Annotated in this window: 60 protein-coding genes and 1 other RNA gene (2 of these 61 running past the window's edge); 40 read left to right on the forward strand and 21 right to left on the reverse strand. The window is 55.9% G+C overall.

The genetic code is table 11. The features are described 5' to 3' along the window. Nucleotides 1-952, reverse strand: the 5' portion of a protein-coding gene (rlmG, locus tag HMPREF3142_RS12205) for a 23S rRNA (guanine(1835)-N(2))-methyltransferase RlmG (RefSeq protein WP_012540505.1). The gene continues 179 nt to the left of window position 1, outside the view; the window shows 952 of its 1,131 coding nt (coding positions 1-952); the start codon lies at nt 950-952; its stop codon lies off the left edge, out of view. A gap of 76 nt (nt 953-1,028) precedes the next feature. After that, nucleotides 1,029-2,369 carry an MFS transporter gene (locus HMPREF3142_RS12210; protein WP_008806572.1) on the reverse strand — a complete coding sequence of 447 codons (1,341 nt, stop codon included), beginning with the start codon at nt 2,367-2,369 and terminating at the stop codon, nt 1,029-1,031. Between the two features lie 108 nt (nt 2,370-2,477). Here HMPREF3142_RS12210 and HMPREF3142_RS12215 point away from each other — a divergent pair, with 108 nt between their 5' ends. From HMPREF3142_RS12215 to sstT, 6 genes are all read left to right on the forward strand, one after another. Then, the gene (locus HMPREF3142_RS12215) at nt 2,478-3,344 is read left to right on the forward strand and encodes a helix-turn-helix domain-containing protein (protein WP_012540503.1); all 867 of its coding nucleotides are present in this window, start codon (nt 2,478-2,480) and stop codon (nt 3,342-3,344) included. A 129-nt stretch (nt 3,345-3,473) separates the two neighbouring features. After that, the gene (locus HMPREF3142_RS12220) at nt 3,474-5,117 is read left to right on the forward strand and encodes a glycoside hydrolase family 43 protein (RefSeq protein WP_012967192.1); all 1,644 of its coding nucleotides are present in this window, start codon (nt 3,474-3,476) and stop codon (nt 5,115-5,117) included. A gap of 78 nt (nt 5,118-5,195) precedes the next feature. Further along, nucleotides 5,196-5,696, forward strand: a complete 501-nt coding sequence (locus HMPREF3142_RS12225) for a M48 metallopeptidase family protein (RefSeq protein WP_012540501.1) — start codon at nt 5,196-5,198, stop codon at nt 5,694-5,696. A 73-nt stretch (nt 5,697-5,769) separates the two neighbouring features. Next, nucleotides 5,770-6,759, forward strand: a complete 990-nt coding sequence (locus tag HMPREF3142_RS12230; protein ID WP_012967191.1) for a Gfo/Idh/MocA family protein — start codon at nt 5,770-5,772, stop codon at nt 6,757-6,759. A 271-nt stretch (nt 6,760-7,030) separates the two neighbouring features. Next, the gene (locus HMPREF3142_RS12235; protein ID WP_008806577.1) at nt 7,031-8,002 is read left to right on the forward strand and encodes a TerC family protein; all 972 of its coding nucleotides are present in this window, start codon (nt 7,031-7,033) and stop codon (nt 8,000-8,002) included. A gap of 231 nt (nt 8,003-8,233) precedes the next feature. After that, entirely contained in the window at nt 8,234-9,481 is a 1,248-nt protein-coding gene (sstT, locus tag HMPREF3142_RS12240) for a serine/threonine transporter SstT (RefSeq protein ID WP_008806578.1), read from the forward strand. A 15-nt stretch (nt 9,482-9,496) separates the two neighbouring features. Here the strand turns inward: sstT and HMPREF3142_RS12245 are convergent, their stop codons facing one another. From HMPREF3142_RS12245 to uxaC, 3 genes are all read right to left on the reverse strand, one after another. Further along, complete coding sequence (locus HMPREF3142_RS12245) at nt 9,497-10,051, reverse strand: YgjV family protein (RefSeq protein ID WP_008806579.1); 555 nt, start codon at nt 10,049-10,051, stop codon at nt 9,497-9,499. Between the two features lie 129 nt (nt 10,052-10,180). After that, the gene (locus HMPREF3142_RS12250; protein WP_022066320.1) at nt 10,181-11,668 is read right to left on the reverse strand and encodes a UxaA family hydrolase; all 1,488 of its coding nucleotides are present in this window, start codon (nt 11,666-11,668) and stop codon (nt 10,181-10,183) included. A gap of 18 nt (nt 11,669-11,686) precedes the next feature. Then, nucleotides 11,687-13,099 (reverse strand): glucuronate isomerase, encoded by a 1,413-nt coding sequence (gene uxaC, locus HMPREF3142_RS12255; RefSeq protein WP_044613773.1) that lies wholly within the window; start codon nt 13,097-13,099, stop codon nt 11,687-11,689. Nucleotides 13,100-13,581: 482 nt separating this feature from the next. Between uxaC and HMPREF3142_RS12260 the strand changes: the two genes are divergently transcribed. The 11 genes from HMPREF3142_RS12260 to HMPREF3142_RS12310 all read left to right on the forward strand — a co-directional run bounded on the left by HMPREF3142_RS12260 (nt 13,582) and on the right by HMPREF3142_RS12310 (nt 21,046). Beyond that, nucleotides 13,582-14,883, forward strand: coding sequence for an MFS transporter (locus HMPREF3142_RS12260; protein ID WP_008806582.1), 1,302 nt, complete (start codon nt 13,582-13,584; stop codon nt 14,881-14,883). A 127-nt stretch (nt 14,884-15,010) separates the two neighbouring features. After that, a complete protein-coding gene (gene exuR, locus HMPREF3142_RS12265) occupies nt 15,011-15,787 on the forward strand; it encodes a transcriptional regulator ExuR (protein WP_012967188.1) in 777 nt (258 codons plus the stop codon). 341 nt (nt 15,788-16,128) lie between these two features. Next, nucleotides 16,129-16,791 (forward strand): DedA family general envelope maintenance protein YqjA, encoded by a 663-nt coding sequence (yqjA, locus tag HMPREF3142_RS12270; protein WP_004206121.1) that lies wholly within the window; start codon nt 16,129-16,131, stop codon nt 16,789-16,791. Nucleotides 16,792-16,799: 8 nt separating this feature from the next. Next, nucleotides 16,800-17,177 (forward strand): EnvZ/OmpR regulon moderator MzrA, encoded by a 378-nt coding sequence (gene mzrA, locus HMPREF3142_RS12275; protein WP_162493301.1) that lies wholly within the window; start codon nt 16,800-16,802, stop codon nt 17,175-17,177. 149 nt (nt 17,178-17,326) lie between these two features. Next, a complete protein-coding gene (locus tag HMPREF3142_RS12280) occupies nt 17,327-17,695 on the forward strand; it encodes a DUF1090 domain-containing protein (protein ID WP_008806585.1) in 369 nt (122 codons plus the stop codon). A gap of 45 nt (nt 17,696-17,740) precedes the next feature. Next, a complete protein-coding gene (locus tag HMPREF3142_RS12285) occupies nt 17,741-18,046 on the forward strand; it encodes an ElaB/YgaM/YqjD family protein (RefSeq protein ID WP_008806586.1) in 306 nt (101 codons plus the stop codon). Nucleotides 18,047-18,048: 2 nt separating this feature from the next. After that, nucleotides 18,049-18,447 carry a phage holin family protein gene (locus HMPREF3142_RS12290; protein WP_008806587.1) on the forward strand — a complete coding sequence of 133 codons (399 nt, stop codon included), beginning with the start codon at nt 18,049-18,051 and terminating at the stop codon, nt 18,445-18,447. Next, nucleotides 18,444-18,740, forward strand: coding sequence for a YqjK-like family protein (locus HMPREF3142_RS12295; protein ID WP_070612103.1), 297 nt, complete (start codon nt 18,444-18,446; stop codon nt 18,738-18,740). The genes HMPREF3142_RS12290 and HMPREF3142_RS12295 overlap by 4 nt, the downstream gene beginning before the upstream one ends. A gap of 356 nt (nt 18,741-19,096) precedes the next feature. Continuing rightward, a complete protein-coding gene (locus HMPREF3142_RS12300; protein ID WP_002917920.1) occupies nt 19,097-19,489 on the forward strand; it encodes a DoxX family protein in 393 nt (130 codons plus the stop codon). Between the two features lie 75 nt (nt 19,490-19,564). Further along, the gene (locus HMPREF3142_RS12305) at nt 19,565-20,551 is read left to right on the forward strand and encodes a glutathione S-transferase family protein (RefSeq protein ID WP_008806589.1); all 987 of its coding nucleotides are present in this window, start codon (nt 19,565-19,567) and stop codon (nt 20,549-20,551) included. A gap of 126 nt (nt 20,552-20,677) precedes the next feature. Continuing rightward, nucleotides 20,678-21,046 carry a DUF805 domain-containing protein gene (locus HMPREF3142_RS12310; protein WP_008806590.1) on the forward strand — a complete coding sequence of 123 codons (369 nt, stop codon included), beginning with the start codon at nt 20,678-20,680 and terminating at the stop codon, nt 21,044-21,046. 41 nt (nt 21,047-21,087) lie between these two features. Here the strand turns inward: HMPREF3142_RS12310 and HMPREF3142_RS12315 are convergent, their stop codons facing one another. Next, nucleotides 21,088-21,984: a LysR family transcriptional regulator gene (locus tag HMPREF3142_RS12315; protein ID WP_004144865.1), complete on the reverse strand. Its 897-nt coding sequence runs from the start codon at nt 21,982-21,984 to the stop codon at nt 21,088-21,090. Between the two features lie 104 nt (nt 21,985-22,088). On the opposite strand from HMPREF3142_RS12315, the gene HMPREF3142_RS12320 reads away from it, so the two are divergent. Both HMPREF3142_RS12320 and HMPREF3142_RS29415 read left to right on the forward strand, forming a co-directional pair. Next, nucleotides 22,089-22,790 carry a pirin family protein gene (locus tag HMPREF3142_RS12320; RefSeq protein ID WP_008806591.1) on the forward strand — a complete coding sequence of 234 codons (702 nt, stop codon included), beginning with the start codon at nt 22,089-22,091 and terminating at the stop codon, nt 22,788-22,790. A gap of 24 nt (nt 22,791-22,814) precedes the next feature. Further along, nucleotides 22,815-22,982, forward strand: a complete 168-nt coding sequence (locus tag HMPREF3142_RS29415; protein ID WP_008806592.1) for a hypothetical protein — start codon at nt 22,815-22,817, stop codon at nt 22,980-22,982. 73 nt (nt 22,983-23,055) lie between these two features. Here the strand turns inward: HMPREF3142_RS29415 and HMPREF3142_RS12325 are convergent, their stop codons facing one another. After that, a complete protein-coding gene (locus tag HMPREF3142_RS12325) occupies nt 23,056-23,466 on the reverse strand; it encodes a Spy/CpxP family protein refolding chaperone (protein WP_008806593.1) in 411 nt (136 codons plus the stop codon). A 311-nt stretch (nt 23,467-23,777) separates the two neighbouring features. On the opposite strand from HMPREF3142_RS12325, the gene HMPREF3142_RS12330 reads away from it, so the two are divergent. Beyond that, nucleotides 23,778-24,242, forward strand: a complete 465-nt coding sequence (locus HMPREF3142_RS12330; RefSeq protein ID WP_016161866.1) for an OB-fold putative lipoprotein — start codon at nt 23,778-23,780, stop codon at nt 24,240-24,242. 75 nt (nt 24,243-24,317) lie between these two features. Here HMPREF3142_RS12330 and rnpB read toward each other — a convergent pair. The 5 genes from rnpB to HMPREF3142_RS12355 all read right to left on the reverse strand — a co-directional run bounded on the left by rnpB (nt 24,318) and on the right by HMPREF3142_RS12355 (nt 28,988). After that, nucleotides 24,318-24,700, reverse strand: an RNA gene (gene rnpB / locus HMPREF3142_RS12335) — RNase P RNA component class A. A gap of 32 nt (nt 24,701-24,732) precedes the next feature. Beyond that, nucleotides 24,733-25,878 carry a glycerate 2-kinase gene (gene garK / locus HMPREF3142_RS12340; protein ID WP_012967185.1) on the reverse strand — a complete coding sequence of 382 codons (1,146 nt, stop codon included), beginning with the start codon at nt 25,876-25,878 and terminating at the stop codon, nt 24,733-24,735. Nucleotides 25,879-25,942: 64 nt separating this feature from the next. Continuing rightward, a complete protein-coding gene (garR, locus tag HMPREF3142_RS12345; RefSeq protein WP_012540492.1) occupies nt 25,943-26,833 on the reverse strand; it encodes a 2-hydroxy-3-oxopropionate reductase in 891 nt (296 codons plus the stop codon). A 26-nt stretch (nt 26,834-26,859) separates the two neighbouring features. Beyond that, nucleotides 26,860-27,630: a 2-dehydro-3-deoxyglucarate aldolase gene (gene garL / locus HMPREF3142_RS12350; RefSeq protein WP_008806598.1), complete on the reverse strand. Its 771-nt coding sequence runs from the start codon at nt 27,628-27,630 to the stop codon at nt 26,860-26,862. Nucleotides 27,631-27,656: 26 nt separating this feature from the next. Next, nucleotides 27,657-28,988, reverse strand: a complete 1,332-nt coding sequence (locus tag HMPREF3142_RS12355) for an MFS transporter (RefSeq protein WP_008806599.1) — start codon at nt 28,986-28,988, stop codon at nt 27,657-27,659. 392 nt (nt 28,989-29,380) lie between these two features. On the opposite strand from HMPREF3142_RS12355, the gene garD reads away from it, so the two are divergent. Continuing rightward, nucleotides 29,381-30,952: a galactarate dehydratase gene (garD, locus tag HMPREF3142_RS12360; protein ID WP_012967183.1), complete on the forward strand. Its 1,572-nt coding sequence runs from the start codon at nt 29,381-29,383 to the stop codon at nt 30,950-30,952. 54 nt (nt 30,953-31,006) lie between these two features. Here garD and HMPREF3142_RS12365 read toward each other — a convergent pair whose 3' ends face one another. After that, nucleotides 31,007-31,957 carry a sugar kinase gene (locus tag HMPREF3142_RS12365; RefSeq protein WP_070612104.1) on the reverse strand — a complete coding sequence of 317 codons (951 nt, stop codon included), beginning with the start codon at nt 31,955-31,957 and terminating at the stop codon, nt 31,007-31,009. Further along, nucleotides 31,957-32,760, reverse strand: coding sequence for a DeoR/GlpR family DNA-binding transcription regulator (locus HMPREF3142_RS12370; RefSeq protein ID WP_008806602.1), 804 nt, complete (start codon nt 32,758-32,760; stop codon nt 31,957-31,959). Before HMPREF3142_RS12370 ends, HMPREF3142_RS12365 begins: the two co-directional genes overlap by 1 nt. A 348-nt stretch (nt 32,761-33,108) precedes the next feature. Here HMPREF3142_RS12370 and HMPREF3142_RS12375 point away from each other — a divergent pair, with 348 nt between their 5' ends. The 10 genes from HMPREF3142_RS12375 to HMPREF3142_RS12420 all read left to right on the forward strand — a co-directional run bounded on the left by HMPREF3142_RS12375 (nt 33,109) and on the right by HMPREF3142_RS12420 (nt 42,757). After that, nucleotides 33,109-33,963, forward strand: a complete 855-nt coding sequence (locus HMPREF3142_RS12375) for a tagatose bisphosphate family class II aldolase (RefSeq protein ID WP_012967180.1) — start codon at nt 33,109-33,111, stop codon at nt 33,961-33,963. A gap of 24 nt (nt 33,964-33,987) precedes the next feature. Further along, nucleotides 33,988-34,902, forward strand: coding sequence for a 1-phosphofructokinase (gene pfkB, locus HMPREF3142_RS12380; RefSeq protein WP_008806604.1), 915 nt, complete (start codon nt 33,988-33,990; stop codon nt 34,900-34,902). A 10-nt stretch (nt 34,903-34,912) separates the two neighbouring features. Beyond that, nucleotides 34,913-36,325, forward strand: coding sequence for a PTS fructose transporter subunit IIC (locus HMPREF3142_RS12385; protein ID WP_070612105.1), 1,413 nt, complete (start codon nt 34,913-34,915; stop codon nt 36,323-36,325). Between the two features lie 10 nt (nt 36,326-36,335). Further along, complete coding sequence (locus tag HMPREF3142_RS12390) at nt 36,336-37,151, forward strand: HPr family phosphocarrier protein (RefSeq protein ID WP_070612106.1); 816 nt, start codon at nt 36,336-36,338, stop codon at nt 37,149-37,151. Nucleotides 37,152-37,327: 176 nt separating this feature from the next. Next, a complete protein-coding gene (gene gatZ, locus HMPREF3142_RS12395) occupies nt 37,328-38,599 on the forward strand; it encodes a tagatose-bisphosphate aldolase subunit GatZ (protein WP_070612107.1) in 1,272 nt (423 codons plus the stop codon). A 14-nt stretch (nt 38,600-38,613) separates the two neighbouring features. Beyond that, a complete protein-coding gene (gene gatA / locus HMPREF3142_RS12400; RefSeq protein ID WP_008806608.1) occupies nt 38,614-39,081 on the forward strand; it encodes a PTS galactitol transporter subunit IIA in 468 nt (155 codons plus the stop codon). 26 nt (nt 39,082-39,107) lie between these two features. After that, on the forward strand, nt 39,108-39,392 hold the full coding sequence (gene gatB / locus HMPREF3142_RS12405) for a PTS galactitol transporter subunit IIB (RefSeq protein ID WP_002918119.1): 285 nt from the start codon (nt 39,108-39,110) through the stop codon (nt 39,390-39,392). Between the two features lie 5 nt (nt 39,393-39,397). After that, nucleotides 39,398-40,780, forward strand: a complete 1,383-nt coding sequence (locus HMPREF3142_RS12410) for a galactitol-specific PTS transporter subunit IIC (protein WP_008806609.1) — start codon at nt 39,398-39,400, stop codon at nt 40,778-40,780. Nucleotides 40,781-40,829: 49 nt separating this feature from the next. Continuing rightward, a complete protein-coding gene (gene gatD, locus HMPREF3142_RS12415) occupies nt 40,830-41,873 on the forward strand; it encodes a galactitol-1-phosphate 5-dehydrogenase (RefSeq protein ID WP_064324050.1) in 1,044 nt (347 codons plus the stop codon). 110 nt (nt 41,874-41,983) lie between these two features. Next, nucleotides 41,984-42,757: a DeoR/GlpR family DNA-binding transcription regulator gene (locus tag HMPREF3142_RS12420; protein ID WP_008806611.1), complete on the forward strand. Its 774-nt coding sequence runs from the start codon at nt 41,984-41,986 to the stop codon at nt 42,755-42,757. A 34-nt stretch (nt 42,758-42,791) separates the two neighbouring features. On the opposite strand, the gene HMPREF3142_RS12425 is transcribed toward HMPREF3142_RS12420, so the two are convergent. Together HMPREF3142_RS12425 and rsmI are read right to left on the reverse strand one after the other, a co-directional pair. Then, the gene (locus HMPREF3142_RS12425; protein WP_165453583.1) at nt 42,792-43,682 is read right to left on the reverse strand and encodes a Fic family protein; all 891 of its coding nucleotides are present in this window, start codon (nt 43,680-43,682) and stop codon (nt 42,792-42,794) included. Nucleotides 43,683-43,796: 114 nt separating this feature from the next. Continuing rightward, on the reverse strand, nt 43,797-44,660 hold the full coding sequence (rsmI, locus tag HMPREF3142_RS12430; RefSeq protein ID WP_004144878.1) for a 16S rRNA (cytidine(1402)-2'-O)-methyltransferase: 864 nt from the start codon (nt 44,658-44,660) through the stop codon (nt 43,797-43,799). A 63-nt stretch (nt 44,661-44,723) separates the two neighbouring features. Here rsmI and HMPREF3142_RS12435 point away from each other — a divergent pair, with 63 nt between their 5' ends. Genes HMPREF3142_RS12435 through dolP form a run of 4 tightly spaced genes read left to right on the forward strand, consistent with a single transcriptional unit; the run spans nt 44,724 to nt 48,377 of the window. Then, entirely contained in the window at nt 44,724-46,832 is a 2,109-nt protein-coding gene (locus HMPREF3142_RS12435) for a penicillin-binding protein activator (RefSeq protein ID WP_023323315.1), read from the forward strand. Further along, nucleotides 46,790-47,176: a YraN family protein gene (locus HMPREF3142_RS12440; protein WP_008806614.1), complete on the forward strand. Its 387-nt coding sequence runs from the start codon at nt 46,790-46,792 to the stop codon at nt 47,174-47,176. Before HMPREF3142_RS12435 ends, HMPREF3142_RS12440 begins: the two co-directional genes overlap by 43 nt. Nucleotides 47,177-47,201: 25 nt before the next feature. Then, complete coding sequence (gene diaA / locus HMPREF3142_RS12445) at nt 47,202-47,792, forward strand: DnaA initiator-associating protein DiaA (RefSeq protein ID WP_002918211.1); 591 nt, start codon at nt 47,202-47,204, stop codon at nt 47,790-47,792. A gap of 9 nt (nt 47,793-47,801) precedes the next feature. Then, the gene (dolP, locus tag HMPREF3142_RS12450) at nt 47,802-48,377 is read left to right on the forward strand and encodes a division/outer membrane stress-associated lipid-binding lipoprotein (protein ID WP_008806615.1); all 576 of its coding nucleotides are present in this window, start codon (nt 47,802-47,804) and stop codon (nt 48,375-48,377) included. A gap of 121 nt (nt 48,378-48,498) precedes the next feature. Here dolP and HMPREF3142_RS12455 read toward each other — a convergent pair whose 3' ends face one another. After that, entirely contained in the window at nt 48,499-49,539 is a 1,041-nt protein-coding gene (locus HMPREF3142_RS12455) for a permease (RefSeq protein ID WP_008806616.1), read from the reverse strand. 75 nt (nt 49,540-49,614) lie between these two features. Beyond that, on the reverse strand, nt 49,615-50,262 hold the full coding sequence (locus HMPREF3142_RS12460) for an NAD(P)H-binding protein (protein ID WP_012967175.1): 648 nt from the start codon (nt 50,260-50,262) through the stop codon (nt 49,615-49,617). Between the two features lie 128 nt (nt 50,263-50,390). Between HMPREF3142_RS12460 and HMPREF3142_RS12465 the strand changes: the two genes are divergently transcribed. Continuing rightward, nucleotides 50,391-50,927, forward strand: coding sequence for a type 1 glutamine amidotransferase domain-containing protein (locus HMPREF3142_RS12465; protein WP_008806618.1), 537 nt, complete (start codon nt 50,391-50,393; stop codon nt 50,925-50,927). On the opposite strand, the gene HMPREF3142_RS12470 is transcribed toward HMPREF3142_RS12465, so the two are convergent. After that, nucleotides 50,889-51,332: a YhbP family protein gene (locus tag HMPREF3142_RS12470; RefSeq protein ID WP_012540486.1), complete on the reverse strand. Its 444-nt coding sequence runs from the start codon at nt 51,330-51,332 to the stop codon at nt 50,889-50,891. The genes HMPREF3142_RS12465 and HMPREF3142_RS12470 overlap by 39 nt on opposite strands. Nucleotides 51,333-51,381: 49 nt before the next feature. Between HMPREF3142_RS12470 and HMPREF3142_RS12475 the strand changes: the two genes are divergently transcribed. After that, nucleotides 51,382-51,672, forward strand: coding sequence for a GIY-YIG nuclease family protein (locus HMPREF3142_RS12475; protein WP_032691467.1), 291 nt, complete (start codon nt 51,382-51,384; stop codon nt 51,670-51,672). On the opposite strand, the gene HMPREF3142_RS12480 is transcribed toward HMPREF3142_RS12475, so the two are convergent. Both HMPREF3142_RS12480 and ubiT read right to left on the reverse strand, forming a co-directional pair. Continuing rightward, on the reverse strand, nt 51,659-52,162 hold the full coding sequence (locus tag HMPREF3142_RS12480) for a GNAT family N-acetyltransferase (protein WP_008806621.1): 504 nt from the start codon (nt 52,160-52,162) through the stop codon (nt 51,659-51,661). The two genes, HMPREF3142_RS12475 and HMPREF3142_RS12480, sit on opposite strands and share 14 nt — an antisense overlap. Beyond that, nucleotides 52,156-52,680 carry a ubiquinone anaerobic biosynthesis accessory factor UbiT gene (gene ubiT, locus HMPREF3142_RS12485; RefSeq protein WP_016161871.1) on the reverse strand — a complete coding sequence of 175 codons (525 nt, stop codon included), beginning with the start codon at nt 52,678-52,680 and terminating at the stop codon, nt 52,156-52,158. The genes HMPREF3142_RS12480 and ubiT overlap by 7 nt, the downstream gene beginning before the upstream one ends. A gap of 221 nt (nt 52,681-52,901) precedes the next feature. On the opposite strand from ubiT, the gene ubiU reads away from it, so the two are divergent. The 3 genes from ubiU to HMPREF3142_RS12500 form a co-directional block, all read left to right on the forward strand. Next, nucleotides 52,902-53,897, forward strand: a complete 996-nt coding sequence (ubiU, locus tag HMPREF3142_RS12490) for a ubiquinone anaerobic biosynthesis protein UbiU (RefSeq protein ID WP_004206164.1) — start codon at nt 52,902-52,904, stop codon at nt 53,895-53,897. Between the two features lie 5 nt (nt 53,898-53,902). After that, nucleotides 53,903-54,781: a U32 family peptidase gene (locus tag HMPREF3142_RS12495; protein ID WP_008806623.1), complete on the forward strand. Its 879-nt coding sequence runs from the start codon at nt 53,903-53,905 to the stop codon at nt 54,779-54,781. A 143-nt stretch (nt 54,782-54,924) separates the two neighbouring features. Next, nucleotides 54,925-55,392: the 5' portion of a luciferase-like monooxygenase gene (locus tag HMPREF3142_RS12500; protein WP_022066332.1), read on the forward strand. It continues 540 nt past the right edge of the window; only the first 468 of its 1,008 coding nucleotides appear in the window; it begins with the start codon at nt 54,925-54,927; the stop codon falls past the right edge of the window.

Below are 55,392 nucleotides of genomic sequence, written 5' to 3' on the forward strand. Positions count from 1 at the left end.
AGGCAATATGGTCGGTAATCGCGTGCTGCTGATGGAACGGCGGATTACACAGGATCGCCGTAAAGCGATCCGGCTCAATGCCTGAGAGCGAGTTATTGACCATAAATTCACAGCGTGCGATATCGTCCGGCAGGTTGCGCTCGACGTTCAACCGGCTGGAAGCCACCGCCATGTGCGACTCATCGGTGAACATCACGCTGGCGTTTGGGTTTTGCGCCAGCGCCTGCAGGCCAATCACCCCATTGCCGCAGCCGAGATCGGCGATCTCGCCTTCCAGATCAGACGGTAAATGCTGCAGGAAGAAACGCGCGCCGATATCCAGTCCGCTGCGGGCAAAAACGTTGGCGTGGTTATGGATGGTCCACGGCGTGCCGTCCAGCTTCCAGCTGTAGGTTTGCGGCGCATCGGCAAGCTTGGGGGCGGTGAAAACGCAGTGGATCAGACGCGCTTTTTTCCACGCCAGCGAGGTGGTGGTGGTGCCGAGGATTTTTTCAAACAGCGCCAGCGTCGAGTTGTGCACATCACGGGCTTTCGCCGCGGCGATAATGCGGGTCTCCGGCGTCACCACTTCGCGCAGCGCGCGCAGCTGCTGTTCCAGCAGCGCCAGCTGTTTTGGCACCTTAATCAGCACCAGCGCCGGCGCGGCGGGCAGCGGGCTCAGGCTATCCTGAAAGCGCACGCTCTCTTCATCGATACCGTTCATCCGCAGGTTGTGGCGGGTCGCCAGCTCGGAAATAAAGGAGTCGTTGATGCTGACCGGGTTGCGCTCCGCCAGCGCGCAGGCGAGCGCGCCAAAGCCGTCGTTGAAGATGAGCGTCAGGCCGTCGACGTCATTCACCTGTTGCAGCAGATATTCATCCGCCGCTTCCCATGCCTGTAGCGCTTCTTCTTCAGCGTTAGGTGGGAACCGCTCTAATGTGAATAACTCACCGTTTAACTCTGCCTGGCTCATCGCCTCTCCGCCTCCGGAATACTAAAACCCGCGAGTTTATACGCAAACTTCGCCCAGTTGAATAGAGATCGGTCGATTATCTCCCGCTTTCCTGCGCCATATGCGACAGACGTTTATCATCCAGACTGTAGCGATTCATTATCACTATCAACAGCGCCACCAGCACGCCCGGGAAGAGAGTGAACAACAATTTAATCATCTGCAGCGCTGAAGCCGATTGCTGCGCGGCGCCGCCGACGTAGTCCCCCCACGCCAGCAGATAACCCACCAGCGCGCCGCCGATGGCAATCCCTAATTTGATTGCAAACAGGTTGGTTGAGAAGACAATTCCGCTGAGCTTCTTGCCGCTGCGCTTTTCTTCCGCATCAATGATATCTGAGAGCATGCTCCACTGTAGCGGTGTTGCCGCCAGCTGAATGATATTGATGATTATCACCAACGTGAAGATGGCGGCGACGTTGCCCGCCGGGACGAAATACATCGCGATTAACAGCACCGCCTCCAGCGCCATTGACAGCTTGAAGCCCTTCACTTTATCGATGTTCTTAAATATGAACGGCGACAGCATGGCTCCCACCACTCCGGAAGCCAGCGTGGTGGTCAGCAACAAGCTGCCAAGATCCGCGCGCCCCATAATGTTATTGACGTAGTAGAGCGTGGTACCGCCTTTGAACAGCACGGCGATCAGGTTCACCACGTTCAGCGTAAATAAAATGCGCCAGTCTTTGTTCGCCAGCAGGGTTTTCAGGTCATCAAGGATGCTGCTCTGATTATTGGCCGTAATGTCTGTAGAGTAGCGCTCTTTAGTCAGGCCAAAACAGATAAAGAACAGCACGATGCTCAAGGCGCCCATCACCATCATGGTGTAGAAATACCCGTTTTGCAGATTGCCTTTCCCCAGCCAGGCTACCAACGGTAGCGCAGTCAGCGACACAATCAGGCCGCCTAAGGTACTTAGCGCAAACCGCCACGACTGCAGCGATACTCGCTCGCGGGAGTCATTGGAAATATTATTAATCATCGCGCAGTACGGGACGTTAATAGCGGTATACACTAACGATAATAAAGTATAAGAAACATAGGCATAAATTAACTTACCGCTATAACCTAAATCCGGGGTATAAAACGTTAAGCAGCACAATACGCCAAACGGAATGGCAAACCATAAAATATAGGGCCGGAATTGACCATATTTAGTGCGGGTTCTATCAGCCACCGCCCCCATTAATACATCGGTCACCGCATCTAATACTCTGACGGCTAAAAACATGGTTCCCATATGCGCGGGGCTTAAACCAAATACGTCAGTATAAAACCAGGCCATGAACAACATCACTGTTTGCCATACTAAATTACAACCGGTGTCGCCTAAGCCATAGCTGAATTTTTCTTTGATACTAATACGGGCAGTATTCATCGCGCCTCCGCAATAAGAGCACTGGTAGATTTGATATGCATACGTTATTGCTAAGGGCAATCCGGTTATGTATAAATTATCCTGTTAAATATAAGAAGAGTGTACCCAATGAGTGACGAATCTCCCGTTTTCGAAAAGATCCCCGTTGGCGCAGGTGAACTCTTTACGCTGCGAGCAGATAACATAAATGATTTCAATGGGATAAATGTAGTTCCACATTTCCATATGATGGACGAACTGATGTGGTTCAGAGAATCAGGGGGAAGCTATTCCATTGGCGACGAAAAATTTACCATTAAAAACAACACGCTGGTATATGTCCCTGCCCTACTCATTCATGAAATGACGCTACCGCCCGCTGCCAGCCACAAGCGTTATCTTATGCAATTCGAAAAAGAGTGGCTGGAAGGATATGATCTGTCGCTACCTGCGGCCCACTGCGGCGCGGTAGTTTATCTTTCCGGCGAGGAGGCTGAGCGCCTTGAGCTGCTGCTGAGCTGGTGCAGTGAGTTCAGCGACTTCTCCGATTCGCTGTTCCGTTCCCTGATGCAAAGCGTACTACTGCATGCTTTTAATCGCCTTAAAGATTCCGTTCCTGTTACCGAACGAACCCATCATCGCTACCTGAGCGAACTTATCGAACTACTACAAGTCATTAATGCCAATGAAAATTTTGAAATGACAACAGAGGAAGCCGCCCGACGCTGTCAGTGGTCAAAATCCTGGTTTTCCCGCACCTTTAAATCCGCCTTTGGCATCAGCTTTAAGAAATTCATGCTGCTGCGCAAACTCAATATCGCTGTCAATCTGCTGACAAACACCGACCTGAAGATCAGCGATATCTCGCAAAGTGCCGGCTTCACTGACAGCGCCTACTTCTGCCTCAAGTTTAAAGAGATGATGAACGATACTCCGCAATCTTTCCGCCACAAAATCAGAAGCACCGATGCCGTAGGCAGTCGGGCGGAGAAATAAATCGTTTTTTGTGAGCAGCATCACCAGATAAGTGGACGTTTATTATATAAATGGAAACAGTCTATATATCTCCTGAGTCATCCTCCACTTAAAATTATTGCTATATTTTGAGCATTAAGGATAAATACGATGATTCAGAATCCTGTCTTTAGAGGTTTTAATCCTGACCCCTGTATATGCCGCCGCGGCGATGATTATTATGTGGCGGTATCATCATTTGAATGGTTTCCCGGACTACCGGTTTATCATTCAAGGGATCTTAAACATTGGCAATTGCTCACCCATGTGCTTACCGATGATAATAACCCAGACTTAAAAAAACTGCCTTCTGCCAAAGGTATTTGGGCCCCAAGCCTGACCTGGTGCGAAGAAGAAAAGCTGTTTTATGTCATTTATGGCGTTATGAATTCAATGAACTCCCGTTATTTTGACGTTGATAATTATCTTATTACCGCCGAGGAGATCACTGGCCCGTGGAGCGCCCCCGTTTATCTCCATTCTGCTGGATTCGATGCCTCAATTTTGCACGACCACGATGGCAGAAAATGGATCGTCTCACTGGAGTGGGAAACTCGCGAAGGCTATGAAAAACCGGGAGCGATCTGCCTGGTGGAATATTCGCCGCAGACGCACAGCGTCATCGGCTACCCGCAGCGCATCTGGCACGGCGGTACCGACCGCGGCTGCATTGAAGCGCCGCATCTGACGAGACGCGGCGACTATTACTACCTGATGGTCGCCGAAGGCGGCACCGGTTACGGGCATTCTGTCACCATGGCCCGCGCCACCGAGGTCGCTGGCCCCTATCAAGGCGATCCGCTCAATCCAATCGTCACATCCTGGCCAGAGAATTTTAACGAACGCAAAGATACAGGCCATCTCAAGCCCCACTATTTCAATCCGGAAACCTACCTGCAAAAGGCCGGGCACGGTAGCTATGTCGAGACCCCAACGGGTGAAGTCTGGCTAACCCACCTTTGCAGTCGTCCGTTTCGCCAGGAGCTACGCTGCCCGCTGGGTCGCGAAACGGCGATCCAAAGGATGGAATGGAGCGAGGATGGCTGGCTGCGCCTGGCCGCTGGGGGTCATCTCGCACAGCATCAGGTAGAAGGATCCCGTCTGCCGCCGCACCCGTTTCCACCAAAAGCGGACCTTGATGATTTTGATGAGCCAAGGGTGGATAACGCGTTTTATGCGCCGAGGATCCATTTCCAGCGTTTTACCTGCCTGACGCGTAAAGCAGGCTATCTTGCTCTACGCGGTCAGGAGTCGCTGAGCTCGCTCAATAAAGTCAGTCTGCTGGCGAAAAAGCTGACCTCGGTATACGCCAACATCAGTACGAAGATGGATTTTAACCCGGAGATTTATCAGCACAGCGCTGGACTGGTGCTCTATTACGACAACATGAACTATCTGTTTTTACATAAAACCTGGGATGAAACCTCTGGCGCGGCGCAACTGGCTATTATCTACATGGATAACGGTGAGCGTCACGACGATCCACAGAAAATTCGCCTTGCCGAGGGAGAAATCTATCTCGCGATTGCTATTAATGGCCGAGAGGTACAGTGTTCATGGTCTGTCGACGGTGAGCACTATCACCCCATCGGAGCGGTCTACGACACATCGCATTTCTCCGATGAATACAGCCGCTACGGCGAGTTTACCGGGGCGTTTGTCGGCATGGCCTGCGTGGATAGTATGCTGCATCGCAAAGAGGCGCTGTTTGATTTCTTCTGCTACCGGGCGGATGAAGACGCGATAATCGAGTAACGATGCCTTTCTGGCATCCTGTCCGCACAGGGTGCTAGAATCCCCGGCTGTTGTCGCTTAATTACGCAAACGGGCTACATGAGCACATTACCTTATCTCCATGGCTATCCTGAATCGCTGTTGTCGCAGGTCACGGCTTTAATCGAGCAAGACCGCCTCGGCGAGGTGCTGCAAAAGCGTTATCCGCAGGGGCATGACGTTAACAGCGATAAAGCGCTGTATCAGTACACCCAGGATCTGAAGGCCCGCTTTCTGCGCGGGGCGGCGCCGATCAACAAAGTGATGTACGACAGTAAAATCCACGTGCTGAACAATGCGCTCGGCCTGCATACCGCGATTTCCCGCGTTCAGGGCGGTAAGCTGAAAGCCAAAGCGGAAATTCGCGTGGCGACGGTGTTTCGCGACGCGCCGGAGGCCTTTCTGCGGATGATCGTGGTCCATGAACTGGCGCATTTGAAAGAGAAAGATCACAACAAAGCCTTTTATCAACTGTGCTGCCATATGGAGCCACAGTACCATCAACTGGAATTCGATACCCGCCTGTGGCTGACGCACCTTTCGTTAAATCGTTCTGCGTAGTGACGCACTGGTTTTGTCATGATGGCATGATAGAGTGACGACAGGTTCCCTTTAATGGAGTTCGTCAACGTTTATGATACGTTTCGCAGTTGTTGGCACAAACTGGATCACCAAGCAGTTTGTCGATGCCGCCCATGAAACCGGCAAATATAAACTTACCGCCATCTACTCCCGCAGCCTCGAACAGGCGCAAGCCTTCGCCAATGACTATCCGGTCGAGCATCTGTTTACCTCGCTCGATGAACTGGCACAGAGCCCTGACGTTGACGCGGTCTATATTGCCAGCCCGAACTCGCTGCACTTCCCGCAGACCCGGCTGTTCCTGAGCCACAAAAAGCACGTCATTTGCGAAAAGCCGCTGGCATCGAACCTGCAGGAAGTCGAGGCGGCGATAGCGCTGGCGAAAGAAAATAACGTTGTGCTGTTTGAAGCCTTTAAAACCGCCAGTCTGCCTAACTTTCTGCTACTGAAAGAGACGCTTCCTAAAGCGGGCAAACTGCGCAAAGCCTTCATCAACTACTGTCAGTACTCCTCGCGCTATCAGCGCTACCTTGACGGCGAAAACCCCAACACCTTTAACCCGGCGTTCTCTAACGGTTCGATTATGGATATCGGCTTCTATTGCCTGGCGTCCGCTGTGGCGTTATGGGGCGAACCGCGGGCCGTTCTTGCCACCGCCAGCCTGCTGGACAGCGGCGTAGACGCCCAGGGCACCGTGGTGCTGAGCTATGGCGACTTCGACGTGACGCTGCATCACTCCAAAGTTAGCGATTCCGCGATCCCCAGTGAAATCCAGGGCGAAGACGGCACATTAGTGATCGAAAAAATCTCCGAATGCCAGAAGCTGGCGTTTGTGCCGCGCGGCGGCAAAGCCCAGGACCTGACGCAGCCCCAGCACATTAATACTATGCTGTATGAGGCGGAGACCTTTGCGCGCCTGGTGGAGACACAGGATGTCAATCACCCGGGTCTGACCGTGAGCCGTATTACGGCAAAACTGTCGAGCGAAATTCGTCGCCAGACCGGAGTGATCTTCCCGGCCGATACGCAGCCGCTGGCGTAAAAGAGTGTAAAGGCCGGACCGGCCGCCATTGACGAAAACCGCCCTGTGACATATTTTGTTACGTGCAAAGGGGAGTAACTTCCTTGCCGGTTGATCGTCATTACGATGCGTGCAATACCGCATCCGGTCGCCGGGCAATAACCAAAGCCCATCGCGATGTACTTTGGTTGTTGTAAGTGAGACCTTGCCGGAAGGCGAGGTCTATGCATAAAAGCGCAGCGGCTGCCGTCTTCCGACGTCAGCCGTTTTGTTTTTATGTAAGGAATATCAAATGAATACTGTCGGCACGCCGTTGCTATGGGGTGGATTCGCTGTCGTCGTCGCGATCATGTTGGCAATCGACCTGCTGCTTCAGGGACGACGCGGTTCGCACAGCATGACCATGAAGCAGGCCGCGGGCTGGTCAATCCTCTGGGTCACGCTTTCTCTGCTGTTCAACGCCGCCTTCTGGTGGTATCTGGTACAAACCCAGGGCCGGGCCGTCGCTGACCCGCAGGCCTTAGCCTTCCTCACCGGTTATCTGATTGAGAAAGCGCTGGCGGTCGATAACGTCTTCGTCTGGTTGATGCTGTTCAGCTATTTCGCCGTACCGCCTGCTCTGCAGCGCCGGGTACTGGTGTATGGCGTGCTGGGCGCGATTGTTCTGCGTACCATCATGATCTTCGCCGGCAGCTGGCTGATTTCCCAGTTTGACTGGCTGCTGTACGTCTTCGGCGCCTTCCTGCTTTTTACCGGCGTGAAGATGGCGCTGGCGAAAGAAGATGACTCCGGCATCGGCGATAAACCACTGGTGCGCTGGATCCGCAGCCATCTGCGAATGACGGATAAAATCGAGAGCGAGCGCTTCTTCACCCGTAAAAACGGGGTGCTGTTCGCCACGCCGCTGCTGCTGGTGCTGATCCTGGTGGAACTGAGCGATGTGATTTTCGCCGTCGACAGTATCCCGGCGATCTTCGCGGTCACCACCGATCCGTTTATCGTCCTGACCTCAAACCTGTTCGCGATCCTCGGCCTGCGCGCCATGTACTTCCTGCTGGCGGGGGTCGCCGAGCGCTTCTCGATGCTCAAATACGGTCTGTCGGTGATCCTGGTGTTTATTGGCGTGAAGATGCTGATCGTCGACTTCTACCATATCCCGGTCGCCATCTCGCTGGGCGTAGTAGGAGGCATCCTGGCCGTCACGCTGCTGATTAACGCCTGGGTCAACAAGCAACACGACAAGCAGCGCAAACTGCCTGAGTAATCTGCACAACGCGCCGTCGGCCATCGCCGACGGCAATCTCTGCTCATGTCACAGTTATGTTACTACATAGTTAAAAAACAAGATCCAGATTAAAATCACAGCATTTTACGCTTCCCGCCCGCCATTCTTTCCGTATACTCGACTATGCAAACATCTACTTACATCCTGACATAAACGTAACAAATAATACGTGGCTGGGATGGCTTGCTACATCACTGGAAGGAATGAATTATGACCACACGCACTCCCCCATCGGGGTGGATCTCACGCCTGGCGCAAGGCAGCCTGGTGAAACAAATTTTAATCGGTCTGGTGCTTGGCGTGCTGCTGGCGCTGGTCTCTAAGCCAACGGCCATTGCCGTCGGTCTGCTGGGGACCCTGTTCGTCGGCGCGTTAAAGGCGGTGGCGCCGGTGCTGGTATTGATGCTGGTGATGGCCTCCATCGCTAACCATCAGCACGGACAAAAAACCAGTATTCGCCCCATTCTGTTTCTCTATCTGCTGGGCACCTTCAGCGCGGCGCTGACCGCGGTGTTGTTTAGTTTTGTCTTTCCGTCGACTCTGCATTTAACCACCGCCGCCGACAGCATCACGCCGCCGTCGGGGATTGTCGAAGTGCTGCGCGGCCTGCTGATGAGCATGGTATCCAACCCGATCGACGCCCTGCTGAACGCCAACTATATCGGCATTCTGGTGTGGGCGGTGGGGCTGGGCTTCGCCCTGCGTCACGGTAACGACACCACCAAAAACCTGATCAACGATGTCTCCCACGCGGTGACCTTCATCGTCAAAGTGGTGATCCGTTTTGCACCGCTGGGGATCTTCGGTCTGGTCTCTTCCACCCTGGCGACCACCGGTTTCGAGACCCTGTGGGGCTACGCCCAGCTACTGCTGGTGCTGGTCGGCTGTATGCTGCTGGTAGCGCTGGTGATTAACCCGCTGCTGGTGTTCTGGAAAATCCGCCGTAACCCCTATCCGCTGGTGCTGACCTGCCTGCGCGAAAGCGGCGTCTACGCGTTCTTCACCCGCAGCTCCGCCGCCAATATTCCGGTGAATATGGCGCTGTGTGAAAAGCTGAATCTGGATCGCGATACCTATTCGGTCTCCATTCCACTGGGGGCGACCATCAATATGGCGGGCGCGGCGATCACGATCACCGTGCTGACGCTGGCGGCGGTGCATACGCTGAATATTCCGGTGGATCTGCCGACGGCGCTGCTGCTGAGCGTGGTCGCTTCGCTGTGCGCCTGCGGCGCCTCCGGCGTGGCGGGCGGTTCGCTGCTGCTGATCCCGCTGGCCTGTAATATGTTTGGGATCCCGAACGATGTGGCGATGCAGGTGGTTGCCGTCGGCTTTATTATCGGCGTGCTGCAGGATTCCTGCGAAACGGCGCTCAACTCCTCAACCGACGCCCTGTTTACCGCCGCGGCCTGCATAGCAGAAGATGACCAGCTGGCGAAAAACGCCCTGCGCAGCTAATGCCTTTCCCCTCCGCTATCGGGCGGAGGGGCTCTCTTCCTGGACTGCGTTTTCAACCTTAAACGGATCGATACCGCGCTTTTGCATCCGGCGGAAGCGAATGATATTCAGCCCGTTGACGATCAGAAAACTGCCTTCAATCAGCGTCCCACCAATCGAACCCAACCACAGATTATGCGTGACCCAGCAGGCGGTGGAGCACCACATCACGCAGCGGACGGTCAGCCCTTTGCAACGAAACAGCGCCCAGGTGCTGGCGACGGTGCCAATGATCGGCAGCAGCTCCATGGCATGCTGCAGTTTGCCCAGGCCGAGGATCAGCGTCAGGAGGATAAAGACGGTCATCACCCACAGGCTACGGGTGCGTAAGGAAATGACCGTACGTAGCGCATTGAGCCCGGCGCTCATTCCGGCCGACCCGGCGCCCATCAGGAAAAAATGAACGCCGATAATAGCGCTATAGACCGCCAGCTGTAGCCTGAAACGGCGTTCATCGCGGTTGATAAAGGTGGTAATGCCGATAAGAAAGGCGATGACGCCGACCCCCTGGGCCAGCCAATACGCGGTCATGAAAGCTCCCTGACTGAAAAAAACAAACGGCGCTTCACTGGCTGAAACGCCGCTGTTACGAGCCCGATGGCGTTACGCTATCAGGCCGATACACGTTCTACGCCCCTGGGCGCCAATGTGAATACACCTTTACAGGGTAACACCGCTTTTAAAGATGGCCAGTTCGCGGAAGTCATTCTGTTCATTACAGGTCGGTTTACCGTTAGCGAAAGCCACAATGGCATCCACAAACTCCTCCAGCAGCTGCGGCATCGCTTTGCCATGGAGCAGCTGCCCGGCATCGAAGTCGATCCAGTGCTTTTTCTTCGCCGCCAGTTCGCTGTTGGTGGCGATCTTCACCGTCGGCACAAAGCCGCCGTACGGCGTGCCACGTCCGGTGCTAAACAACACCATATGACAGCCGGCGCCGGCCAGCGCGCTGGTGGCGACCGCGTCGTTGCCCGGCGCGCTCAGCAAATTCAGACCATGAACCTTCAGGCGCTCGCCGTAGCGCAGGACATCCACCACCTGGCTGGAACCCGCTTTCTGAGTACAGCCCAGCGACTTATCTTCCAGGGTGGTGATCCCCCCGGCTTTGTTACCCGGGGAAGGGTTTTCGTAAATAGGCTGGTCGTGTGCGATAAAGTACTGCTTAAAGTCATTGACCATGGTCACCAGCTTGTCGAAGGTCGCTTCGTCACGGCAGTGACTCATCAGCAGCTGTTCAGCACCGAACATCTCCGGCACTTCGGTCAGCACGGTGGTGCCGCCGTTGGCGATCACATAGTCTGAGAAGCGGCCCAGCATCGGGTTAGCGGTAATGCCCGACAGGCCGTCCGATCCCCCGCACTCGAGACCAAACTTCAGCTCGCTCAATTTACCCGGCTGGCGTTTATCCTGACGCATCACTTCATACAGCTGATGCAGATGCGCAACCCCCGCTTCCACTTCATCGTCCTGGTGCTGGCAAACCATAAAGTGCACACGCTGCGGGTCAAACTCGCCCAGCGTTTCGCGAAAGGCATCCACCTGGTTGTTTTCACAGCCAAGGCCAACCACCAGTACCGCCCCGGCGTTCGGGTGACGAACCATATTTTGCAGCATGGTGCGAGTGTTGATGTGGTCATCCCCAAGCTGCGAGCAGCCATAGGTGTGGCTGAAGAGATGCACCCCATCGATATCCTCAGCGCCATACGTCTCTTTCAGGAAACGGTTCTGCATTTGTCTGGCCATCGCGTTGACGCAGCCGACGGTCGGCAGGATCCACAGCTCATTGCGCACGCCGACGTCACCGTTAGCGCGACGATAAATCTGCACTTCGCGATCCGCAGGCTGTGGCGGTTGGGCAACCCGGTCCGGTTGATAGCGATACGCGTCAAGGTCGCTGAGATTGGTGCGCGTATTGTGCGCATGAACATGCTCGCCCGGCGCGATATCCGCCAGCGCATGGCCAATCGGCAATCCGTACTTAACGACGTTTTCCCCTTTCGCGATAGCGCGCAGTGCAAACTTGTGGCCGCGAACGATATCCTGGCCGAGGGTGACCGAATCCTTATCAATCGTCACCACACTACCGGCAGCGATATCCGCCAGCGCGACCGCGACGTTATCCTGCGAATGGATTTTAATGTATTGCATATCAACCGACCTCTGGCCTTAGTTCAGTTCAATGGCGAAATAGTCACGCGCATTGTTAAAGCAAATGTTTTTCACCATCTCGCCCAGCAGCGCGATATCCGCAGGCGCTTCGCCGGCAGCCACCCAGCGGCCGATCATCTGGCACAGAATGCGGCGGAAGTATTCGTGGCGCGTGTAGGAGAGGAAGCTGCGGCTGTCGGTCAGCATCCCGACGAAGCGGCTCAGCAGGCCGAGCTGCGCCAGCTGGGTCATCTGCCGCTCCATGCCGTCTTTCTGATCGTTGAACCACCAGCCGGAGCCGAACTGCATCTTGCCTGGCATGCCTTCACCCTGGAAGTTACCGATCATGGTGCCCAGCACTTCGTTATCGCGCGGGTTCAGGCAGTAGAGAATGGTTTTCGGCAGCAGGTTTTCTTCGTTCTGCTTGCTCAGCAGCTTAGACAGCTCTTCCGCCATCGGGCGATCGTTGATCGAATCGAAGCCCACATCCGGGCCTAACAGTTTGAACTGACGCAGGTTGTTGTTACGCAGCGCACCGATATGGTACTGCTGTACCCAACCGCGACGGGCATATTCTGCGCCGAGGAACACCAGCACCGCGGTTTTGAACTGCGCCACTTCGTGTGCGCTGAGGGTCTCGCCAGCCAGACGGCGCGCCAGAATGGCGTCCAGCTCGGCGTCGGTCGCTTCCGCAAACAGCACCACGTCCAGCGCGTGGTCGGAGACCTTGCAGCCGTGTGCGGCAAAGTGGTCCAGACGTTTGGTCAGAGCGCTTTGCAGGTCCGCAAAACGGCGAATATCGGTATCGGACACCTCACCCAGCCTCGCCATGTAGTCATTAAAGGTCGCCTGTTCAATGTTGAATGCTTTATCCGGGCGCCAGCTCGGCAGCACTTTGATATCAAAGGAGGTATCTTTGGCGACAACCGCATGGTGCTCGAGAGAATCAATCGGATCGTCGGTGGTACCGACCATCTTCACATTCATCTGCTTCATGATCCCGCGGGCGGAGAAGGCGCCCTGAGCCAGTAAATCATTGCACTGGTCCCAGATCTCATCGGCGGTGGATGGAGACAACAGCTTACCTGTAATACCAAAAGGGCGACGCAGCTCTAAATGGGTCCAGTGGTATAACGGGTTGCCAATAGTGTGCGGCACCGTTGCCGCCCAGGCGTCAAATTTCTCGCGATCGGACGCATCACCGGTACACAGACGCTCCGGTACGCCGTTAGTGCGCATTGCGCGCCATTTGTAGTGATCGCCTTTCAGCCAGATGTCATACAGATTTTTGAAGCGATAGTTTTCGGCAACCTGCTGCGGCGGAAGGTGGCAATGGTAGTCGAAAATCGGCTGATCTTTGGCGTAATCGTGGTACAGACGGCGAGCAAATTCGGTATCGAGTAGAAAATCTTCAGTCATAAACGGTGTCATTCGCGTGTCCTCTTCGCTCCGTAGCGGGAGCCTTTCAGATGATTGACTACAATGCTGACAAAGTTATCACACCAATTTCTACAGACCGAGCTGTTTTTCGTGAGTTAGATCAATAAACGTCGATAAAAAAACGACCGCCTCATTGGAAAACACCCCGGCAGGGCGCGCCATCTCTGGCTTTCCCGGTAAGGGCTAAAGACCACACTAACTTTCCCACTTTTGTGACAGCACTCAACTTTTAAAGTTGTATGACAAGTTATCTTTCTGCCGTCGCAACATATAAACCGACGGAATGCATTACCGGTGTTTATGGCATCGGCTTATACGGAATGGACACCGACTTTCAACATAACAACTGATGGTAAGGTTCGGGCCAGAGGGGGATCCCCCCTCCTGAACCCTCCGTTTCGCTTTCCCGACCGCGTATTGCCGTCAGGAAAGGCCGCACCTGATGCGGAAAGATAACAGACGATGAGGTTTACATGCGTAAAATTAAAGGGTTACGTTGGTACATGATTGCGCTGGTGACGCTAGGCACCGTGCTGGGCTACCTGACCCGTAACACCGTGGCGGCGGCCGCGCCGACGCTGATGGAAGAGTTACACATCTCGACTCAACAGTACTCCTATATCATTGCAGCCTATTCCGCTGCCTACACCGTCATGCAGCCTGTCGCGGGTTACGTCCTCGATATTCTCGGGACCAAAATCGGCTATGCCTTCTTTGCTATCGCCTGGGCGATATTCTGCGGCTCAACCGCGCTGGCAGGCAGCTGGGGCGGCCTGGCGCTGGCTCGCGGCGCAGTCGGCGCAGCGGAAGCCGCGATGATCCCTGCCGGGCTGAAAGCCAGTTCTGAATGGTTCCCGGCAAAAGAGCGCTCTATCGCGGTGGGCTACTTCAACGTCGGTTCCTCTATTGGCGCCATGATCGCGCCGCCGTTGGTGGTGTGGGCGATTGTCATGCACAGCTGGCAGATGGCGTTCATCATCTCCGGGGTATTGAGCTTCGCCTGGGCCATCGCCTGGCTTATCTTCTACAAACACCCGCGCGACCAGAAAAAATTATCTGACGAAGAACGCGACTACATCATTGGCGGTCAGGAGTCTCAGCATCAGACCAATAACGCGAAGAAAATGTCGCCGTGGCAAATCCTGCGCAACCGTCAGTTCTGGGGTATCGCCCTGCCGCGCTTCCTCGCCGAGCCGGCCTGGGGGACCTTTAATGCCTGGATCCCGCTGTTCATGTTTAAGGTTTACGGCTTTAACCTGAAAGAGATCGCGATGTTCGCCTGGATGCCGATGCTGTTCGCCGACCTCGGCTGCATCGTGGGCGGTTACCTGCCGCCGCTGTTCCAGCGCTGGTTTGGCGTCAACCTGATCGTGTCGCGTAAAATGGTGGTCACCATGGGCGCCCTGCTGATGATTGGCCCGGGGATGATCGGCCTGTTCACCAGCCCGTACGTGGCGATTGCCCTGCTGTGCATCGGCGGGTTCGCTCACCAGGCGCTGTCCGGGGCGCTGATCACCCTCTCTTCCGACGTCTTTGGCCGTAACGAAGTCGCTACCGCCAACGGTCTGACCGGGATGGCCGCCTGGCTGGCGAGCACCATGTTCGCCCTGGTTGTCGGCGCGCTGGCAGACACCATCGGCTTCAGCCCGCTGTTTGCAGTACTGGCCGTCTTTGACCTGCTAGGCGCGCTGGTTATCTGGACGGTGCTGAAAAACAAACCGGCTGACGATGACTCGACGCCGCTTAGCAGCCGCAAACCCGCCACGCAGAGTTAGATCTTGTGGTGATGTCACCGCGTATTGAGCCGCCTTCTCAGGCGGCTTTTTCATGCCTGCCAGTGGTGGAAAGCGTGTAAAAGTGGTATAACAAATCGAATATTGTCGCCATCTTGCGGGAGCGAATATGGAAATCATTGAACCACGCCGTCTGTATCAGCAGCTTGCCGCTGAGCTGAAGACGCGCATCGAACAAGGTGTCTACCTTGTAGGGGATAAGCTGCCCGCCGAGCGCTTTATCGCCGATGAAAAAAACGTCAGCCGCACCGTGGTTCGTGAAGCCATTATCATGCTGGAAGTGGAAGGGTATGTCGAAGTCCGCAAAGGGTCGGGTATTCATGTCATCTCCAACCATCCCAAGTACCAGCAGGTGGCCGATGAAAGCCTTGAATTCGCCAACTATGGTCCTTTTGAACTCCTGCAGGCGCGGCAGCTAATTGAAAGCAATATTGCTGAATTCGCGGCGACTCAGGTGACCAAACAGGACATCATGAAGCTGATGGAGATTCAGGAGAAAGCGCGCAACGAGAAGTGTTTCCGCGACTCCGAGTGGGATCTCCAGTTCCACGTCCAGGTGGCGCTGGCCACGCAGAACAGTGCGCTGGCGGCGATCGTGGAAAAAATGTGGACCCAGCGCGTGCATAACCCTTACTGGAAAAAGCTGCATGAGCATATCGACCTGCGCACGGTCGATAACTGGTGCGACGATCACGATCAGATCCTGAAAGCCCTGCTGCGTAAAGATCCCAACGCCGCCAAGCTGGCGATGTGGCAGCATCTGGAAAATACCAAGCAAATGCTGTTTAACGAAACCAGCGATGACTTTGAATTTAATGCCGATCGCTACTTATTTGCCGACAATCCGGTGGTTCATCTCGATACGGCGGCCAACAGCGCGAAATAAGCGCTTATCCTGACGGCGCGCGGCCCCTGCGCGCCTGCCCGCCACGCGGACTGGAGTAAGTAAAACATATATAGTGTCAGCCTGTGTAAATCCTCTCGCCTCCCACCGCCGCAATCAGCAAAATCAACGAGCAACACCTTGCAATTTCTCTGACGTAAAGTCAGCTGATTTGTTACAATTAGATGCATTTTGCCGTTCTGGGGGTAAGTGTTTACTTACTTCAGTCTTATACAGGGAAGCGTTCAGAGCGCCTAAGCAGCGACCAAAATCTCATAAAAATCTTGTCGCCCAACATGCCACGCGCTCAGACGTGCCGTTAACCGATGTACCAGGAATCGTGAATGGAACTTTTAACCCAGTTATTGAATGCCTTGTGGGCTCAGGATTACGAAACGCTCGCGAATCCCTCCATGATTGGCATGCTGTATTTTGTCTTGTTTATGATTTTGTTCCTTGAGAACGGGTTACTGCCTGCCGCGTTTTTACCGGGGGATAGTCTGCTTGTACTCGTGGGCGTGCTGATTGCCAAAGGGGCGATGGGCTTTCCGGAAACCTTGCTGCTGCTGACCGCCGCCGCCAGCCTCGGCTGCTGGCTGAGCTACATTCAGGGGCGCTGGCTGGGCAATACGCGGATCGTGCAAAACTGGCTGTCGCATCTGCCCTCTCACTATCATCAACGCGCGCATCACCTGTTTCATAAGCATGGACTCTCCGCGCTGTTGATCGGCCGCTTTATCGCCTTCGTGCGTACGCTGTTGCCGACGATTGCCGGCCTTTCAGGCCTCAATAACGCTCGCTTTCAGTTCTTTAACTGGATGAGCGGCCTGCTGTGGGTGCTCATCTTGACCTCGCTGGGCTATCTGCTGGGCAAAACCCCGGTATTCCTCAAGTATGAAGATCAGTTGATGTCCTGCCTGATGCTCCTTCCGGTCGCGCTGCTGGTCTTCGGACTGATCGGCTCGCTGGTGGTGCTGTGGAAGAAAAAATACAGAAGCCGGGGCTAATGATGGTCATTAAACGCCCCTCCCTGCGCCAGCTGAGCTGGCTGCTGGGTGGCTCTCTTGTGCTCTGCGCGCTGTTCTGGCTCTGGCTGGCGGTGCAGCAGCAGGAGGCCACGCTGGCGATCCGTCCGGTTGGCCAGGGCGTCAGCATGCCGGACGGCTTCTCCGTCTGGCATCACCTCGACGCCAACGGTATCCGCTTTAAGAGCATTACGCCGCAAAAAGATGGCCTGCTGATTAAGTTCGACTCCACCGCCCAGGGCGCGGCGGCGAAAGAGGTTCTCGGTCGCGCTCTGCCACATGGTTATATTATTGCCCTGCTGGAGGACGATAACTCGGCCACCGCCTGGTTATCCCGTCTGCGCGACGCGCCTCACCGGCTCGGGTAAACTACCGCCTTACTGCGTTTTTTACGCAGTCTGGTGGTTTCCTGCATTTGTTACTATGCTTAAACCTGCGGGAATCAACGCATTCCCGTTCACCATCGGGAACGGGTATATCCTCCGGGTATACCCTCAGACAATGGAAGGTACTATCCATGAAACACCGCATCGCTCTGCTTCTGGCCCTGACTTCACTTAGCGCCAGCGCCATAGCAGCCTCTCCCTGCCAGGAAAAAGAGCAGGATATTCAACGAGAGATCAGCTATGCCGAAAAGCATCATAATCAAAGTCGCATTGATGGGCTAAATACCGCGCTACGTCAGGTACGGGAAAACTGCAGCGACAGTAAACTCAAAGCCGATCATCAGCAAAAAATTGCCAAACAGCGGGAAGAGATCGCTGAACGTCAGCGCGATCTGCAGGAAGCCCGGAAGAAAGGCGATGCGGACAAAATCAACAAACGCCAGCATAAACTCAATGAAGCGCAACAGGAGTTAAAAACGCTGGAGTCTCGGGACTACTAATAACAGTTAACTTTCGCAACACGGACCACGCTACAGGAGAACGACATGGCTAAAGAGAATGTGACTGACGACCTTCGTGCAGAACTGAAAACGCTGGCGGATACCCTGGAGGAAGTTCTGAATTCCTCGGCGGACAAGTCGAAAGAAGAGATTGGTAAACTGCGTAGTAAAGCAGAGAGCGCGCTAAAAGAGAGTCGTGCCCGCCTGGGTGAAACCAGCGATGCGATTTTGCGTCAAACGCGCGAGACCGCCGCGCGGGCGGATGATTATGTTCGCGAAAATCCGTGGACAGGAGTCGGGATTGGTGCCGCCGTCGGGCTGGTGCTGGGTGTCCTGCTGTCGCGTCGCTGATTATGGCGAATACTCAACACACGCAGGGGCCAGGCCAGCGCGTGTTCTCCATTGGCCAGCGTATCGTCACGCTGCTGGCCGAAATGGTGGAAACACGGCTGCGCCTGGTCGTCGTGGAGCTGGAGGAGGAGAAAGCCAACCTCTTCCAGCTGCTGATCATGACCGGACTGACGCTGCTGTTTGCCGCGTTTGGCCTCATGAGTCTGCTGGTGCTGGTTATCTGGGCCGTTGACGCCCAGTACCGCCTGCACGTCATGATCGCCACCACCGTCGTTCTGCTCCTCGCCGCCGCGATCGTGGGTATCCTTACCCTACGTAAGGCGCGCCGCTCCACGCTGCTGCGCCTGACGCGTAAAGAGCTGGAGAACGACCGTGCCCTTCTGGAGGACGATAAACCGTGAATGGCCGACAGGAGCGTGAACGGCAAAAGGCGCTGCTGCTGCGCCAGATCCAGCAGCAACGACTGGAGCTTAGCGCCTGTCGTCGCCACTGGCTGGAGGCGACAGCGCCCCTCGATCGCGGCTGGCATACGCTGCTGAGTTTACGTTCGTGGCTGATGGTTGGCAGCGGTTTGATGGCCGTCTGGTCCATACGACACCCGCACTTTTTGATACGCTGGACCAAACGCGGTCTCGGACTGTGGAGCACCTGGCGGATGGTCCGCGGGATCCTGCGCCAGTCGTCAACACACTAGCAGCCCGGAGCGCGGGCGCTTATCCCGGCGCCCCGCTCTGCCATTTCCCCGTCCGATACAATACGCCGTTCGCGGCAGCCGGGGCCTTCGCCGCAACCCGCGGTTAGCCCCCCTCAGATCTCAATTCATTCCGCTCAGCCACCCGATATCGGGACGGGTAGTTCCCCTCGTCGCCAGAAAATTTCTCCTCACCGCACTTATTGCTCAGAAACTTTGAAGAAGATCTACAGTTTTCCTTGCTAACAATTCCCTCTCCGCCTCGTTACTATCCTCTCCATCGACAGCAACACCGTGTAACCACGCGGGATTGCGCTAAAAAACAAAACTGCCGCCCTTTGGGTTTTCTGGAGTAAGAAATGAAAAAATTAGAAGATGTTGGTGTACTGGTAGCGCGTATTCTGATGCCGATTCTGTTTATCACTGCAGGATGGGGCAAAATCACTGGTTACGCCGGAACCCAGCAGTATATGGAAGCCATGGGCGTGCCGGGAGCACTGCTGCCGCTGACCATTCTCCTTGAATTCGGCGGCGGTCTGGCGATTCTGTTCGGTTTCCTGACCCGTACCACCGCGTTGTTCACCGCAGGCTTTACGCTGCTGACCGCGTTCCTGTTCCACAGCAACTTTGCGGAAGGCGTGAACTCGCTGATGTTCATGAAAAACCTGACCATTGCTGGCGGTTATCTGCTGCTGGCCATTACCGGACCGGGCGCATTCAGCATCGACCGCGTACTGAATAAAAAGTGGTAAGCGCACTATACTGAGTAAAAATCTAAAAAAAGCGAGGGGATATCTCCTCGCTTTTGCTATCTGCAGGAGGAAGTAATGGGACAATTAGTCGACGGCGTCTGGCAAGATACCTGGTATGACACCAAATCCACCGGAGGACGATTCAAGCGTTCCGTTTCGGCCTTCCGTAACTGGCTCACGGCCGATGGCGCGCCGGGGCCTGCGGGCGAAGGTGGCTTTGCCGCAGAAAAAGACCGTTATCATCTGTATGTTTCTTTAGCCTGCCCGTGGGCGCACCGCACGTTAATTCTGCGCAAGCTGAAAGGACTGGAACCCTTTATATCCGTCTCCGTGGTCAATCCGCTGATGCTGGAAAACGGCTGGACCTTCGCCGATGATTTCCCTGGTGCTACCGGCGACCAGCTCTATCATCATCAGTTCCTCTATCAGCTCTATCTGCAGGCTGACCCGCACTATACCGGTCGCGTCACGGTCCCGGTATTGTGGGACAAAAAACAGCAGACCATCGTCAGCAATGAGTCGGCAGAAATCATCCGCATGTTTAATACCGCCTTCGATGGTCTGGGCGCCAGAGCCGGGGATTACTATCCGCCGGCGCTGCGGGAAAAAATCGATGAACTGAACGGCTGGATCTACGACAACGTCAACAACGGCGTGTATAAGGCCGGCTTTGCCACCAGCCAGCAGGCTTACGACGAAGCGGTCGAGGCGGTCTTTACTTCACTGGAGCGGCTGGAGCAGATCCTCGGTCAGCATCGTTACCTGACGGGAAATCAGCTGACGGAAGCCGATATTCGCCTGTGGACCACGCTGGTACGGTTCGACCCGGTATATGTGACGCATTTTAAATGCGACAAACGGCGCATTAGCGATTATCTCAACCTGTACGGTTTTCTGCGCGATATCTACCAGATGCCCGGCATCGCGGAGACGGTGAGTATTCCGCATATCCGCCACCACTATTACCGCAGCCATAAAACCATTAATCCAACCGGTATTATCTCCATTGGACCGCAACAGGATCTCAACGAACCCCACGGTCGCGATCAGCGCTTCCGTTGATCTTTCGGGCGCCAGTGATGGCGCCCAATAATTCAGAAAACAGATATTTACCCACCATTCATTCACGTCTATTCTTATTGCGATCGCTTAAAAAACAAGTGATTGACGGTTAATTGAGGCGTAGAAATGGACTGGTATCTCAAGGCATTAAAAAACTATATAGGATTTGGCGGCCGTGCGCGGCGCAAAGAGTACTGGATGTTTATTCTGGTCAACCTCATCCTGACCGGCGTATTGAGCATCATCGATAAAATGCTGGGCTGGCAGCGGGCGGGCGGCGAAGGCATTCTGACGACCATCTATGGCGTACTGGTCTTTTTACCGTGGTGGGCGGTGCAGTTTCGGCGTCTGCATGACACCGACCGCTCAGCCTGGTGGCTGCTGCTGCTGTTGATCCCGGTCATCGGCTGGCTGGTGATCCTGATCTTTAACTGCCAGCGCGGCACCGAAGGCAACAATCGCTTCGGACCCGATCCGAAACCCTTCTCCTATTAATCTTCCCGCTCCTCCCGTTAACGGGAGGAGCGTCTTCATCACTATCTACCAGCAAAGAGCTTGGGGATCTCACGCAGACACCAGGACTTCGCTTCGCCCATACTGTCCCGTCGCCAGGCCATGATTATGTCAATTTCATTGGTGTATTCCGGGCTGACAACCCGCAAGCGTCCTTCGGCAATATCCTTCTCCACCAGCGGATAGGGCATGGTCGCCACGCCTAGCCCGGCCAACAGGGCCTGGCGCTTATCTTCAATGGTGCTCACCGTTAAGCGCGGCTGTTTATCCAGCAGCTGAACGGTAAGGACGGGCCGCTCGCGTGCGGTATCCGCTACTGCGACGCCGCGGTATTTCACGCGGGTCACTTCCGAGAGCGGTTCCGGCTCCTGGTGGATCGGGTGATCCGGCGCCGCGACGTACACACTGAGCACCGAATAGAGTTTGCGCGAGTTAATCTCCGAGGAGGAACGAAAATGCATATCCGGCGCGACAACAATATCCGCCCGCCCCTGCTCCAGCCGCTCCCAGGCGCCGGCCAGCACCTCGGTGATAATCGACAACTGCGTATTAGATTTGGTCGCCAGTTTTTCAATTAGCGGAAACAGATCCGGGGTGGGCACCAGCGCTTCGGTGACGATCGTCAGGTGGGTTTCCCAACCGCGCGACAACGCTTCCGCATCGGTGGTGAGTTTATCCGCCGCTTCGAGCAGCACGCGCCCGCGTTCCAGGAGCATCCGTCCAACGTTGGTGAACTTCGTGCGATGACCTGAGCGGTCAAACAGCACCACGTCCAGCTCCTCTTCCAGTTTTTGCATGGTATAGCTCAGGGCGGAAGGCACGCGTCCCAGCTCATCAGCCGCGGCAGCAAAGCTCCCACGGCGGTCGATCGCATCCATCACACGCAACGCTTCCAGCGTTAATGCTCTCTCTTTGGCCATCGCTTTCTCATTCAGGAAATTTGAACATACCGGGCAGAATATCTGGCTAACAATACAGCGTCCATACCTTTACCATTGATTTAGTGTAAAGAGAGGTCAAGAACATGATTACTACCCGAACAGCCAAACAATGCGGACAAGCAGACTTCGGCTGGCTGCAGGCCCGCTACACCTTCTCCTTTGGCCACTACTTCGACCCGAAATTACTGGGCTTCGCGTCCTTGCGCGTCCTCAACCAGGAAGTGCTGGCGCCCGGCGCTTCCTTCCAGGCCAGGACGTACCCAAAAGTCGATATCCTGAACCTGATTCTGGAAGGCGAAGCGGAGTATCGCGACAGCGACGGCAACCACGTGCAGGCCAAAGCCGGTGAAGCGCTGCTTATCGCTACCCAGCCTGGCGTGAGCTATAGCGAGCATAATCTGAGCAAAGAGCAGTCGTTAACGCGAATGCAGCTGTGGCTCGACGCTTGCCCGCAGCGGGAAAACCCGCTACAGCAGAAAACTGAAGTGGTGAGCGCACCGCTGCAGCTGCTGGCCTCACCGGAGGGAGAGAACGGCAGTCTCCAGCTTCGCCAGCAGGCCTGGGTCTACCATATCGCACTGGAGAAAGGAGAGCAGATTAGCGTGCAGCTGCATGGCCCACGCGCTTACCTGCAGTCAATCCACGGCACCGTCCATGCCGTCGCGCAGGAACAACAAAAACAGGCTCTCACCTGTGGTGACGGCGCATTTATTCGTGACGAAGCTAACATTACCCTCGTCGCCGATACGCCGCTGCGCGCTTTGCTGATAGATTTACCGGTGTAACAACGGAAGGGATGGAGTCTGTCAGTGAGTAAAAAGAAAAACAGAAAAAAGGCGTCCCCGACGCCATCAGCCCCGACGCAGCCGGAAACCGCCGGCGTCGTCAGCTTTGGTTATGATGAGATGCTGAGCGAACTGGAAGCCATTGTTGTCGAAGCGGAGATTCGTCTGCGGGATGAAGAAAGTCTCGCCTGAAAAGGCAATATCAATGATTCGATTTTCGTTTATAGCCTGAAGATAATATCGGCCCCGAAAGGGGCCGATGGCATTATTCGCTCAGCGCGTCGGCAAGATCTTTTTTCACCTGGGTACGCTGCTCCGGCGTCAGGACCTGATTCACATCGAAATAATACTTCACGCGGTAATAACGCACCTGCTGATCGATCTTACTGAAGGCAGCCAGCTGATCCTTGACTGCCTTTTCATCCCATTTTCCGGAATCAATCACGTTAATCAGGGCGCCATCTTTAATGTCTTGCTGCGAAATCTGTTGAACATTATTTTCCAGTTGCTGATGCAGGCTTTTAATTTTCGCAACCTGATCGCTGGTGAGTTTTAAGTGCTGGACAATAGGGTCCTGCGCCGGCGCTGGCGCCGCCTGCACGTCCGCGGCTTGCGCAGACAGAGAGAAACCGGTAGTCAGAAGGGCTGCAAACGCAATACGGGTCATTAATTTCATTGTTTTATCCTGAAGTGAAAGTGTCTGAAATAGCGGTTTATTATTTTACAGTTGGTAGTGAATAAATGTAAAAAATAATACCTAAAGATTATTCACAGCGTGCACCTGATCACAAACCATTCAATACATAAGAAATTCAAATGTTCTCACCAAATGAATTCATATGAAAAATACCACGTTTATATAAAATGACTTTAGCGCTTATCACGGAAATTAATTGACAGTAGCCACGGTTACTTTATTTAATTAGCGAGAAAGATGTCATACATAAAAGCAGGGATATCATTTTTAAAATATATAAGGAGATAGTTATGTTATTACGCACTCGCGTATTACCGCTGTTTTTTGTCATCTCGCTGTTAAGCGGCTGCGGCCTGGCTTCTAAAGCCTTTTATTCCGCGGGAGACAAATTATTTCAACCGGGAGATGACGCCGTCGCTTCGATGCAGACGTATTCAGTCGCCCAGTTCCTGCAGCCGTTTACCCTCAACCCGGCGAAGGCCAGCAGCGATTATCTGGGCAAATGGGTCAAGGTGCGCGGCGTGATTGTCGACATTCGCCGAATGAGCGGTATCGCCGGCAGCTACTATTTTACCGTGACCATGCGAGATGAGCAGAATAAAACGGATAAACGTCTGACCTTCAATTTTGGCTCACATAACAGCGCAGACGTTGAGGCGTTAAGCAATGGCAGCGTCGCCACGATCGTCGGTCAGGTTCATCAGGTACAAGATTCCACGATCCCGACGCTACAGAATCCTAAGGTGGTTAAATAACGGTAGCTGACCGATAAACCGCTTTCCGCTTTCCTAATAGTCAAAACCCCGCCGCAGCGGGGTTTTGACATAAAAAGGTGAAACTGACCGATAAGCCGGGTTCTGTCGTGGACAGTCATTCATCTAGGCCAGCAATCGCTCACTGGCTCAAGCAGCCTACCCGGGTTCAGTACGGGCCGTACCTTATGAACCCCTATTTGGCCTTGCTCCGGGTGGAGTTTACCGTGCCGCGGACTGTTACCAGCCGCGCGGTGCGCTCTTACCGCACCCTTTCACCCTTACCTGATCCCGCTTACGCGGGCCATCGGCGGTTTGCTCTCTGTTGCACTGGTCGTGGGCTGTGACACCCCCCAGGCGTTACCTGGCACCTTGCCCTATGGAGCCCGGACTTTCCTCCCCTCCGCCCGTCTCCCCCCGAAGGAGGACGACGACGAAGCGGCGACTGTCTGGTCAGCTTCGGCGCGCAGTATAGAGGGTTTACCGCCCGTTGTCATCCTTCTGTCGTCATCCCAACCTGCAGGGTGGCGGCGATATTGCGCGACGCGCGGTAAATGTTATCAAATGCCCCGCGAAATGCCTCTTCCAGCGTCGAAACTGTGGTTAACACGCTGAAAACCGCATCGATACCGTGCTGGTGAACCACGCCAACGTCGTGGGTCAGGCTGCCAGCAATACCGATCACCGGCTTACGGTATTTTTTCGCCACCCGGGCTATCCCCACCGGCACCTTACCGTGAATAGACTGGCTATCGATCCGCCCTTCTCCGGTGACCACCAGCGAGCAGTCATGGATCTGCTCTTCCAGCTTCAGCGCCTCGGTAACGATCTCAATCCCGCTACGCAGTTCCGCATTAAGAAAGGCCATCAGCGCCGCGCCCATGCCGCCGGCCGCCCCCGCCCCGGGGATCGGCTTAACGTCCACCTGCAGCGACGCCTTAATGACGTCGGCGAAGTGCGCCAGATTACGATCCAGCTCAACGATCATCGCCTCGGTCGCCCCTTTCTGCGGGCCAAAGATCCGCGACGCGCCGCGCTCGCCCACCAGCGGGTTAGTGACGTCACAGGCCACGTGGATCATCCTGTCACGTAAGCGTGGATCGATGGCGGAAAGATCGATCCGGCTCAGACGGCTCAGGCTACCGCCGCCATGGCCGATCTCCTGCCCCTCGGCGTCACAAAGGCGGGCGCCTAGCGCCTGCATCATGCCCGCTCCACCGTCGTTGGTCGCACTGCCGCCGATACCGATAATGATCCGTTTCGCGCCATGTTCCAGCGCCTGTAATATCAGCTCGCCGGTACCGCGTGAAGTGGTGATGAGAGGGTTGCGTTTTTCGGGCGGAACGAGTCCCAGGCCACTGGCCGCCGCCATCTCAATAAACGCAGTGACGCCATCGCCGGACATGCCCCAGCAGGCCTCCACTTTCTCGCCCAGCGGGCCAGTCACCCATGCGGAATGTTCCGTTCCCTGCGTCGCGGCAATCATCGCCTCCACCGTTCCCTCGCCGCCGTCGGCGACGGGCATGGAAACATACTGCGCGTCAGGGAAAATTTCCCGAAATCCTTTTTCTATCGCCTGAGCTACCTCGGTGGCAGACAGGCTTTCTTTGTAAGAGTCTGGGGCAATGACGATTTTCATAATTTTGTAGCCTGACAGTGCCGCGCAAGGCAAGAATAACAGGGCGCGCAAGGCGCCCTTCTTGTTAGCGAGTGACTTCCACTTTCGCCAGTTTTTCGTAGTAGCACGCCAGCGCGCTATGGTCCGCGGTGCCCAGACCGTCTGCGCGCAGCGCCTGCATCATCTCCATTACCGCCGCCGTCAGCGGTAGCTGAGCGCCCACGCCATGGGACGTATCCAGGGCGTTCGCCAGATCTTTAATATGCAGGTCGATACGGAATCCCGGCTTGAAGTTACGATCCATCACCATCGGCGCTTTGGCATCCAGCACGGTACTGCCCGCCAGGCCGCCACGGATCGCCTGATAGACCAGATCCGGATTGACGCCAGCTTTGGTCGCCAGAGTCAGCGCTTCAGACATCGCTGCGATGTTCAGGGCGACAATCACCTGGTTAGCCAGTTTGGTGACGTTGCCCGCGCCGATGTCGCCGGTATGCACCACGGAGCCCGCCATCGCTTTCATCAGATCGTAGTATTTATCAAAGATCGCCTTATCGCCGCCGACCATCACCGACAGGGTGCCGTCGATGGCTTTTGGTTCGCCGCCGCTCACCGGCGCGTCCAGCATATCAATACCCTTGGCTTTCAGCGCTTCGCTGATTTCCCGACTCGCCAGCGGCGCGATAGAGCTCATATCAATCACCACGGTGCCCGGCTTTGCGCCTTCGATAATGCCGTTTTCACCCAGCGCCACCTCTTTCACATGCGGAGAGTTTGGCAGCATGGTAATGATCACGTCACATTGCTCAGCAATCGCCTTCGGCGTCGTCGCGGTCTCTGCACCCGCGGCAATCACGTCGGCAATCGCTTCCGGGTTACGGTCGGACACCACCAGCGAATAACCTGCTTTCAGCAAATTTTTGCTCATCGGTTTACCCATAATGCCAAGACCGATAAAACCTACTTTGATTGTCATAATGTTCTCTCTCTTCATCCTGGTGATTATTTTTTAAACGCATCAGCAAGTTTCTGCGTTGCTGAGCGGAAGACGCCCAGATCGCTGCCGACGGCGACGAAAGTCGCCCCCCATTCCAGATAGCGGCGCGCATCAGCTTCCACTGGCGCCAGAATGCCGCTTGGCTTACCGTGCTTCTTCGCGCTGGCAAAGATATGTTGGATAGCGTGCTGTACCTCAGGATGGGCGGCATTGCCGAGATGGCCTAAAGCGGCAGCCAGGTCGCTCGGGCCAACGAACACCCCGTCCACACCCTCGGTCGCGGCAATCGCCTCGACGTTATCTACCCCGGTCTGGCTCTCAATCTGCACCAGAATGGAAATGTTCTTGTTGGACTGGGCGAAGTAGTCCGGCACGGTGCCAAACATATTGCCGCGGTGGGAAACGGAGACCCCGCGGATCCCTTCCGGCGGATAGCGGGTCGACGCCACCGCCTGCGCCGCCTGCTCAGCCGTCTCGACGAACGGCACCAGGAAGTTATAGAAGCCGATGTCCAGCATGCGCTTGATGATGATCGGCTCATTGGTCGGCACACGGACTACCTGCGCGCTGGAGCTGCCCTTCAGCGCCATCAGCTGTGGGATAAGCGTGGTCACGTCGTTCGGCGCGTGTTCCGCATCCAGCACCAGCCAGTCGAAACCGGCCAGACCCAGCACCTCAGTACTGATCGGGTTAGCCAGCGCGCACCAGCAGCCAATCTGCACCTGATGAGCCGCCAGCGCGGCCTTAAATTTGTTCGGGAAAATTGCGTTATCCATAATTTTTACCTTGCGTTAATCGTTGCTTACTTCTGCAATTCCATACGTTTGATATCGCCAACCACAAACAGGTAGCAGACCATCATCATCAGCGCGGAGCCGCCAACAAAAATCAGTGCGCCATTGAATGAGTGCAGTTCGCTTACGATGTAGCCAATAACCAGCGGCGTGGCGATCGAGGCCACATTGCCAAAGACGTTGAATACCCCGCCGCACAGGCCAACAATCTCTTTCGGCGCAACATCCGAGATAACCGGCCAGCCCAGCGCGCCAAAGCCTTTACCAAAGAACGCCAGCGCCATCAGCGTAATAACCAGCGGCGTGCTGGCCGTGTAGTTACACAGAATAATGGACGATGCCAGCAGCATTCCGAGTACTATCGGTAACTTACGCGCAAAAGTCAGCGTACAGCCGCGGCCAATCAGATAATCCGAAAACAGCCCGCCCAGTACGCCGCCGGCAAAACCAAACAGCGCCGGAATTGAAGCCACGAAGCCGACTTTCAGAATTGACATTCCCTTGTCCTGCACGAGGTAGATCGGAAACCACGTCAGGAAGAACCAGGTAATGGTGTTGAGGAAATACTGACCGAAAAATACGCCTAACATCATTCGGTTGGTCAGCAACTGACGGATATAATCCATCTTCGGCCCGGCCGCCTGGGTCGTCTCTTTTTTGTGGTCCATATCGACCACCGCGCCGCCTTCAGAGATATACTTCAGCTCCGCCGCGGACATTCGCGGATGATCGGTGGGGTTATGCACAAACTTCACCCAGATGACGGTGAGCACAAACCCTATTATCCCCATCACGGTAAAGACATGCTCCCAACCCAGCGCGAAGGTCAGCCAGCCGAGTAGCGGCGAGAATAACGCCAGCGAAAAATATTGCGCCGCATTAAAAATAGCCGAAGCGGTGCCCCGCTCTTTGGCCGGAAACCAGGCCGCCACAATGCGGGCGTTGGCGGGAAACGAGGGCGCTTCGGAAAAGCCCAGCATAAAACGCATAAAGAACATGGAGACCCCAGCCCAGGCGAGCGGGAACACATCAATAAAGCCCTGCAGGAAGGTAAACAGCGACCAGAAAAACAGGCTGTATGAGTAAACCTTCTTCGATCCAAATTTATCCAGCAGCCAACCACCAGGGATCTGCATCAGCAGATAAGCCCAGCCGAAGGCGGAAAAAATGTATCCCATCGACACCGCGCTGAGCCCCAGCTCTTTCGCGACTTCAGTACCGGCGATAGACAACGTCGCGCGGTCGCCATAGTTCACCGCCGTCACGACAAATATCATCAATAGAATTAAATAGCGGGTCGGTATTCCTTTTTTCTCATCTAATGTAGAATCCAGAATCATTTAGACATTCCTCAGGCACAGAACACCTTTTATAATTTCTTTAAGCGGTTTCTTATTTATTTAAAAGACGATATTGAAGCTATCTATTCGCATATCGAATACCTCAAAAACATGACTCAGTATAATCAGCACGCCTCCGCCAGACACTATGCATAACCACAATATAAAGTCATTATTTAACGCTAAAATTAGGCTTATGCCATAAGCCATGGGCGCTAATCCACAGTTCTTACGATTGCCTGCCCTGCTGGGGTTACCACCTCAGCAAGGAGTGATGTAGATCACATTTTAAAATCAATACAGCTGACATCCTTTATTCCATCATACTGATACGTAGTAAATGAATTAGCGTTTTATTTTATTATTAGCACCTGTTTGGAGATGACTGGACAATGGCTGACATTGCAATTCGACAACAATCGCCAACCGCGTTTTATATTAAAGTTGACCCGACAGATAACGTGGCGATTATTGTTAACGATCGGGGATTGACCGCCGGAACACGTTTCCCGGACGGCCTGACGCTCGTCGAACACATCCCACAGGGTCATAAAGTAGCCCTGGTGGATATCCCTGCCCGCGGTGAAATCATCCGCTACGGAGAAGTGATTGGCTTCGCCGTGCGCGACATCCCACAGGGAAGCTGGATTGACGAATCGCTGGTGGAACTGCCCACCGCCCCGCCGTTGAACACCCTGCCGCTGGCGACCAAAGTGCCTGAACCCCTACCGCCGCTGGAAGGCTATACCTTTGAAGGGTACCGCAATGCCGATGGCAGCGTGGGCACCAAGAACCTGCTGGGCATCACCACCAGCGTGCACTGTGTTGCGGGCGTGGTTGATTATGTGGTGAAAATCATTGAACGCGACCTGCTGCCGAAATACCCCAACGTCGACGGCGTGGTAGGCCTGAACCACCTCTACGGTTGCGGCGTGGCGATTAATGCACCGGCGGCGGTAGTGCCAATTCGCACTATCCACAATATCGCCCTCAACCCGAATTTCGGCGGCGAGGTGATGGTCATTGGCCTCGGCTGTGAAAAGCTGCAGCCGGAACGCCTGCTGCAGGGCACGGAAGACGTCAAAAGTATCCCGGTGGACAGCGCCAGCATCGTCAGCCTGCAGGATGAAAAGCATGTTGGTTTTAAATCGATGGTCGATGACATTCTGCAGGTCGCCGAGCGCCACCTGGTGAAACTGAACCAGCGCCAGCGGGAAACCTGTCCGGCTTCAGAGCTGGTGGTCGGCATGCAGTGCGGCGGCAGCGACGCCTTCTCCGGTGTGACCGCCAACCCGGCGGTGGGTTATGCATCCGACCTGCTGGTGCGCTGCGGCGCGACGGTGATGTTCTCGGAAGTGACCGAAGTCCGCGACGCCATCCATCTGTTAACCCCGCGGGCGATTAACGAAGAGGTCGGCAAACGCCTGCTGGAAGAGATGGCCTGGTACGATAACTATCTCGACATGGGCAAAACCGACCGCAGCGCCAACCCCTCCCCCGGCAACAAAAAAGGCGGCCTGGCTAACGTGGTGGAAAAAGCGCTGGGTTCTATTGCTAAATCAGGGAAAAGCGCCATCGTCGAGGTGCTCTCTCCAGGCCAGCGCCCGACCAAACGCGGCCTGATTTATGCCGCTACCCCCGCCAGCGATTTTGTCTGCGGCACCCAGCAGGTCGCCTCTGGCATTACCGTGCAGGTGTTCACCACCGGTCGCGGCACGCCGTATGGCCTGATGGCGGTACCCGTAATAAAAATGGCGACCCGTACCGAGCTGGCCAACCGCTGGTATGATTTAATGGACATTAACGCCGGGACCATCGCCACTGGCGAAGAGACGATTGAGGATGTCGGGCGGAAGCTGTTCGAATTTATTCTCGACGTCGCCAGCGGACGCAAGAAAACCTTCTCCGATCAGTGGGGCTTGCATAACCAACTGGCGGTGTTTAACCCGGCGCCGGTGACCTGATCGAGAGCGTAAGAATTTAACCACTTTTAGCCCGGATTAATCCGGGCTTGTTGGTTAGGGATGCTGTGCGGCAAGGAAAGCGCGGATCTGCGCCTGCGTCGAGGTGCCTTCCATGGGGCCGCGTTGGCTAATCGCCAACGAGCCGCTGGCGTTTGCCCATCTCAGCGCCTCCTGCGGCGTGGCGCCATTGAGGAACAGGCTGACAAAGGTGGCGCCAAAGCAATCCCCGGCACCAGTCGGATCCACCACCGGCACGTTGAAGCCGGCGACATGGTGTGTCTCGTTGGCGCTAAAGTAGCTGGCGCCACGCGGCCCACGTTTAATCACCACATGCTTCACGCCGCGTTTCAATAGCTTATCAACCAGGATCTGCTCATTGCGCTCCGGATTGAGGCCAAAATAATCCAGCTCACCGTCGCTCGGCAGGAAAATATCGGTGTAATCGAGAATGTATTCAAACGCCTGCGACATCTCGGGAATGTTCAGCATCTCTTTGCGAATGTTTGGGTCGAACGACACCGTACCGTTGCGGCCTTTAATGTTTTCAATCGCTTTACGCATCGCATCGATAATACGGAACGAGAACAGCGACGATCCCATAATATGAAAATGCTGACACTGATTTAGCAGCGCCTCATCAATGTGGTCGGCAGTCAGCAAACCGCAGGCGCTGTTAGGCATATTAAAAATAAAATCGCGCTGCGCCTGGCTACGATAGCTGACGAAGGCGCTACCGGTGGTCGCTTTCTGCAGCATGGCGATACCGTTGACGTTAACGCCGTCTTTCTCCAGCCGCGCAATGTTCATCTCACCAAATGCGTCGCTGCCCACGCAGCTAAACAGCACAGAACCAAAACCCAGCTTAGCTACCTGATCGGCAAAGATTGCCGGCGCCCCGCTCGGATAGGGCCCCCAAAATTCACCGGGGCGGGAAAAACCCTGATTCTCTTCCTTGGCGAGAAACTCCACCAGCAGTTCGCCGATGGTGCAAATGGTTACGTTCATCACCGCTCCTGGTTTGTCTTATGCAAAGCCGTGTTGAGCCATGTCAGGCATTCATTGTTGGTATAGCTGTTGGTCAAACCCGCAGCGAGGAAGCAGGCATGGTACTCTGCCGCGACGACCTGCGGGGTCACCACGCTGCTGATCTGTTGCAATTCACCGACAGCATAACGTTTCTCACCGTAGACCGGTCTGGACGCAACAATCGCGATAACTCTTTCGCTCTGCGCCACAGCCTCATTCAGTAGATGTGCTGTGGCCTCGTTACGCACGCTCAGCGTACCGTCTTCGGCAATATGATCCACCGCAATCAGCGCATGTGATGGCCGGTAATGACCTAACGCTTTCAGCGCCAGATCGCCCTCCACAATCCGCCCCTGCCCGGACAGCACCCCACCAAGCAGAACGGTTTCCCCATTTAAAAACTCCTGCGCCAGCGCGACATGGCCCAGATCGTTTAACAGCAGGCAAAGTTCTTCTCTGTTGGCCAGAAAGGGGATCACTTTACGCAAAATGGAACCTTGGCCTAAAAATAGCGTTTCGCCATCTTCTATCTGCGCCGCCACCTGGCGAGCCATTTCCGTCTCCAGCGCTTTATCCCTGACGGCTGGTGCTTCCCGCATCACCGCAACCGGCGCGCCAGCCTGGGCGGTATAAATCGCCCCGCCGAAGGAGCGTTTTAAGTAGCCCTGCTGCTCGAGGTAGTTGAGATCGTTACGGATTGTCACTCCGGAAACAGCCAGCATTTCGGCCAGATCGTCGACTTTGATCTCGCCGTTCTTACGAACGATCTCTGCGATGTCCAAGCGCCTTTTCAGCAGGCTGGTTGACGGTTTTGCCACGGTTTATGCCTTATTATTTTCTCCTGGAATAACTTTCATTTTTAAATTTCCCTATCGTAATGTCAAACCGCGGCTGAACTTCCATCTTGCCATAAATAAATTAATCAATATTAATCATATAGTTACAAAGAAAGCACTTCCCTGCTAAAACTTTAAAAAAGAAACATTAAAAATATTATTAACTTTCATTTTAAAAATCAATTCATCATTGTGTGCGGTGGATCACACCTAAAAGTCGAGACGATCGTTACATTACTTTCAAATTGAAGGTTATTTAATGTAAATAACTTACAAATTGAAAAGAGGACTAAAATGTACATCATTTCCAGTAAAAACATGCTGTTAAAAGCTCAACGACAGGGTTATGCCGTGCCGGCTTTCAATATCCATAACCTCGAAACCATGCAGGTCGTCGTTGAAACGGCGGCTGAATTACGCTCTCCCTTGATCCTTGCCGGCACGCCCGGTACCTACAGCTATGCCGGCACCGGCAACGTGGTGGCGATCGCCCGCGATCTGGCGAAAAAGTGGGATCTCCCGCTCGCCCTGCACCTCGATCATCACGAGGATCTGGCTGATATCACGCGCAAAGTCCAGGCAGGGATCCGCTCGGTCATGATCGATGGCTCTCACTCACCGTTCGAGGAAAATGTGGCACTGGTAAAAAGCGTGGTGGAGTTGAGCCACCGCTATGATGCCAGCGTAGAAGCCGAGCTGGGCCGTCTGGGCGGAATCGAAGACGATCTGGTGGTCGATGCTAAAGATGCGCTCTATACCAACCCCGAACAGGCCCGTGAATTTGTCGCTCGTACCGGTATTGATTCGCTGGCCGTCGCCATCGGTACCGCTCACGGTCTTTACACCGCCGAACCGAAGCTTGATTTTGAGCGCCTGGCGGCTATTCGCGACTGCGTTGATGTTCCACTGGTTCTGCACGGCGCTTCCGGCCTGCCGGATAGTGATATTCGCCACGCCATTTCTCTGGGCGTATGCAAAGTCAACGTCGCCACCGAACTTAAAATCGCCTTCTCGGATGCACTGAAAGCCTACTTCCTGGAAAATCCGGGCGCCAACGATCCTCGTCACTATATGAAACCGGCGAAAGCGGCAATGAAAGAGGTCGTTCGCAAAGTCATTCACGTCTGTGGCTGCGAAGGACAACTGTAATCAGCGGATCGAAGGAGCCTTGTCGTGATCCACACCCTGACACTGAACACCGCGATTGATATGAATATCTTTTGCGATCCGCTCCAGCCGGCGGCAGTCAACCGCACCCGGCAGACGGAATATTGCCCGAATGGTAAAGGGGTTAACGTCTCGCTGGTATTACATCATTACCAGCAGCCAACCCATGTTATGGGCATATTCGGCGGTTTTACCGGCCGCTATATCGTTGAGGAACTACGCAAACAACATATTAACGTCACGCCGGCATGGGTCGCTGAACCCACCCGTATTAATATCTTTATTAACGATGGCAGAGATGAATATAAACTGGTAAATCCCGGCGCGCGGATTAACGATGAAGGGAAAGAACAAATTCTTCATCATTTACAGTGCGTCACGCCTGGTGATTATTTAGTTATCAGCGGCAGTCTGCCACCGGGAATAGAGAGCCGGTTCTATAGCGAGATTCTGGTGCTGTGTCAGCAAAAAGGGTGTGAAGTCATCTTAGATATCAGCCACCCGGTGCTGCGCCAGCTTTTGGAGTGGCATCCGCTATTGATTAAACCCAATGACGACGAGCTGAACGAGATCTTTGGTCTGGATGTCAGCAGCCCCCAGCGGGTACGCGAAGCAATGCAAACGCTCCACCAGCTTGGGGCTCGCAATGTTCTGCTGACCCTTGGCGCACAAGGGCTCTATTTTTCGAACGGCGAGCAACTGTGGTTCTGCTCGGCACCGAAAATCGAACTGGTCAGCTCGGCCTGCGCCGGCGATGCCGCGCTGGGCGCGTTCCTCAGCCGATGGCTTAACGCAGGCGATATTCCTCAGGCGCTGGCGCTGGCCAGCGCCACCGGCGCCGATGTTGCCGCCTCCGCCGGGCTTGGCAAATTAAACCGTACGCAAGAATTATTACAACAACTTCAGATCGTCCAATTATAAAGGTCCGATTATGAAAAAAATTATTGCCGTTACCGGCTGCCCTACAGGTATTGCTCATACATTTATGGCTGAAGAGGCCTTAAAAACCGCAGCGAAAAAATTAAACGTTGAAATAAAAGTCGAAACCAATGGCGCTTCCGGCGTAGAAAATGCCATTACGCCGGAAGACCTGACGGATATTTATGGTGTGATTATCGCTGCCGATAAAGATGTTAATGCCGAACGTTTTAATGGCTTACCGGTTATTGAGGTGCCGGTTAAAGAAGCCATTCACCATCCGGCGGAATTAATTAATAAAGTTGTTAACGGTCAGGCGCAGCGTCGCCAGGGACACTCCGCGACGACGGATCTCGCCGAGAAATATGAGCGAGAATCGTTCGGCCGACAGATTTACAAACATCTGATGAGCGGTGTTTCCAACATGCTGCCGTTCGTTGTCGCCGGCGGGATCTTAATCGCCGTTTCTTTCCTGTGGGGCATCTACTCCGCCGATCCGAATTCACCGCAGTATAACGTGATTGCCGCCACCCTGATGAAAGTCGGTCAGCAGGCGTTCTCGATCATGGTGCCGGTGTTTACCGCCTACATTGCCTGGTCGATATCTGGCCGCCCGGGCATGGTCGCCGGTTTTGTCGGCGGCCTGCTGGCGAACGCCACCGGCGCCGGGTTCCTCGGTGGGATCATCGCCGGTTTTGCCGCCGGGTATTTTATGCTGCTGATCCGTCATCTGCTCGACGGTCTGCCGCGCCAGTACGAAGGGCTGAAGTCGATCTTCATTATGCCGCTGATCGGCGTCCTGGTGATTGGCGTGATGATGGTCCTGCTCGGCCAGCCAGTGGCAGCGATCAACAATGGCATGATGAACTGGCTCAGCTCTCTGCAGGAAGCCAACCCCATCCTGCTGGGGATCGTGGTCGGCGCAATGTGCTCCTTCGACTTCGGCGGGCCGGTCAACAAAGCGGCCTATGTCACCGGTACGCTGCTGCTGGGGCAAGGTAACTATTTCTTTATGGCCGGTGTGTCTGCCGCCTGCATCACGCCGCCGCTGGTCATCGCTCTGGCGACCACGTTCTTTCCGAAAGGCTTTAGCGAGGAGGAACGCGCCGCCGGGATGGTCAACTATATCCTCGGCTGCACACACATTACCGAAGGTGCGATTCCCTTTGCCGCCAAGGATCCGCTGCGGGTGATCCCGATGATGATGATCGCCTCATCAATTTCTGCGGTACTCAGCTACAGCCTGCATATTCAGGTTCCGGCACCGCACGGCGGCTTCTTAATCCTGCCGCTGGTCAGTAAACCGTTGATGTGGGTGCTGTGCATTCTCGCCGGTTCCGCCTGCGGGGCACTTATGCTGGGATGCTGGCGGCTATGGCAGAAACGCACTGACAAAGCGACAGCCCTTGCTGGCGCCATGAAATAAGGAGCAAGCTATGCAACTGACTTCTGCCGATATTGGTTTCGATCGTCAGGTCAAAACGAAAGACGAGGCGCTACAACGTGTCGTTGCAGCCCTGACTGAGGCCGGACATACGCAAGCAGCCTATCTACAAGGCATGCGCGAGCGCGAGGGGCAAATCAGCACCTATCTGGGCAACGGCATCGCTATTCCCCACGGCACGCCGCACAGTCGCGACGCAGTGCTCAAAACGGGTGTTAAGGTGCTGGCTTGTCCGCAGGGGGTTGACTGGGGTGAGGAGCAAACCGCCTATCTGATTGTCGGTATCGCGGCTCAGGACAATGAGCATCTCGATATTTTGCGCCAGCTCACCCATGCCCTGGGCGACGATCGGGTGCCTGAGGCGCTGACGCGCGCCGATACCCCTCAGGCGGTGCTGGAAATTCTCGCTGGCAATATCCCTCTGCCGGCAGGCGAAGAACCACAACCCGCGCCGCATTTTGACGAAGAGGCCACCTTTACCCTGCGCAATCCGCACGGTCTTCATGCCCGCCCCAGCGCGGTGCTGGTGAAAGCCGTCAAGCAGTGGCGATCGCAAATCCAGGTCGAAAACCTGGATACGCGCTCCGCGATTGTGGATGCCAAAAATCTGATGCGCGTCGTATCGCTGGGTGCCAAACAGGGTCATCGTCTGCACTTTATGGCCAGCGGCAACGATGCGCAGCAGGCGTTAAAAGCCATTGGCGACGCTTTTAACGCCGGTCTCGGCGAAATTGCCGCCCAGCCGCAGCAGGTCTCTCAGGAAGCCGTCAAAACGAAACGCAGCTGGCTCTCCCGACTATTTAGTTAATTTTCAATCAATTAAAAACGCCCTGCCTTCCTGGTCAGGGCGTTTTTGTCTCGAAAGACGACACCTTTCACTGCGTTACATCACTATTTATCGATACAGATCACAATTCAAAACAAAGCCATTTGCGACCAAAACAAAACATAACGAATATATTCGAAAGAAAACGGAGGTTGTAAATGAAAGATATTATCACTCGCCACAAGTCCGGCGAACATATCGGCATCTGTTCAGTGTGTTCAGCGCATCCGCTGGTTATCGAAGCGGCGTTACGTTTCGATCTGCCGACCAACAACAAGGTGCTGATCGAAGCGACGTCCAACCAGGTAAATCAGTTTGGTGGCTACACCGGCATGCAGCCGGCCGATTTCCGCGACTTCGTCTACAACATCGCGCGTACCGTCGGTTTCCCGGCTGAGCGCATTATTCTTGGCGGCGATCATCTGGGCCCGAACTGCTGGCAAGATGAACCAGCAGCCGTGGCGATGGAAAAATCTGTCGACCTGATCAAGGCCTACGTCGCGGCCGGCTTTAGCAAAATCCATCTCGATGCGTCAATGTCCTGTGCTGACGACCCGGTGCCTTTGGATCCTGGTGTGGTTGCTGAGCGCGCCGCTCGACTGTGTCAGGCTGCTGAAGAGACCGCCAGCGCTGAGCAAAAGCGCCACCTGACCTACGTCATCGGGACCGAAGTTCCGGTGCCCGGCGGCGAGGCCTGCACCATCGGCAGCGTACATGTCACCCGGGCGCAGGATGCCGCGGCGACACTCGAAACCCATGAGGCTGCTTTCCGTAAGCTGGGACTCGAGGCTGCGCTGGAGCGAGTTATCGCTATCGTCGTGCAGCCTGGGGTGGAGTTCGACCATACGCAAATCATTCATTACCAGCCGCAGGAAGCGAAAGCGCTTTCCGCCTGGATCGAAAGTACCCCGATGGTCTACGAAGCGCACTCCACCGACTACCAAACTCGCCAGGCTTATCGCGCGCTGGTTCGCGACCACTTCGCCATCCTGAAAGTCGGCCCGGCGCTCACCTTTGCCCTGCGTGAAGCCATCTTTGCCCTCGCCCAAATGGAAAATGAGCTGATCGCCCCGGAGTCTCGCAGTCGCGTGATGGAGGTGATCGACGAAGTGATGCTTAACGAACCCGGCTACTGGAAAAAATACTATCGCCCCACCTGGAGCCAGGCGATGGTCGATATCCACTTCAGCCTTTCCGACCGTATCCGTTATTACTGGCCGCATCCGCGTATTCGCCAGAGCGTTGAGAAACTTATCGCTAATCTGACCGACGCTAAGCTGCCGCTGGGGCTTATCAGCCAGTATATGCCGGTGCAGTTTGAACGACTGTCGCTGAATGCACTGAACGCCGAGCCGCACGCGCTGATCCTCGACAAAATCCAGGATGTTCTGCGTGCCTACCGCTACGGCTGTTCTTCTGAAATCGCCTGAAGTTAAGAGGATATATGAGTCAACTGTTTGTTCGTACCGGCATTCATTTCAGTTCCAGCCAGCAGGCGCTGGAACACATTGGCGCAGAGATGCTGGCGCGAGGCGTCGTACACGACAGCTATCCCGCCGCCCTGCTCGAACGCGAAGCGACTTTTCCCACCGGCATCGCCCTGGAGCAGCATGCTGTCGCTATCCCGCACTGTGAAGCCGTCCACGCCAAATCGCCGGCCATTTACCTGATTCGTCCGGATGCGCCGGTTCCTTTTCAGCGCGCTGATGACGACGGCGAAATCGACGTTTCGCTCATCATCGCGCTGATTGTTGAAAACCCGGCGGCACAGCTGAAGCTACTGCGCCGGTTATTTAGTGAGCTACAAAATCCGCACACGCTGGAGGCACTGCTCGCCGCTTCCGACGATCAGCTGCCGGTGCGGTTCCAGCAATTTATCCTTGAGCCTGAGCTTAACGCCGTGGCTTCATAAGATACTGATAATAAAAGGGGTACCCTATGAAACGTAAAGTTATCGTCGCCTGTGGCGGTGCCGTCGCCACCTCCACGATGGCGGCTGAAGAGATTAAAGAGCTGTGTGCAGACCACAATATTGAACTGGATTTGGTGCAGTGCCGGGTCAATGAAATCGAAACCTACATGGACGGGGCGGACCTGATCTGCACCACCGCGCGCGTGGAGCGGACCTTTGGCGACATTCCGGTGGTACACGGCATGCCATTCGTTTCGGGCGTCGGCATTGAAGCCTTACAACAGAAAATCCTCGGCATCCTCGCGGAGTAAACGCCATGTTTAGCGAAATCATGCGTTATATCCTCGATCTCGGTCCGACGGTGATGCTGCCGATCGTGATCATTATTTTCTCCAAGTTACTGGGGATGAAGCTCGGGGATTGTTTCAAATCTGGTCTGCATATCGGGATCGGTTTCGTCGGTATCGGCCTGGTCATTGGCCTGATGCTCGACTCCATCGGCCCGGCGGCAAAGGCGATGGCGGAGCATTTCCAGATTAATCTTCACGTGATCGATATCGGTTGGCCGGGTTCATCACCGATGACCTGGGCGTCGCAAATCGCCCTGGTGGCGATCCCGGTGGCCATCGTGGTTAATATCGTGATGCTGGTTACCCGTATGACCCGCGTAGTGAATGTCGATATCTGGAACATCTGGCATATGACCTTTACCGGCGCGATGCTGCATATCGCTACCGGATCGTACTGGATAGGTATTCTCGGCGTGGTAGTGCATGCCGCCTTTGTGTATAAGCTGGGCGACTGGTTTGCCAAAGATACCCGCGATTTCTTTGGCCTCGAGGGTATTGCGATCCCGCACGGCAGTTCGGCGTATTTAGGGCCGGTTGCCGTGCTTGTCGATACCATCATCGACAAGATCCCCGGTCTTAACCGTATTCACTTTAGCGCCGATGATATCCAGAAACGCTTCGGTCCCTTCGGTGAACCGGTTACCGTTGGCTTCGTCATGGGCCTTGTGATTGGCGCGCTGGCGGGTTACGACCTGAAGAGCATTCTCCAGCTTGCGGTGAAAACCGCAGCGGTGATGCTGCTGATGCCACGGGTGATCAAACCGATTATGGATGGCCTCACACCGATAGCCAAACAGGCGCGTAAACGTCTGCAGGCCAAATTCGGCGGCCAGGAATTTCTGATTGGTCTCGACCCGGCGCTGCTGCTCGGTCATACCTCGGTGGTCTCCGCCAGCCTGATCTTCATCCCGCTGACCATTCTTATCGCCGTCGTGGTTCCTGGCAACCAGGTCCTGCCGTTTGGCGACCTGGCCACCATCGGCTTCTTCGTGGCGATGGCAGTCGCGGTACATCAAGGGAACCTGTTCCGCACATTGATTTCCGGGGTCATCATTATGGGTATCACCCTATGGATCGCCACCCAGACCATAGGCCTGCACACCCAGCTGGCGGCAAACGCCGGGGCCCTGAAAGCCGGCGGTATGGTGGCCTCAATGGACCAGGGCGGTTCACCGATTACCTGGCTGCTGATCCAGCTCTTTACCTGGCAGAACGTGGTGGGCTTCGCGGTCATCGGCATTATCTATCTGACTGGCGTTCTGCTGACCTGGCGTCGTGCCCGTCGCTTCATCGCGGTGGAAAAAGCAGAAAAAAGCGCTGCCCCACAACAAAGTACAGGCATGTCTTGATCTAAAAGGGGAGCGGTCGCTCCCCTGAATCTTATAGCTGGAGAATGTTATGAAATCAGTGGTAATCCATGCTGAGGGGAACGTCTGCGTTGAAGAACGCCCTATCCCTACGCTGCAAACGGAACACGATGTCCTGGTCAAAGTGGTCAGTTCCGGATTATGCGGCTCCGACATCCCGCGCATTTTCGCCAAAGGCGCGCATTACTACCCTATTACGCTGGGGCACGAATTCAGCGGCTATGTGGAATCCTACGGCGCGGCGGTAACTGATCTGCAGCCCGGCGATGCCGTCGCCTGCGTGCCACTGCTGCCCTGCTTTCAGTGTCCGCAGTGCCAGCGCGAGTATTTCTCTTTATGTAAACAATATCAGTTTGTCGGCTCACGCAGCGAAGGTGGCAACGCCGAATATGTGGTGGTGAAGCGCGCCAACCTGTTCCGCCTGCCGGATCAGATGCCGATTGATGACGGCGCGTTTATCGAGCCGATAACCGTTGGCCTCCACGCCTTCCACCTGGCGCAGGGTTGCGAAGGTAAAAACGTGATTATTATCGGTGCGGGCACCATTGGCCTGCTGGCATTACAGTGCGCCCGCGAACTGGGCGCCAACAGCGTCACGGCGATCGATATCAATCCGCAGAAACTGGAGCTGGCCAAAGCCCTTGGCGCGACCCGAGTGTTCAACAGCCGCGAAATGAGCGGCCAGGCGATTCAGCAGGCGCTGGAAGCCATTCAGTTCGACCAGTTAGTCCTTGAGACCGCCGGCACGCCGCAGACCGTCACGCTGGCGATTGAGGCCGCCGGTCCGCGGGCGCAGTTGGCGCTGGTCGGCACGCTTCATCACGATTTAACCCTCCCGGCCGCCACCTTCGGGCAGATCCTGCGTAAAGAGTTGAATATTGTCGGTAGCTGGATGAATTACTCTGGTCCGTGGCCAGGAGAAGAGTGGCAAACGGCCACCCGCCTGCTGACAGAAAAACGCCTGCAGCTGGCACCGCTAATAGCCCACCGCGGTGACGCGGAGAGCTTTGCGCGTGAAGTTCAGGCGCTAAACGGCGCACCGATGCAGGGTAAAATCCTGCTCAAACTCTCCTGACTGCATGAGCCAGCCCTGAGGGCTGGCTCATGTAACCTTTCGAAAATTATCGTTCAACTTTCGTTATCCTTCGATTACACTGAGATGAGTTAATTATCAGGCAAATCAAGATGAACTCATTTGAACGAAGGAACAAAATTGTCGATATGGTGAATACGCAGGGCAGCGTATTGGTTCTAGACCTTTCGAATCTCTTTGGCATCTCTGAGGTAACGATCCGTGCCGATCTTCGCTTACTGGAAGAAAAAGGGCTGTTAACCCGCTTTCACGGCGGCGCCGCCCGCGCGGGCAGCGACCTGACCGACGCAGAGAATCAGGAAGTGGTGCTGGAAGACCGTTATCAGCTTGCCAGCGATCCCAAAAAGCGCATCGCCCAGGCCGCGGTAGCCATGATCCGTGAAGGTATGACGGTGATCCTCGATAGCGGCAGCACCACCCTGCTGATTGCCGAGGCACTGGTGCGGATGACCAATATCACCGTCATCACCAACAGCCTGCCCGCCGCGTTTACCCTGGCGGAAAATAAAGATATCACCCTGGTGGTTTGCGGCGGCACCGTGCGGCATAAAACGCACTCCATGCACGGGACGATTGCCGAACGTTCTCTGCAGGGAATCTGCGCCGATTTGATGTTTGTCGGCGCCGACGGTATCGACGCCACCAACGGTATCACCACCTTTAACGAAGGTTACTCCATCAGCAGCGTGATGGCCGCCGCCGCGCATCAGGTGATCGCCGTGCTCGACGCCAGCAAATTCAATCGCCGGGGCTTTAACCAGGTACTGCCGATGGAAAAGATAGACTGCGTAATCACCGATGACGGTATCAGTGAAAATGACCGCGCAGCGTTAAGCAGCAAGAAGGTGGAACTGAAGATAGTGTGATTGCACGCTGAGTGGAACACCATGGCGGCTGGTTCTACTTAACCAGCCAGCTTCCACCTTTTTTAGCGCCTATGCGAATCAATCTCCCTTTCGCCTGTAGCCCTTGCAGATGGCGCTCAACCGTACGTGCTGATATCCCCAAGATCTCCGCCAGCGCTCTCGCCGTCAATTCCGGGTTTCCGGTTAGCAAACGCAAAATTGCGTTTTCCGGTAGAACTACTTTAACGTCGATTTCTTCCGACATTTCTTCCGACATTTCTTCCGACACGACGAATGAAGTCTCCAGACCTTCTTTCAGCGCCGCCAGGATATTTTGCAACATCCAGGTCACGAATAGCGTGCAATCACTGGTTTTGTCACAAACACCTAAAATGTCGTAATAGCGTTCTTGCTGATGGTGGATCAGCGTTTCAACGGGCAGCCAGGCCAATTCCTGACGCCACTGGCTTAGAATCAACGTCTGCCATAAACGCCCCATCCGACCATTGCCATCAGCGAAAGGGTGAATGAACTCAAACTCATAGTGGAAAACTGAACTGGCAATCAAAGGATGAAGCTCGGTGTGTTCCAGCCAGCTGAGTAAATCAGCGATCAATCTTGGGACTTGAGCAGCAGGTGGAGCCATATGTACCACCTGCGTACCGCGATAAATGCCGACGTTTCCGCCACGTAAAGCGCCAGGACGATCAACCAGCCCTGTCATCAGTGTTTTATGCGCCGTCAGAAGATCCCTAATATTTGCCGCATGCCATCCGGGCATTAATTCATAAGCACGAATGGCATTTCTCACTTCCTGAATATCCTTAGCCGGCGCGAGAACCCGTTTGCCTTCCAGCAGCGCCGTGACCTGTTCCATGCTCAGGCTATTATGTTCAATCGCGAGTGACGCCTGAATAGTACGAATGCGGTTTTCTTTACGCAGCAACGGCGATGTTTGTCCACGTTTCGCCGACCAATGCCCAAGCAATTCCCCAATCTCAACGACAAGGTTTAGGACCGTGGGTGTGATGCTAAACGGCGGTTGGTAACGGCTCATCGCTTACTCCCCCTGCTGCTCCAGGGCGTACTTATACAACGCATTTTTCTTCACGCCGTGGATCTCCGCGGCCAGCGCGGCGGCTTTCTTCAGCGGCAGCTCCGCTTGCAGCAGCGCCAGGGTACGCAGCGCGGCTGCCGGCAGCGCCTCTTCCTGGGCCTTAAAGCCTTCGACAATCAACACCATCTCGCCTTTGCGGCGGTTTTCGTCTTCCTTCACCCACGCCACCAGCTCGCCAATCGGCGCGCCGTGGATAGACTCCCAGGTTTTGGTCAGCTCGCGGGCCAACACTACGTAACGGGATTCGCCCAGAACCGCGCAGATATCCTCCAGGCTCTCCACCAGGCGGTGCGTTGACTCATAGAAGATGAGAGTGCGCGGTTCTTCTTCCAGCGCCTTCAGGGTATCGCGGCGGCCTTTCGATTTCGCCGGCAGGAAGCCTTCATAGCAGAAACGGTCGGAAGGCAGACCGGCGGCGCTCAGGGCGGCGATGGCCGCACAGGGACCCGGCAGCGGCACCACGCGAATATTCGCTTCGCGGCAGGTGCGCACCAGATGATAGCCAGGGTCGTTAATCAGCGGCGTGCCGGCATCGGAGACCAGCGCGATGTTTTGCCCTTCTTTCAGTTTAGCGAGAAGTGTTTCCGCCTTTTGCTGCTCGTTATGGTCGTGAAGCGCAAATAAGCGGGCGTTAATCGCAAAATGTTGCAGCAGCAAACCGGTGTGGCGGGTATCTTCCGCAGCAATTAAATCAACAGCTTGCAACACTTCCAGTGCGCGCTGCGTGATATCAGACAGATTCCCTATCGGAGTGGGCACAATATAGAGCTGCCCCTGAGAATTATCCGCTGATTCGTGTTGTTTCATTGTCTCGTCCGTATTGCCGATTTAATATTGAGCATTGAGCCAAAAAAATATCACTGGACACTTATGGTACCGTCAACATTTCTTCGTTCTAAGCCCGCGCGCTGTCTGCCCGTATTGCTGGCGACGCTTCTTTTTGCTGGCTGCGGCACCCACACGCAGGATCAAAGCACGGCGTTTATGCAGGGTACATCGCAGGCCAACTCCAGTTTCTACCTACAGCAGATGCAGCAAAGCACGAATGATAGCAAGACCAACTGGCAATTACTCGCCATTCGTGCACTGCTGCAGGAAGGGAAGAAGCAGCAGGCCATCGACCTGTACAACCAGCTGCCGTCGAACCTGAACAGCACCCAGGCCCGTGAACAGTCGCTGCTGGCGGTGGAAGTGAAGCTGGCGCAAAACGACTATCAGGGCGCTCGTACTCTGCTGGCAAAGCTCGACCCGACAAGCCTGGATCAACCCCAGCAGGCGCGCTACTGGCAGGCGCAAATCGATGCCAGCCAGGGCAAACCATCGCTGACCCTGCTGCGCGCCTTAATCGCCCAGCAGCCGCTGCTGAGTGACGCGAAACAGCGTCAGAAAAATATTGATGCGACGTGGCAAGCGCTCACCTCGATGCCCCAGGACCAGGCCAATGCGCTGGTGATCAACGCCGATGAAAATACCCTCCAGGGCTGGCTGGATCTGCAGCGGATGTGGTTTGACAACCGCAACGATCCGACGCTGCTGAAAGCAGGCGTTAAAGACTGGCAGACGCGCTATCCGCAAAATCCGGGCGCCAAAATGCTGCCGACGGCGCTGGTGAACATGCAAAACTATAAGCCTGCGTCCACCAACAAGATTGCGCTTTTTCTGCCGCTGAACGGTCAGGCGTCGATCTTCGGCCGCACTATCCAGCAGGGCTTTGAAGCCGCCAAAAATGGTGCGCCGTCGGTGACGGGTAGCGCGGTTCCCGCGCAGGTTGCCCAGGCGGCGAATGTCTCCGGTAATGATGATGTAGTGAGTCCGTCGCAGGCAGAAGTCAGCGATCTAACCGCCACCGGAAGCCGCGCTGAACCGGTGCAAGCCCCGGCACAAGACCAGGCGGCGCCTGCCGCGGAACCTACAGCCCAGGCGCCGGCAGCGTCCGCCACGCCGCAGACCACCGCTTCCCCGGTCACTCAGCCGGTCACCGCCCCGACCGCACAGCCTCAGCCCGCAGTCGCCAGCGCCGCCAACCCCTCTGCGGAACTGAAAATTTACGACACCACCAGCCAGCCCATCAGTCAGTTGCTTGCCCAGGCTCAGCAGGATGGCGCCACTTTAGTCGTCGGGCCGCTGCTGAAAGAGAACGTAGATGATGTGATTAAGAGCAACACGCCGCTCAATGTACTGGCCCTCAACCAGCCGGAGAAAGTCGAAAGCCGCGCTAACCTCTGCTATTTCGCGCTTTCCCCGGAAGACGAAGCGCGTGACGCGGCCCGACATATCCACCAACAGGGCAAGCAGACGCCACTGCTGTTGGTTCCGCGCGGTGCGCTGGGCGATCGCGTGGTTAGCGCGTTTGCCGACGAATGGCTGAAGCTGGGCGGCGCCAGCGTCCTGCAGCAGCGTTTTGGATCCACGGCCGAGCTGCGCGCCGGCGTCAACGGCGGAGGGGGCATTGCGCTGACCGGCACCCCGGTCTCCACCCTGCCTTCGGCCCAGAACAGTTCCCTCGGCAGTGCGGATGAGATGCCGGTGAGCAGCGGCGGCAGCGTGGACGCCGCCTATATCCTCGCCACCCCGGAACAGATTGCCTATATCAAACCCATGATCGCCATGCGCAACGGCAGTCAAAACAATGTCACCCTGTACGCCAGCTCGCGCAGCGCCCAGGGCACCGCAGGGCCGGATTTCCGTCTGGAGATGGAAGGGCTGCAGTATAGTGAGATCCCGATGCTGGCCGGCAGCAACCCGGCGCTGATGCAGCAGGCGCTGTCCGCTGTACGTAATGACTACTCGCTGGCGCGCCTGTATGCCATGGGAGCTGACGCCTGGTCACTGGCGAACCACTTCACGCAAATGCGCCAAACGCCGGGCTTCGAGCTGAACGGCAATACCGGCGATCTGACGGCCACCCAGGACTGCGTGATTAACAGGAAACTGTCATGGCTCAAGTACCAGCAGGGAAAAATCGTTCCGGCCAGCTAAGCAAACAGACTGGCGATGCCTGGGAAAACCAGGCTCGCCGCTGGCTGGAAGGCCAGGGCCTGCGTTTTATCGCCGCCAATGCCCGCGAGCGTGGCGGCGAAATTGACCTCATCATGCGCGACGGCGCCGTCACCGTTTTTGTCGAGGTGCGCTACCGCCGTAGCGCCCGGTACGGTGACGCGGCGGCCAGCGTCACCCCGCAAAAACAACAACGACTGCTTAAAGCCGCCCGTTTGTGGCTCTGCCGACAGAATGGGAGCTTTGAGACTGTGGATTGCCGTTTCGATGTGGTAGCCTTCACCGGAAACGACATCCAATGGCTAAAAAACGCCTTTGGCGAATAGCGTAATACCAGAAGTAAGGGATCCCGTGCTCGACAGAATCAAAGCCTGCTTTACCGAAAGCATTCAAACCCAAATTGCCGCAGCGGAAGCACTCCCGGACGCCATCTCCCGGGCGGCGATGACGCTCGTGCAGTCCCTGCTCAACGGCAACAAAATCCTCTGTTGTGGTAATGGCACCTCCGCCGCCAACGCACAGCATTTTGCTGCCAGCATGATTAATCGTTTTGAAACGGAACGCCCTGGTTTACCCGCCATTGCACTAAATACCGATAATGTGGTCTTAACCGCGATCGCCAACGATCGCCTGCATGACGAGATCTACGCCAAGCAGGTGCGCGCCCTGGGACACGCCGGCGATGTGCTGCTGGCGATCTCTACGCGCGGTAACAGCCGGGATATCGTCAAAGCGGTGGAAGCCGCCGTGACTCGCGACATGACTATCGTCGCGTTAACCGGCTATGACGGCGGTGAGCTGGCTGGCCTCTTAGGTCAGCAGGATGTCGAAATCCGCATCCCCTCGCATCGCAGCGCGCGTATTCAGGAGATGCATATGCTAACCGTCAACTGTCTGTGCGATTTGATAGATAACACCCTTTTTCCACACCAGGACGATTAAGGAGAACACATGAAGGCTCTCTCGCCCCTCGCCATCCTGCTTTCTGCACTATTGCTGCAGGGCTGCGTTGCCGCCGCGGTAGTCGGAACGGCAGCTGTCGGCACTAAAGCCGCAACGGACCCGCGTACGGTGGGAACCCAGGTCGATGACAGCACCCTGGAACTGCGCGTCAATAGCGCCTTGTCGAAAGATGAACAGATTAAGAAACAGGCCCGCATCAACGTCACGGCTTATCAGGGCAAAGTCCTGCTGACCGGCCAGTCGCCGACGCCGGACCTCTCCGCCCGCGCCAAGCAAATCGCCATGGGCGTGGAAGGGACCACGGAAGTGTTTAATGAAGTGCGCCAGGGCCAGCCGATTGGTTTAGGGACCGCCTCGTCTGATACCTGGATTACCACCAAGGTGCGTTCGCAGCTACTGAGCACCGATCAGGTCAAATCCTCGAACGTGAAGGTGACCACGGAAAACAGCGAAGTCTTCCTGATGGGGCTGGTGACCGAGCGCGAAGGCCGGGCTGCCGCGGATATTGCCAGCCGGGTGAGCGGCGTGTCCCGGGTGACTACCGCCTTTACCTACATCAAATAAACCTGCAGTCTCCCGGCTGGCGCTGCGCTTAGCCGGGCTACCGTCCCCTGTCCGTTGTGTGCCGGGTAAGGCGTAGCCGCCGCCCGGCAGCCAATCCGGCTATCCATACGTTTACGGCAAACTACACCAGCGCCAGCGCACCGACAATCGCCCCGCACAGCGCCACCAGTCCGCCCGTCAGCCACAGCGCTTTGGCCGGGAAGGCTTTGCGCAGCATAATCAGCGACGGCACGCTCACCGCCGGCAGAGTGATGAGCAGCGCCAGCGCGGGCGCTGTCCCCATGCCGGCCAGCATCATCGTCTGCACAATCGGAATTTCCGCCGCGGTAGGGATCACAAACAGGCAGCCGGCGATCGCCATCGCGATGACCCAGAACAACGTGTTATCCACCGCGCCATCGGCATGCGGGAACAGCCAGACCCGCGCCGCTCCCAGCACCAGTACCGCGAGGATATAAACCGGGATCGTATTCCAGAACAGGGTCCACAGCGCCCGCAGCCAGCGGCTAAAGAAGCTGTCTCTGGCCGCTTCCGACGGTGCAGCAGGCACCGCTACCGGCTGCGTCGCCGCCTCTTTCACCCATTTCTGCACCAGGGTCGCAACAATCAGCACCGTCGCCAGGCCAGCGACCAGGCGAACCAGCGCAAACTGCCAGCCCAGGACAAAGCCCATAAACACCAGCGTCGCCGGGTTGAGCAGCGGGTTACCCATCCAGAACGCCAGCGCCCCGCCCATCGACACCTGCTGTTTACGCATGCCGGCCGCGACCGGCGCGGCGCAGCAGGTGCACATCATGCCAGGCAGCGAGAAAATCGCCCCCAGCAGCGTGCCCTGAAAACGCGATTGTCCCAGGGTGCGCAGCAGCCAATCGCGCGGGATGAGCACCTGAATCAGCGACCCGAGCAGCACGCCGAGCACTGCCGCTTTCCAGACGGCGAGGAAGTAAACCATCGCATAGTCCCACGCGGCTTTCAGCGGGTTAGCGTCGGCCTGGGCCAGAATGGATTTACCGATACTGTGGGTTTCCGCGGCGGTGAAGGCTTTCCCGTAATAGGGCTGCCATTTGACAAACCACAGGCCGACAATCACGACGAGAAAGAAAAGCGCGGGTTTCCACCATTGAAACGGTGACGCCGCCTGAGATGAAGACTGACCAGTCATAGCATTCCCCAGCAAGAAATGTGGATATGAATTGAAGCCGTGAATAGTACGCCGGATATTTGCGTTTGCAAAACGCTATTCAGCCTGCTGCGCGGCGCGCTCCCGCAGCTGGGATGACGTCAGAATTTGCACGCCTTCCTGGGAGGGCGACAGCGCCTCCGCCAGCAGGGCAATCGCCACGTCACGGGCCGGAATCGCTTTCCAGTTTCCTGGCAGCAGCCGGAACAGCGGTTCGAGGAAAGTCTCATTGGCCCGTTTTTTTTCCCGCTCGCCTGACAGCATCGACGGCCGGGCGATGGTCAGCCGCGGCCAGGCCTGTTCAATCAACGCCGCCTCCATTTCCCCCTTCACCCGATTGTAGAAAAACGGCGAGTGGGCATTGGCGCCCATCGCGCTGACCACCAGCATATGCTGCGCGCCAAGCCGTTTTCCGGCCAGTGCCGTATCGATAACCAGCGTGTAATCAGCATGGACAAAGGCCTCTTTGCTTCCCGCTTCCCGACGCGTTGTTCCCAGACAGCAGAAGACGATATCGACCGGGTCGACCACCTGCGCCAGGGCATCGGTCAGCTGGGGATCGTGAGGATTAAAGACACCTTCCGCTGGCGCCAGCGGGCGACGCGTCGGGGCGGCGATGGAGCTGATGCTCGGCTCATTCTGCAGCAGCCGGAGTAAGTGACCGCCAACTAACCCGGTCGCACCGGTTAATAATACCTGACTCATTGATTCTCCTTTACAGAATTCTCCGCCTTGCACTTTCGGGCTCATGTTCCAGGCTTAATACCTTACAAGGTAAGTATCCACCATCATCATGGAATTACCTCATTGACCATCCAGATAGCGGAGGAAGCATGAGTAAAAAGATAGCCGTGCTCATTACCGACGACTTTGAAGATTCTGAATTTACCTCTCCCGCCGACGCGTTCAAGCTCGCCGGGCATCAGGTCGTCACGATCGAAAAGCAGGCTGGCAAGACAGTGAAGGGTAAACAGGGGGAAGCGGAGGTCGCCATCGACAGAGCCATTGATGACGTCACACCGGGCGAATTTGATGCCTTGCTGCTGCCCGGGGGCTATTCTCCTGATCAGCTGCGCGGGGATGAACGCTTCGTCACCTTTACCCGCGATTTCGTCAATGGCGGGAAGCCGGTGTTTGCCATCTGCCACGGCCCGCAGCTGCTGATCAGCGCCGATGTGATCCGCGGGCGTAAGCTCACGGCGGTGAAGCCTATCGTGGTGGATGTGAAAAACGCCGGGGGCGAGTTTTACGACCAGGAGGTGGTGGTCGATAACGAACAGCTGGTCACCAGCAGAACGCCGGACGATCTGCCGGCCTTCAATCGTGAAGCGCTACGCCTGCTCGGCGCCGGCATCACGCCGCCAGTGTAACTTTTTCCCGAAGCCCAGCGTGTTATCGGTAAACTTGATTTCGTCCGGACGAATCTCCCATACCGGCGCCGACAGCATGCGGGCCACCGGAAAGCGCTTGACGTAGCGCTGGCGCATCCGCGCCTCTTCGTCACCGCTCAGACGACGGATCTCGCCTTTGAACTGCACGCCGCGGATCAGGGCCACGGTTTTTGGCTGGCCATTAACCGTACCGGCCACTTTCGCCCGTTCGCCAGTCATCTGACCGTGGCGGGTGTGCTCATCGCTGAGCAGATAAAAGGCCACGGTATCCTGGTCATAGACGTAAAAGGCATTCGCACACCACAGCTCGTCGTCGCGGGAGACGCACCAGGTGACGACGTGCTGCTTACTCAGCCAGCGACCAATGGCAGCAAGGGTTTCCATCTTTCTTCTCCATTATGCTATGGTGCACACACCTTACCATAGTGACTTTGTGACCGTGTGCTGGTTTCTGTATCTCATTCGAACCGCGGATAATCGCCTTTATACCGGCATCACCACCGATGTGCCGCGCCGCTTTCGCCAGCATCAGGCGGGAAAAGGCGCGAAGGCGTTGCGCGGTAAAGGCGACCTGCTGCTGGCCTTTAGCCACGAGGTTGGTGAACACTCACTTGCGTTGCGACTGGAATACCGCGTTAAGCAGCTAACGAAGCGCGAAAAAGAGCGCCTCGTTGCCGGAGAGGATGCCTTCGATACCCTGCTGGCGAGGCTCAAAGGCGATTAAAATGGTCGCTGTATTCTACCTGGCCGTGGACGCCTTCGAGAGCGTCATCCGCCAGACGGTGAACCTGGAACGCCTCCGCGCTGTCCGGCCAGCGGCAGCGGAGATCGAAGCGCGCGGCCGGCTCAAAGCCGAAGCGACGGTATAAATCCGGGTCGCCCAGCGTCACCACCGCGGCATAGCCGAACTCATTCAGCGAATCCAGCCCTTCATAGACCAGTTGCCGGCCAATGCCCTGTCCACGATAGTGTTCATCCACCGCCAACGGCGCCAGACCGACCCACTGCAGCTCTTCACCTTCCACTGCAACCGGGCTGAAGGCAACGTAGCCGATCACCTGGCCTTCATCATCCGTTGCCACCACCCCCAGCGTGATCAGTCCATCTTCACGCAGATCGTGCACCAGCTGCGCTTCGGCATCGCGGCCGAAGGTACGACGCAGCAGCGCGTCGATTCCCGGTGCATCAATCCCAATCTCCACTCGAATCAGCATGCCTCACCTACCGATGTCTGTTCAGGTTTCTGCGGGCTCTTCAGTCCAGCTTCGACAAAATCCGCCAGTTGCAGCAACATCACGCGCAGCGCTTTTGGCATCTGCTCGAGCTCAATGGCGTCCATCAAATTTTTTACGTACAGCCCCAGCTCCGTATCGCCTTCAATCACCAGACGACGCTGGAAGAATAGCGTATCCGGATCCTGCTTGCGCGCGGCAATCATTAACAGATCGCTGGCGTCGGCGCTGAAGCTGACGTCGGCGTCGGCCTGCTGGCTGACCACCAGGCGACCATCGACTACCGAGGTATACCACAGCAGACCGATGTCACGCACATGAATACTTAACCAGCGCCCCTCGAGAAACGCCAGTTCTCCCTCTGCCAGCGCCTGACGGAACTGCCAGCTTAGCACCTGCTCCAGCACCTGGCGCTTGAGGGCAAAAGGCGCCAGCTTAACCGGCACGCTCAGTAAAGACGGGCCAAAGTGGACCAGCCGGGAACGCAGTTTATCCAACACAAGCTTTACTCCATGAATGCAATTGTTCCGCTATTGTGCCATATCACATAAACAACATAGCGGCGTAAATCAACAAAAACGCGATGACGGCCGCCAGTTATTGGCGCCACCAATACACTTTTAACTGCCTCAAATCAAAAATTGTCACCAGAAGGTTAACTAAAATCCCTGCTCGTTAACCATTCAGCGTCCCTGACGGGCCGCATTTTTCAGGAAAAATTATGGAGCTGCTCTGCCCAGCCGGTAACCTTCCGGCGCTTAAGGCGGCCATCGAAAACGGCGCCGATGCCGTCTATATCGGGCTGAAAGATGACACCAACGCCCGCCACTTTGCCGGCCTTAATTTCACCGAAAAGAAACTGCAGGAAGCCGTCAGCTTTGTGCATCAGCACCGTCGTAAGCTACATATTGCGATCAACACCTTCGCCCATCCCGACGGCTACGCCCGCTGGCAGCGCGCGGTGGACATGGCCGCCCAGCTGGGCGCCGATGCGCTGATCCTGGCCGATATCGCCATGCTGGAGTATGCCGCGGAGCGTTATCCACACATTGAGCGTCACGTTTCGGTGCAGGCTTCCGCCACCAATGAAGAGGCCATTCGCTTCTATCATCGCAACTTTGACGTGGCACGCGTCGTACTACCACGAGTGTTATCTATTCACCAGGTGAAGCAGTTGGCCCGTGCCACGCCGGTGCCGCTGGAAGTCTTCGCCTTCGGTAGCCTGTGCATCATGGCGGAAGGCCGCTGCTATCTCTCTTCCTACCTGACCGGCGAATCGCCGAATACCGTCGGCGCCTGTTCACCTGCCCGCTTCGTGCGTTGGCAGCAAACGCCGCAGGGGCTGGAATCTCGCCTTAATGAGGTGCTGATCGACCGCTATCAGGATGGCGAAAACGCCGGCTATCCGACGCTGTGCAAAGGCCGCTATCTGGTCGATGGCGAGCGCTATCACGCGCTGGAAGAACCCACCAGCCTCAACACCCTGGAGCTGTTGCCGGAATTGATGGCCGCCAATATCGCCTCGGTGAAAATCGAAGGCCGTCAGCGCAGCCCGGCGTACGTCACCCAGGTGGCGAAAGTCTGGCGCCAGGCGATCGACCGCTGCAAAGCCGATCCGCAGAATTTTGTGCCGCAATCCGCCTGGATGGAAACCCTTGGTTCGATGTCCGAAGGGACGCAAACCACCCTTGGCGCCTATCACCGTAAATGGCAGTGAGAAACATGAAATATTCATTAGGGCCGGTGCTGTACTACTGGCCAAAAGAGACGCTGGAAGATTTTTACCAGCAGGCGGCAAACAGCAGCGCCGACACCATTTATCTCGGCGAAGCCGTGTGCAGCAAACGCCGCGCCACCAAAGTTGGCGACTGGATCGAGATGGCAAAAGCGCTGGCCGGTAGCGGCAAACAGGTGGTGCTGTCTACCCTCGCGCTGGTGCAGGCCTCTTCCGAACTGGGCGAACTGAAGCGCTATGTCGCTAACGGCGAGTTCCTGATTGAGGCCAGCGACCTTGGCGTGGTGAACCTCTGCGCCGAACGCAAGCTGCCGTTCGTCGCCGGGCATGCGCTGAACTGCTATAACGCCGTCACTCTGCGCCTGCTGCTGAAACAAGGCATGATGCGTTGGTGCATGCCGGTAGAGCTTTCCCGCGACTGGCTGGCAAATTTACTGACCCAGTGCGAAGAGCTGGGTATTCGCAACCAGTTTGAAGTGGAAGTGCTGAGCTACGGCCATCTGCCGCTGGCCTATTCCGCGCGCTGCTTTACCGCCCGCTCGGAAGACCGACCAAAGGACGAATGCGAAACCTGCTGCATCAAGTACCCGACCGGACGCAGCATGCTGTCGCAGGAGAACCAGCAGGTGTTCGTGCTCAACGGTATCCAGACGATGAGCGGCTACGTCTATAACCTTGGCAACGAGTTAACCTCGATGCACGGCCTGGTGGATATGGTGCGCCTGTCGCCGATGGGCAACGAAACCTTCGCTATGCTAGAGGCCTTCCGCGCCAACGAAAACGGTGCTGCGCCACTGGATCTTACCAGCAATAGTGATTGCAACGGCTACTGGAAACGGCTGCCCGGTCTGGTGCTGCAAGCCTGATAAACCGCTCACTTTGTTAACAACAGTGCTCAGATTTTAATGCATTATTAAAGATGCAGCTTTTCTGGCTGGCGCGTCCAGGATGCGCCAGGCTGGAAGAAGACCTTCAATCTGATGACGATGCTGTAGCAAAGTGAGCCTTTATGACTGACAAATCTGTTCCGTTCTCGGTGCTCGACCTGGCGCCGATCCCGCAAGGATCTTCTGCCAAAGAAGCCTTTACCCACTCTCTGGATCTCGCCAGGCTGGCCGAATCGCGCGGCTATCACCGCTACTGGCTGGCGGAGCACCATAATATGGTCGGCATTGCCAGCGCGGCGACCTCGGTGCTGATAGGCTATCTCGCCGCCAATACCACCACTCTGCATCTCGGTTCCGGCGGGGTGATGCTGCCCAACCACTCACCGCTGGTGATCGCCGAGCAGTTCGGCACCCTGAATACCCTTTATCCCGGGCGTATCGATCTCGGCCTTGGCCGCGCGCCAGGCAGCGATCAGCCGACCATGCGCGCCCTGCGCCGCCATATGAGCGGCGATGTCGATAACTTCCCGCGCGACGTGGCGGAACTGGTGGACTGGTTTGACGCCCGCGATCCGAACCCGCACGTGCGT

It is taken from the genome of Klebsiella sp. HMSC16C06, from assembly GCF_001808325.1.
In the GTDB taxonomy this organism is placed as follows: domain Bacteria; phylum Pseudomonadota; class Gammaproteobacteria; order Enterobacterales; family Enterobacteriaceae; genus Klebsiella; species Klebsiella variicola.

What these genes read in the sequence shown, in the direction of transcription:
- HMPREF3142_RS12385 (WP_070612105.1), top strand. Translation starts at nt 34,913, where the DNA reads ATGAAAAAAATTATTGCCGTTACCGGCTGCCCTACAGGTATTGCTCAT.
- HMPREF3142_RS12330 (WP_016161866.1), top strand. Translation starts at nt 23,778, where the DNA reads ATGTTATTACGCACTCGCGTATTACCGCTGTTTTTTGTCATCTCGCTG.
- garL (WP_008806598.1), bottom strand. Translation starts at nt 27,630, where the DNA reads ATGGATAACGCAATTTTCCCGAACAAATTTAAGGCCGCGCTGGCGGCT.
- HMPREF3142_RS12310 (WP_008806590.1), top strand. Translation starts at nt 20,678, where the DNA reads ATGGACTGGTATCTCAAGGCATTAAAAAACTATATAGGATTTGGCGGC.
- HMPREF3142_RS12495 (WP_008806623.1), top strand. Translation starts at nt 53,903, where the DNA reads ATGAAATATTCATTAGGGCCGGTGCTGTACTACTGGCCAAAAGAGACG.
- uxaC (WP_044613773.1), bottom strand. Translation starts at nt 13,099, where the DNA reads ATGACACCGTTTATGACTGAAGATTTTCTACTCGATACCGAATTTGCT.
- HMPREF3142_RS12300 (WP_002917920.1), top strand. Translation starts at nt 19,097, where the DNA reads ATGAAAAAATTAGAAGATGTTGGTGTACTGGTAGCGCGTATTCTGATG.
- ubiU (WP_004206164.1), top strand. Translation starts at nt 52,902, where the DNA reads ATGGAGCTGCTCTGCCCAGCCGGTAACCTTCCGGCGCTTAAGGCGGCC.
- HMPREF3142_RS12355 (WP_008806599.1), bottom strand. Translation starts at nt 28,988, where the DNA reads ATGATTCTGGATTCTACATTAGATGAGAAAAAAGGAATACCGACCCGC.
- sstT (WP_008806578.1), top strand. Translation starts at nt 8,234, where the DNA reads ATGACCACACGCACTCCCCCATCGGGGTGGATCTCACGCCTGGCGCAA.
- exuR (WP_012967188.1), top strand. Translation starts at nt 15,011, where the DNA reads ATGGAAATCATTGAACCACGCCGTCTGTATCAGCAGCTTGCCGCTGAG.
- HMPREF3142_RS12455 (WP_008806616.1), bottom strand. Translation starts at nt 49,539, where the DNA reads ATGACTGGTCAGTCTTCATCTCAGGCGGCGTCACCGTTTCAATGGTGG.
- gatD (WP_064324050.1), top strand. Translation starts at nt 40,830, where the DNA reads ATGAAATCAGTGGTAATCCATGCTGAGGGGAACGTCTGCGTTGAAGAA.
- gatZ (WP_070612107.1), top strand. Translation starts at nt 37,328, where the DNA reads ATGAAAGATATTATCACTCGCCACAAGTCCGGCGAACATATCGGCATC.
- HMPREF3142_RS12290 (WP_008806587.1), top strand. Translation starts at nt 18,049, where the DNA reads ATGGCGAATACTCAACACACGCAGGGGCCAGGCCAGCGCGTGTTCTCC.
- dolP (WP_008806615.1), top strand. Translation starts at nt 47,802, where the DNA reads ATGAAGGCTCTCTCGCCCCTCGCCATCCTGCTTTCTGCACTATTGCTG.
- HMPREF3142_RS12410 (WP_008806609.1), top strand. Translation starts at nt 39,398, where the DNA reads ATGTTTAGCGAAATCATGCGTTATATCCTCGATCTCGGTCCGACGGTG.
- garK (WP_012967185.1), bottom strand. Translation starts at nt 25,878, where the DNA reads ATGAAAATCGTCATTGCCCCAGACTCTTACAAAGAAAGCCTGTCTGCC.
- garD (WP_012967183.1), top strand. Translation starts at nt 29,381, where the DNA reads ATGGCTGACATTGCAATTCGACAACAATCGCCAACCGCGTTTTATATT.
- rsmI (WP_004144878.1), bottom strand. Translation starts at nt 44,660, where the DNA reads ATGAAACAACACGAATCAGCGGATAATTCTCAGGGGCAGCTCTATATT.
- HMPREF3142_RS12460 (WP_012967175.1), bottom strand. Translation starts at nt 50,262, where the DNA reads ATGAGTCAGGTATTATTAACCGGTGCGACCGGGTTAGTTGGCGGTCAC.
- HMPREF3142_RS12390 (WP_070612106.1), top strand. Translation starts at nt 36,336, where the DNA reads ATGCAACTGACTTCTGCCGATATTGGTTTCGATCGTCAGGTCAAAACG.
- HMPREF3142_RS12305 (WP_008806589.1), top strand. Translation starts at nt 19,565, where the DNA reads ATGGGACAATTAGTCGACGGCGTCTGGCAAGATACCTGGTATGACACC.
- HMPREF3142_RS12245 (WP_008806579.1), bottom strand. Translation starts at nt 10,051, where the DNA reads ATGACCGCGTATTGGCTGGCCCAGGGGGTCGGCGTCATCGCCTTTCTT.
- yqjA (WP_004206121.1), top strand. Translation starts at nt 16,129, where the DNA reads ATGGAACTTTTAACCCAGTTATTGAATGCCTTGTGGGCTCAGGATTAC.
- HMPREF3142_RS12420 (WP_008806611.1), top strand. Translation starts at nt 41,984, where the DNA reads ATGAACTCATTTGAACGAAGGAACAAAATTGTCGATATGGTGAATACG.
- HMPREF3142_RS12375 (WP_012967180.1), top strand. Translation starts at nt 33,109, where the DNA reads ATGTACATCATTTCCAGTAAAAACATGCTGTTAAAAGCTCAACGACAG.
- HMPREF3142_RS12225 (WP_012540501.1), top strand. Translation starts at nt 5,196, where the DNA reads ATGAGCACATTACCTTATCTCCATGGCTATCCTGAATCGCTGTTGTCG.
- HMPREF3142_RS12210 (WP_008806572.1), bottom strand. Translation starts at nt 2,369, where the DNA reads ATGAATACTGCCCGTATTAGTATCAAAGAAAAATTCAGCTATGGCTTA.
- gatA (WP_008806608.1), top strand. Translation starts at nt 38,614, where the DNA reads ATGAGTCAACTGTTTGTTCGTACCGGCATTCATTTCAGTTCCAGCCAG.
- HMPREF3142_RS12470 (WP_012540486.1), bottom strand. Translation starts at nt 51,332, where the DNA reads ATGGAAACCCTTGCTGCCATTGGTCGCTGGCTGAGTAAGCAGCACGTC.
- HMPREF3142_RS12440 (WP_008806614.1), top strand. Translation starts at nt 46,790, where the DNA reads ATGGCTCAAGTACCAGCAGGGAAAAATCGTTCCGGCCAGCTAAGCAAA.
- HMPREF3142_RS12215 (WP_012540503.1), top strand. Translation starts at nt 2,478, where the DNA reads ATGAGTGACGAATCTCCCGTTTTCGAAAAGATCCCCGTTGGCGCAGGT.
- HMPREF3142_RS12480 (WP_008806621.1), bottom strand. Translation starts at nt 52,162, where the DNA reads ATGCTGATTCGAGTGGAGATTGGGATTGATGCACCGGGAATCGACGCG.
- HMPREF3142_RS12250 (WP_022066320.1), bottom strand. Translation starts at nt 11,668, where the DNA reads ATGCAATACATTAAAATCCATTCGCAGGATAACGTCGCGGTCGCGCTG.
- HMPREF3142_RS12365 (WP_070612104.1), bottom strand. Translation starts at nt 31,957, where the DNA reads ATGAACGTAACCATTTGCACCATCGGCGAACTGCTGGTGGAGTTTCTC.
- HMPREF3142_RS12260 (WP_008806582.1), top strand. Translation starts at nt 13,582, where the DNA reads ATGCGTAAAATTAAAGGGTTACGTTGGTACATGATTGCGCTGGTGACG.
- HMPREF3142_RS12220 (WP_012967192.1), top strand. Translation starts at nt 3,474, where the DNA reads ATGATTCAGAATCCTGTCTTTAGAGGTTTTAATCCTGACCCCTGTATA.
- HMPREF3142_RS12280 (WP_008806585.1), top strand. Translation starts at nt 17,327, where the DNA reads ATGAAACACCGCATCGCTCTGCTTCTGGCCCTGACTTCACTTAGCGCC.
- HMPREF3142_RS12315 (WP_004144865.1), bottom strand. Translation starts at nt 21,984, where the DNA reads ATGGCCAAAGAGAGAGCATTAACGCTGGAAGCGTTGCGTGTGATGGAT.
- HMPREF3142_RS12285 (WP_008806586.1), top strand. Translation starts at nt 17,741, where the DNA reads ATGGCTAAAGAGAATGTGACTGACGACCTTCGTGCAGAACTGAAAACG.
- garR (WP_012540492.1), bottom strand. Translation starts at nt 26,833, where the DNA reads ATGACAATCAAAGTAGGTTTTATCGGTCTTGGCATTATGGGTAAACCG.
- gatB (WP_002918119.1), top strand. Translation starts at nt 39,108, where the DNA reads ATGAAACGTAAAGTTATCGTCGCCTGTGGCGGTGCCGTCGCCACCTCC.
- HMPREF3142_RS12325 (WP_008806593.1), bottom strand. Translation starts at nt 23,466, where the DNA reads ATGAAATTAATGACCCGTATTGCGTTTGCAGCCCTTCTGACTACCGGT.
- HMPREF3142_RS12320 (WP_008806591.1), top strand. Translation starts at nt 22,089, where the DNA reads ATGATTACTACCCGAACAGCCAAACAATGCGGACAAGCAGACTTCGGC.
- HMPREF3142_RS12235 (WP_008806577.1), top strand. Translation starts at nt 7,031, where the DNA reads ATGAATACTGTCGGCACGCCGTTGCTATGGGGTGGATTCGCTGTCGTC.
- HMPREF3142_RS12465 (WP_008806618.1), top strand. Translation starts at nt 50,391, where the DNA reads ATGAGTAAAAAGATAGCCGTGCTCATTACCGACGACTTTGAAGATTCT.
- HMPREF3142_RS12230 (WP_012967191.1), top strand. Translation starts at nt 5,770, where the DNA reads ATGATACGTTTCGCAGTTGTTGGCACAAACTGGATCACCAAGCAGTTT.
- HMPREF3142_RS12435 (WP_023323315.1), top strand. Translation starts at nt 44,724, where the DNA reads ATGGTACCGTCAACATTTCTTCGTTCTAAGCCCGCGCGCTGTCTGCCC.